The following is a 57,421-nucleotide window of genomic DNA, read 5'->3' as shown; positions in this document are numbered from 1 at the left end:
GGATCGAAGGTACCAACCTTCTCAAGAAAAGCAAACCAGGCATAAAGCAAAGTCTTGCCTGCTCAAGGCCCTTCCAAGAGACTCCCAACACCGGGACGGCGCCGCCTCTTCCCGATCTTTGTCGAGACGCCCCTCAGCCCCTTGCCCGCCGTACTTACCGGGCCTTCGGGAAAAGGTAAAGAAGATCGAATGGGGGGCGGCCGGCACTCCCGCCCCCGGTCTCCACCACCCGCCCGCCCCTCCGGGTGAGGCGCACGTCACATTCGGCGATCTCCGCTGGTCAGGCGTGCGGTTCGTCACCGCGAGGCTCGGACGATCACTCCACGTGGATGGCGAAGAGCGTGGTGTCGTCCGCCGCCCGGTCGTGCTCCATCCGCGCGAGAACCTCGTCCAGCACCCGGTCGGGACGCGTGGAGGAGTCCTGCAGGATGTGGGTCAGGCGGGCGATCCGCTCGTCCAGATCCGCGTCCCTGCGCTCCACCAGGCCGTCGGTGTAGAGGAAGAGCATGTCGCCCGGCTTCAGCCCGGTGGTGATCGTCGTGTACTCCCAGCCGGCCATGGCGCCGAGCATCGGGTCGCGGACCACCTCCAGCGGGGTCGCCCGCCCGTCCCGCACCAGGATCGGCGGCGGATGGCCCGCGCACGTCCACTCCAGGAGGTGCCGGGACGGGTCGTAGTGGGCGACGATGGCGGTGCCCGTCGCGGGCGGGTCCATGGCGCCGATCAGCTCGTTCAGCCAGCCGACCAGCCGTCCCGCCCGCTCCCCCGTGCAGGCGAGGCCCAGCAGGCCGTTCCGGGTCCGCGCCATCGCCGCCGCCGCCGGCAGCCCGTGCCCGGCGGCGTCCCCGATGGCGAACATCGCCCGCCCGTCCTGCAGCGCACGGGTCGCGAACCAGTCGCCGCCGATACGGGCCGTGCTCTCCGCCGCCATGCTGCGGATCGAGGTGCGCATGCCCGGGAGCTGCTCGACCTCGTCCTCGTCCGGCAGGATGGCCCGCCGCAGCGTCACCGCCACGCGCCGCTCCTGCGCCGTCCGCGCCTGCTGGCGCAGCATCTGCCGCCGGGTCTCGGCCAGCGCGTGCTCCACCCCGCGCCGCCGGGTGATGTCCTGCGAGACGATGTTGATCGAGACGGGCAGCCCGGACTCGCCGAGCACGGGCTCGGCGAACACCCACAGATGGCGGGGCGCCCCGTCAGGGCCGGTCACGCGGTGCTCCGCCTCCACCGGTTCGCGGCGCGAGAACATCGTCTGGACGGCCTCCTCGACCAGCGGAAGGTCGTCGTCGGCCACGACCTTCGGCAGGTCGTGCGGCATCGGCGGCACCTCGTCGGGAGAGAGGCCGTAGTTGGCCAGCATCTGCGGCGTCCAGTCCGCCTCCCCGGTCGCCAGGTCCCACTCCCCGAACCCGATCAGGGCGAGCCGCTCGACCCGCTCCAGCCGCCGCGCGACGCGGTCCTCGGTCAGGTGGTACCGCCAGGTCACGCAGACGCCCGTCGGCACCCGCACGCACCGCACGCTCATCCGCGACGAGCGGGACAGGCCGCGCTGAGCGGTCGAGTACTGGATCGAGGGACGTTCCAACCGCGTCCCGGACTCCAGGACCCCGACATAGTCGTCGAACAGCCCGCTGAGCACCGCCCCCGGGTCCGTCCGCAGCAACCGCAGTCCGGTCAGCTCCTCCCGGCCCCGCCCGAACATGTCCTTGGCGACGCCGTTGAGCTCAGCGAAGAGGAAGTCGGCCACGTTGCCGTCCGGCCCCCGCACCGGGACCAGATGGGCCGCGGAGTCGAGCGCGCCCTCCAGCACCGCCGTCGCCGCCGGATCGTCGGGCACCCGCGCGAGGATCTCCACGTCCCCCGCGGTGTCCTCGGCCGTCACCCGGCGCAGCACGTCCTCGGCCTCCGACAGGACGGCCTGGCGCTCCGTGGGGACCTCCTCGGCGCGCGGCGCCCGGCGCCCCGCCAGCACGGCCCCCACCGGCCCGCCGCCCCCGTCCTTGACCAGCAGCGATGCCGCCTCGGCCATCTCGATGTCCAGGTCGCGCGCGAGCCAGATCAGGTGCTGCAGGGCCTCGCCCGGCGGGACGCCGAGACGCCGGGCCAGCACGACCCGCGCCTCCGCCATGACCGCACGGTCGTGCGCGGCTCCCCGCAGGTCTTCCAGGTCCGCAACGTGCACCCCGGGCTGGGTGCCCTCCGCTTCCGCCAACCCTTGTCCCCCGTTCGGCGTCACCTGCCCTTGGGAGAAAAAAGCTACATACGTCAGTGAGGGGCTATTCGCCCATCCACGGGCAAAGACTCTAGATCTTTGCCCGGGTTTTCCCTGCACGCCCGAACTCGACCGCTTCCGGTGACCATCTCAAAACGGACCAGTTCCACGTCCTGTGACCCACGTCACACCCGTGCCACCTGCCGCGTCAGCGAAGTGATCCGCGCCGCCGCCGTCCGGAACGACGTCCCCGCCGGATGCAGCGTCAGCACCACCACGATCTTGTCCCCCACCACGCCCGTCGTGTGCAGCACGGGCCGTCCGAGCCCCAGGTCGGGCCGCCACGCCGCCGGCCGCACGCTGCACGGCTCCGCCGGCGTCTCCCCGAACCCGGACCACCCCTGCTTGACGGCCCACGGCCGCTCCACCGCCCGCGGAATCCCGAACGTCTGGTCGAACCCGTCCGTCCCGCAGGGCGTCGACCTCCGCAACTGCGCGAGCACGAACTCCCGCTGCCCCTCCGGCGCCTCGTCCAGCAGATACCGGTACATCCGCACGACGTCCCGCGCACTGAGCGCCGTGTAACCCCAGAACCCGGGCTTCTCCGCGGGCGGCGGCGCGGTGTCCTCCAACCCGGCCTTCCGCACCATCCGCTCGATGATCCGCGCCCGCCCGCCCCGGCGCCAGAACTCCGTGGCCGCCCCGTCGTCGCTCGACCGCAGCATCGGCACCAGCAGCCGGCGGTCGGCATCCGACACCTCATGCCGATCCATGTAGTCCAGCGCGATGAGGATCTTCACCACCGAGGCCGACCGGAACGTCCGCCGCGTCGCCCGCGCGGCCACCACCCGCCCCGAGCCCCGGTCGAACACCTCGTACGAGGCCCGCACCCCCGCCGGCACCCGCACGACCGGCGCCTTGGACGGCGCCGCCGAAGCCCGCGGCTCGGACCCCGTCGGCTCAGGACTCCCGCTCACCGACCGAGTCCCTCCGCCGTCCCCGCACCCGCACACCAGCCCCAGGCCCACGACCCCGGCCAGCACCGCCCGCAAACGCACCATCAGGCCTGCCTACCAGAGATCAGCGCCCCCGTATCTCGGTACGCACGACCCCGCAGACTGCGCTAGAGTAATCACGCCCGCTCAAACGGGCACCGGGACGTAGCGCAGTTTGGCAGCGCACTTGACTGGGGGTCAAGGGGTCGTGGGTTCAAATCCCGCCGTCCCGACAAGAAAGACCAGCTCAGAGGCCGTTTCTCCACCACGGAGAACCGGCCTCTTGATCGTTAGTTAGCCGTTCGTTAGCGAACTAGGCCGCCCCCAGCGGCACTCGACCGGTTCACACGGGACCAGGAAGACCGGCCTCCGCCCGCTCCGCCCCACCGGATGTTCACACGTCCCGCCACCCGCCTGCCCGCCCTTCGGCGACCCGCGATCAACCGAGCGCCCGATGACCAGCACAGGCCGCCCCAGCCGATCGACACCGCAAGGTCATTTCGCGGCGGCCGGGCTCCTCCACGGAACCGTTCGCCCGCCGCCACATCAACGTGAACGGCACCTACTCCTTCAGCCGGCCCGACCTCGGCCCCACCGGCGTCCGCGCGCTCCGCCGACACCGACCAGCCCGACTGGGATGAAGATCAGTCATAGTGCCTGCCACTGGATCCACCGCGGGTCGCCGGGAGGCAAGGGCATGAAATCCGGTGTTGGTCCACGGATCCGGCGGTGGAGTGGACGGCGTCCGCCTCGTCCCCGGTCGTCCGATGCTGCCAGGCCGCCGCTCGCCTCGAACCCCTCCTCCTCGGGGTGGCTGAGAAGCCCCCGATGGGCTCCGGGGTGGTCGGGCTTCGCGGCGGGCCGGGCTGGTGGTCGATGTACGGGAGGTAAGGGGGTTCAGCTGTTCTTGAAGGGGTTGAGGGTTTTGCCGGCGAGGTAGCCCAGGCGGATGGGCAGGGGTTTCATGGCGGCGGCGGAGATCTTGTTGACGAGGCCGGGGACGCAGACGGGTTTGCCTTTCTGGACGGCGGTCCATCCTTCGGCCACGACGGCTTCGGGTTGCTGCCACAGGATGCCGGGGAGGTGGTTGGCTTTGTCGCGTGTGCCCATGACGTCGTGGAATTCGGTGTGGGTGAAGCCGGGGCACAGGGCGGTGACGTGGATACCGTGGGGTTTGAGTTCCATGTCGAGGGCTTGGGAGGTGTTGAGGACGTAGGACTTGATGCCGGTGTAGAGCAGGCTGGCTGCGGGCGGGGCGAACGCGGCGACGGAGGACAGGTTGACGATGCGGCCCCAGCGGCGTTCCTTCATGCCGGGGATGACGCGGTGGGCGAGTTCGGTCTGGGCGGTCACCATCAGCTGGATCTCTCCGGCGAGAGTGTCCCAGGGGGTGTCGGCGAACGCGGTCTTGCCCGACAACCCGGCGTTGTTGATCAGGACGTCAATGTTCAGGCCCTGCTCGTCGGCGTATCGCAGGATCGCTGCGGGGGCGGTGGGGTCGGTGAGGTCGGCGGCGAAGACCTCGCATCGGACCTTGTGCTGTTCGGTGAGCTGGGCGGCGAGTTCGTGGAGGCGGGCGGCGCGGCGGGCGACCAGCAGGAGTTGGTAGCCGCGGGCTGCCAGGTGGCGGGCGAACGTCGCGCCGATGCCGGCGGAGGCGCCGGTGATGAGCGCGGTGCGGGGGACGGTGGTCACGTCAGGGTTCCTTCGGTCGGGCTGATGGTGAGGGGGCCGCTGCCGGGGAGCCGGGTGATGAGGTCGGCGCCGAACAGGGTCGCGGGCGTGTGCGCGCCGAGGCGGGGGGCGGTGGCGGCGAGGAGGTCGGTGACGGCTGTGAGGGCGCCGTCGATGGTGAGGCGGTAGGGGTTGGCCGTGGTGATGCGGGCGGTGGCCCGCCGGCCGGTCGCATCGGTGGTCTCGCCCCACACGTGGGCGCTGCTGGTGGCCCGTTCGTTCGCGTCGGGGCCTTTCACCGTCTTCTCGATCAGCTTGTGGGCGGCGGCGCGGACGCGGGGAAGGGCGAGCAGCCCGGTGAGACGCCTGCTGATCCGAGTACCGCGGATCAGGGTGGCGGGCATCGGGATGTACACCTCGATGTTGGGGATTCCGGTGCTGTGGTGGGCGCTGTAGAGGTCGGCGGCGGGGAAGGCGAGCGCGGGTTTGGCGCCGTTGCCGAAGTCGATGCGGGCGGTGCGTCTGCCCAGCGGGGTCGGGGTGATCTGGCCGTCGATGCGGGCGCGGCCTCCGGCGGCCATCCCGTCCAGGATCGTCTTGACGGTCCCCGGGGACAGCGCCAGCGGCAGGTCGAACCCGAGCCGCAGGTGGGTGGCCTCGGGCATGGCCTGGTGGAGGGCGGCGGCGAGGCAGTCGGTGGGGATGACGTCGAAACCGACTCCGGGACAGACCACGACACCAGCAGCGCGGGCCTGGCCGTCGATCTCGCGGGCGTAGGCGAAGACGTCCATCTCGCCGGTGATGTCGAAATAGTGGGTGCGGGTGCGCACGCACGCGTCGATCATCGGGGGCGCCGTCACCGAGAACGGCCCGGCGCAGTGCAGCACCACGTCGATGCCGGACAGCCGCGCGTCGGCGTCGCGCAGGTCGAAGATCCGGTAGTCCAGGCCGAGGTCCTCGGCCAGCAGCTTGACCGCCGTGAGGTTCCGGCCGGCGAGGACCGGTTCCAGGCCCCTCTTGCGCGCCTCCCGGGCGATCAGCTCGCCGGTATAGCCGTTGGCGCCGTACAGCAGCCACTTCGTCACCGGGCGGCCTCCTTCGGGCCGGGCAGTTCACGCGGGCCCGGGGTCAAGCCGCGGCGAGCGGTGCCGATGTCACCGCGGTAGGCGCCGACAGGGCCGGTGAGCAGGAAGGGCAGGGGGATGCGGCGCTGCCGTGCGGTGAATCCCCACGTCCCGATGCCCAGATAGACACCGGGCGCCGCGCGGCGGACCTCGTCGACCATGTTGATCACCCCGCACATCGAGGCGTAGGCGCGGTAGACCAGCGTGTAGGCGGGACGGCCGTCATAGCGCGACGGTGCGATGAGTGTGTGCATCGCATAGCGCTGCCGGATGCGGCCGAACTGGCGGAAGGTGTTGTAGCCGCGCCCGGTCTGGCCGTCGACGGGCCGGAACGCCTTGCACAGCCATGGCGCGAGCGGATTCGACACCGTGCCGCGCCCGGTCACCGAGGCGACCAGGTTGGGCTGGGCCAGCAGCCGGGCGGTGTACTCCCCGTCCATCTCCTCGATGGACGGGGCGGGCAGCGTGGCGAAGAACGCCAGCAGCCCAGTCGTGTCCAGCCCGAGCAGCTCGGCAACCGCGTGGTCGGTCTCCATGGGGGCCCACCTCACTTCTTGAACAGCCTTCAAGAAACCTAGCGCCTTCTTGAGGGCCGTTCAAGATAGGGTGTGGGGGTGCCCCGGAACCGACGCCCCCAAGACCGCGAGGAGAAACGCGAGGAGATCCTCGCCGCCGCCCAGCGGCTGTTCATTGACGACGGCTACGAGTCGGCGTCCATGGGCCAGATCGCCAAGAACGCCGGCGTCACTGTCAACACGATCTACTGGTACTTCCGCGACAAGGACGACCTGCTCATCGCCGTCCTGGACCGCCTGCTGGCCGAAGCCCTCGCCCAGTACACGACCATCGCCGACCGGCCGCTCAACGACCGGCTCCTGTGGGCCGTCGACCAGCTCGAACGGCTGCACGGCCTCGTCAACACCGTCCACACCCGCGCCGCGGCCTCACCCGCCGTCCACGCCTGGCACGCCGGCTTCCACGAACTCGCCGACACCCTGGTCGCCGACGACCTCCGCAAAGCCGGCGCCGCCGAAGCCGACCTCCCCGCCATGACCGCGATCGGCACCTTCGTCATCGAGGGCCTCCTCACCCACCGGCACGACGATGCCGACAAACGAGCCGTGATCGACCTCCTGGTCCACAAGCTCACCATTGCGCCGACCCGAACCTGACCGGAAGCCATCTCGCCGCACCACGCAGGCCAGCATCGCAACGGCGAGCGGCGGCGACGCCTCCACCTCGGGTGGGGTGTCTGAGAATCGTTCGATTCTTCGACACCCCGCGCGCAGTCCTCTTCACTGCCCGAGCACCCCGGAAATCTGTCGGCAAAACGTGTTGAGAACTTCGGGTGTTCGACAACACCGACAGCACCGTTTTTCCTGCACTTTCCAGTTGTGACGACGTTCCCGGGCGATGCCCCGCCCTCCGCGGTGATCCGCCGACGATCTTCTCGGCGCCGAGCCCGCGATCCTCACCGGCGCGCTCGTCGGATACGCCCGGGTCTCCACCAAAGACCAGCGACTCGACCGCCAGACCCTGGCCTTGAAGGCCGCGGGCTGCATCCGGATCTTCGCCGATAAGAAGTCCGGCAAGGACGCCGAGCGCAAGGAGCTCGCCAAGGCGCTGGACTACCTGCGGCCCGGCGACACCCTGGTCGTCCCCTCGCTGGACCGGCTCGCCCGCTCCCTGCAGGACCTCATCACGATCGTCGCCGACCTGCGCCGCCGCGGCGTCGGGTTCCGATCCCTGAAAGAGGCCCTCGACACCACCACGCCGGGCGGCCGCCTGGTCTTCCACGTGTTCGCCGCCCTCGCCGAGTTCCTCCGCGAACTCATCATCGAAGACACCCACGAGGGCCTGGCCGCCGCCAAGGCCCGCGGCGTCCGCCTCGGCCGGCCGCCTGCCATGACGCCCGAGCAGATCCGACACGCCCGCGCGCTGCTCACCCAGCCCGACGCGACCGTCTCCTCCATCGCCCGCCTCTTCGGCGTCAGCCGCTCCACCATCTACAAGTACGTGCCCGAGCTCAAGCCCACCGGACTCCAGCAGGTCAAGACCGGCGTGCCCGACCCACGTCCCGAACTCACCGAGCACTAACAAGCGCCTTCTGACCTGCATCCATCTCAGCCCGAGCGACATTGGAACGAAAAGTCACGCTAGCGAGCTCAACCGCACGCTTCTAGCGGGACTTTTCGTTCCAATGTTCGTCAGACCCCAAGACAAACAGAAAGAAGCCCCGGTCCCTCTCGGGCCGGGGCTTCCTCGGTGCCATGTCCGGGCGTTAGCGCTTCAGAACCGCCACGAGGCTCGCGAACTCGTCGCGGCGCAGGGTGAACTTGGCGCCGGCCGGGTCCTTGCTGTCGCGGATGCCCACGGCCTCGCCGAGGTCGGCCAGTTCGACGCAGTTGTCTCCGGCCTCGCTGCTACGCGACGACTTGCGCCAGGTCACGTCCATCGCTCTTCCACAACCTTCCGCATCAGGTCGACCGACGCCTTCGGCGAAAGCGCCGCCGCTTGGAGCCTACTGAAAGCCTCGCTGACGAGCGCTAGGTCTCTCGGCTCTGCGCTCGTCTCGCCCCCGATGTTGCTTTCCAGGTACACGATCTCGCTCCGATCGGGTTGAGTCGCGATCACGAACGGCGCTCGGGCGTCGCGGTAGTAGCCGATCGGAGCGATCTGGATCGTGATGTTCTCCCGCTCCGACATCTCGATCAGATGCTCCAACTGTTCGCGCATGATCTCGCGGGAGCCGACCTCGCGGAGGAGGACGGACTCGTCCAGCACGACGAACACGGTCGGAGGGTTCGGCTTGGTGAGGATTCTCTGCCGTTGCATCCGCTCGCGGACGGCATCGTCGTTGCACAGGAGCACACGTGCGTACGCCTCAGTCTGCAGAAGCCCGTAGACCAACCTGATCTCGAACGCACGGAGCGCGTCAGCGGACGCCTCGGCGCGGGGGAAGTCTGCGAAGAACTTCGGGTAGCTACTGGAACGCAGAAGGTCGTCCCATGCATCGACCAGGGCCGTGCCCGAGTCCAGCGCCTTGTCCATCCGTTCGGCGAAGTCCCTGCGGCACTTGGTGCGCCCGGACTCGACCTGGGAGATGTAACTCCGGGTGACCGCTGTCCGTGCGGCGAGTTCCGTCCGATTGAGTCCCGCTTCCTCGCGGAGGCGCGTGACCTCTGCGCCGAAGGCGACGGTCTTGGATGTCGGTTTGCGCGCGGCCACTGCTTCGCCTCCACGTGAGCGAGGGGAACCCACCTACCAGCGATCGACAGCGCCACGTGTGTGCTGGGGCGCTTCGCTGGTAACGCTACGCGGAGGAGTTGAAGATGTGCAGCGAGTTACTCGAACCCGTCAGTGGCCAGCGAAGGTCGTGCCGATGTCCGCAGCACCGCAAACTCCTGAAGTCCCGACGATCGTCCTCGATTCCACCGATCAGGCGCCCCGCCTCGCGCGCCGGTTCCTCGCCGAACAGTTCGCCCGCTGGGGCATCACCGACGACTACATGGGCCGTCTCGTGGTCTGCGAGCTGACCACGAACGCCTACAAGCACGGCGAAGGCCCGATCGTCGTCCGGCTCTCCCTCGACCCGGACGATGGGCGACCGGTGATCGAGGTATCGGACACCGGCACGGGCCACCCCACCGTCCAGCCTCAGGACTACGCCGCCACCTCCGGCCGCGGCCTCCAGCTCATGGCGGAGCTCGTACACGAGTGGGGAGTCAAGCGCCTCACCGGCGGCGGCAAGGTCGTCTGGGCCAAGCTGCCCTGACGCTGCGATGTCCCCGACACGAGGAGCCAGGGGCCACGCTCCGTGTGAGGAAACGATGCGAGTCACATTGCTGCTACTGCAGCACCTCTTCCCTGAATGGTCGATCACGCTGGATCGAGAAGGGATCTGGAGGGCGACGGGGCGCGTCCTGATCTCGGCGTCCGACCTGGACGGGTTGATGGACCTCCTCCACACCGCCGACCCAGAAGCCTTCGAGCGCGCCTTCCGCCAACTCGAAGAGCGGAAATGAGCGACCGGCGAGAGGAGCCCCTCCATGCGGCCAGTGCTGGCAGACCGCGCGATCAAGCCGTTCGATCACGGACGGCGACGACCAGAGCGCACTGGACCCGTGGAAGCCGACGGCGCTGATCTGCTCTGTGCAACCTGCGGCAGCGGAGCCCACGCGTTCGGAAAAGCGGCCATAGCCAGGCGCGCTTGCGCGTTCGGGCCAGCCGGCGGAGGTGAGGGCGCGCTACCCGCTGGTCGTACTTCTCGCGTATGCGCGGCGGCTCTTCGAGCAGCGTCGGCCTGGGCGTGACGCTCCTGGAGGCTGCGCAGCTGAGCGATGGTGTCGAGCAGGCTGATGAAGTTGGCGACGAGCAGCACCATCGACACCACCGTTCGGTCCTTCGCCGTGCCGGTGAGCGCGAGCAGGCGGGCAGTGGTGCGCAACGCGTTGCCTGCCGGAGTCGGGGTGGGGATACGGCCGTAGGGGGCGCGGGCCGCGCGGTCGTAGGCATCGGCGGCGCGGTGGAGGTGCCGGTTACCGGTAACTCGGGCTGCGACGTGGAGGGCATCGGAGGCCGCCCAGCAGGCGTCCTGTGCAGCATGCGGGTTGGTGACAAGGTGCCGCCGAATCTGGGCGGTGGCGAAGGCGGCGGCACGGGCCGCGTCGTCGTAGAGAGCCTGGCGCTCCTCCGGCGTCAACTCATCATGGTCGACGGCCACCTGAGGGTCCGCGACAGGCGAGGCCCAGCGCTGGCGGAGACGGGATAGCGACAGGTCATCGGCGAGACGGCTGCCGGGATACCAGTTCGGTTCTTTGCCATCGTGTTCAGCAGCGAAAGCGACGGCGTAGCCAGTGATCTGCCCGTCAACGGTCTGGCCGTAGCGCAGCTTGACCAGAAGCCCCTCACCCCGAAGCCGGTCGAGGAACTCGTTGGTCGTCGCCGACTCGTCCGCCGCGCGGCGGACGGCCGTCCGCAGCACGGCTCGTCTCGTCCGCTCGGACAGATGCCGTCCGTCCAACGGACAGAACGGGGACAACGCACGGACGGACCCGTCCGCGCCCGTCCACCGGCGGCGAAGCTTGGGCAGAGTGAGGTCGGCAGCGAGCTTCCCGCCACCGAACCACACGGGACGTCCGTCGCCGTTCAGATCGTCGGGGAGGGCGACGGCGTAGCCGGTCATCTCGCCGGCCGTCCGCTCGCTGAAACGCTGGCGCACCAGGACACCCTCATCATGCAGCCGCCGGAAGAACTCCGCTTCGCTGCTCGCCCCCGCCGCCGCCGTCTGGACTTTGCGGCGCAGAAGCGTGCGGGACGGTAGCGGCCGACCGTGGCGGGCGGCTTTCTCGATCTCGCCCCGGCTCGGCCGCCGCGCCGCTGTCCGGTCTGCCGGAGCCGTCCGCCGCAACCCGTGCTGCTGCTCGACCGTGCGGCAAGCGTCCCGGACGCGGTAGCCGTCGTTCCACACATCGGGCCGACCGCCGTCCTGGCGCGCCAGGGTCGCCACGATGTGGACATGGTCGGCGGCATGCCGGACGGCCACCCACCGGACCGCGCCAAAGTCCCCGTCCGGAGCGAGCCCGACCCGGTCCATCACTTCATGAGCGATCCGGGCCCACTGCCGATCGGACATGACCGGGTCCTCGGGCGCCGCCCGCAACGGCAGATGCCACACCGGTTGCCGATAGTTCCGCTCCCCCAGCAGCGCCAGCGGCTGCGTGAGCAGCGCGTCCAACCGCCGCAAATCCCGGCTCCCATCCGCCCGCACCCCAGGCTCCAACTCCGGCGCGCTCCGGAAGCCCGCCACCACATGCGGATCGCGATGCTCCTCGTGCCGGCCAGGACCGTACAGGTAGCGCAGCAGCCCCATGACACGCTCTCCACGACGGATCTTCCCGATCACCCACGGCCCCCGGCCGACCGGTCAAGGGAGCCGATGCCGCAACTCCTGAGCCAGCTCATCGAGTCTGTCGATGCTGCGCGCCGCCGCCTGGGCGTACCAGCGAAGCTGCTCGACCAGCTCACCGGAATTCAACGCCGCAACAGCCTGATTGAGATTCACACCGACCCGCTGCACCTGCCCGGCAGCGAACAACACCGCCGCCAGCGCCTCCCGCAGCACGGCGTACTCCGAAACCACCCGTCCCTGCGCCGCCGCCAAACTCGCCTGCGCAGCGAACGCCCCCAACGCCAACCCCTCGTCCGCCGCCGCGGCCGCCAAAACGGCATACTCCTGCTCCGACAGCGCGATCCTCACCGACCGACTCCGCTGCGGCGACCGAACCGAACGCCGCCTCCGCGGCACCCCCGAACCCGACCCCGACTTGCCGCTCTCGACCGTATGCCCCACCCCCTTGAGGATCGCGCCCGATCCCTCCGCCCTGGCTGGACCGCGCCCGGTCCAGCCACACAAGTGAACGTTGCCTATTACTTGCTCCACCACGGCGAAACAAGGCGAGACAGAGACGCTTCGCGGCACACGCCGCCTCCCCGGACCGCGGTCCCCCGAAGCGAGCGCTGCTCGCCGTGGCGCAGCCACACCACGCCGCGCACCTCGCAGGCGACCAACAAAAGGCAACCCATGCCAAGTGCAGCGCCTAAAGTTGCTCGCACTTCATCTTGGACTGGCCACAGAGCAATCGCCACCTTGGCTCTCGGCGCGCCGCGACTTCACCATTCCCACCTTTAATGCGTAGGTTGGGCGGGTCTTTGCGGTAGATACCCAGATGGGCGGCGATTTGCGCGATCGACCGGTTGGACTCCAGCATGTCCGCGTCCTCGCGGTGCTCGTGTTGAGCGCGGAGTCCGCGTCGACGTGGTGGCGAAATTGTTGCCGGTGAGCACTCGGGCGGCACGGGTCAGTGGATCTGTCGAGCCATGAAGATCGCTTGCTCGCCGGCCGACTCGGTGGCGTCGTAGAGCCTGGTGTCCAGCCCGCAGAAGGCGAAGCCCATCCGCAGGTAGGCGCTGATCGCGGGGGCGTTGATGTTGCTGACCTCAAGCCATACATGCCCGGCCCCCCGCTCTTCGGCGAAGCCGAAGGCGTGGCTCATCAAGGTTCGTCCCAGACCCTTCTCCCTCCACACTGGTGCGACCTGGATGTCGCAGATGGTCAGGCGCCTGTTCCATGGTTCGAAGGAGCTCTCTACGAACCCGCACAGTTCGTCTCTGTTGCAGGCGACCACCGTCTGGCTCAACTCGGGATCGCGGTCGTCCTTGGTGTCCTCATCGGCTGGGAAGACCTCGTGGATGGGAGGGGTCACGGGAATCTGGCGAAGCGTGAAGCCGTCGCCCGTTTCGACCACTTCGAACACAGAATCTGTTGTGAACGACCCATCGAGCTTCGCCAAGACCCGATCGTCCTCGGGTCGAGCAAGCCGATAGGTGATGGTGCCCTGCACGCCGAACGCTGTCGGATCGTTCGCAGTCCTCTTCATGATCGACAACCTACTGCCGTCCAAGCAGAAGGCTTCGTCCCGTTGCAGTGCCATGAGCAACATCCGACCGCTCAGTGTCATCGAGTCCGCGCGTTCCCACCCCGCGCGCATCACTCCACTCGGCGAAACGCCGGCGCACGATAGGGCCAAACGGCCCGGACACCGACGGCCTCTGCTGCCGTATACCCGGTAATCGCCACGCGCGAACGCCCAGCTCAAGTCATGGCGAATCCTGCGGAAGCTGCGCTGCTGCCCCCACCGCGCCGGCCGCCTCGCCAAAGCCATCCACACTCTGTAACTCCGCGAGGCCTCATCACGCCAAAAAGGCTCAGCGCACCGTCTCGGGATGGCGCCCGTTGTGGTGCGCTCAGAACGGCGCTCAGCCACTCGGCGCCTTCCATCTGCGTCCAGCCGTCCTGGCGCTCCGGGCATATGCCCACATCAAAGTGTTAATCGCAAGTAGTCTACGGAACCGCACGCTCAATTGGCCCCCGACCTTGAACGGGCTAGCCGCAGAGGTTGGCATTTTCCGCTGAAGGAGAGCCCGCCCATCTGGCCCCGGTGCGCCAAACCGACGCGATGCTCTGAATTTCGAGAAATTCCATGCAGGCTTGTCCGATGTCCTCGTTGAAGACGGCGAGCATCCGGATGTGGTGGTGACCGTCGGGATAGTGGAAGTGGCGGTAGAACAGCAACTGGCCCAAGGCCTCGCGGACTGCTGCGGCGACGTGGCCGCGGTGGACCGTTTTCACCTCGATTAGCCACTCGGTGTCGCCAGCAACCACGACCATGTCCCGCGGATGTACATGGGTGTTGGGCTGCAAGCCACACTGCTTCTGCAGGAAGTGGCCGTAGTCGCGAACGACGGTCTCGTGCCTTCGAGACTTCACCAGCACACCAAGGACCTGCGTAATCTGCACGTCACCCAGATCAATACCACTGCCCTGTGCGATTTGATTCTGCTTCCAGCATTGCAATTCAGCAACCGAATACTGCTCAGGGTGGTCGTCCACCCACTTGTGGTGCATAAGACAAAGCAGCAGAAGATTTGACTCCGTGTCAATTAGCGCCGGATCCCAAGTAGGATCATACCTGGGGCCGCTCACACTACTCGAGCGAATGTGAGCAATTTCGACATTGACACTCAACACTCCACGATGTTCAGCGATAAGAAGGTGGCTACATCCGGGATAGGCGCACCGATTCGCTCTACCGAACAGAACCTTGCACAGGGTCCGACTGGGGGTGAACGCGCTCACGCCAGTATCTTAGCCCTGATCGCCAGTCCGAGATCGCAACTTGGAGCAGGTCAAAATACCTGGCGACGCCACGGCAAACACCGATCCCAGCGCACCGTCCACTCGCCCAACCGCCAGAGTGTCGGTTAGGAGAGACTGTGTCCTCCGCCCTCGGCAAAGCGTTGTTGCCTCGGTTGCCGCCTCGCACGGGTGGGTGACCAACTGAGTGACAACATCACCGCACGACGATGGACTTTCATGGACAGTCACGCACCTGTCGTGCGCGGCCGGATACGTCCAATACAGGAGGGTGGCACCTATGAAATGCCTGGGGGCAAGGAGCCTTTTCCACCACGTCTGTGGGTGGGGTGATCACAGCATGATCGCGGGCGGCGCGGCAGGTCCTGAAACATGAAGAACCCCTGGTAGGACGGGGTGACCTCTCACACCCCTCCGCCCCACCAGGGACTTCAAATACTTCGCTATCGTTCTTCGCTGCCGTTGTCGCATCAGACGCTGCCGTACGTGACCGGCGTCGTCGGTCGGCATCGCGAGCAGACCGGCAGCAAGGGCCGGGCCCTACCAGCGGGTATGCAGGCACTGATGACGCTGGCGTACCTGAAGAACGGGGAGACGATCGCGCAGCTCGGTGCAGGGTTCGGGGTTGGGACCACCACTACCTGGCGCTACGTCAACGAGACGGTGGCGCTACTGTCGGCCGGAACTACCCGAGGTCCCCAGCTCGACAGGCTTGAAATGCGTCCAGGCGGAGCGGGCGGCCGAGATCCTCGGCGTGTCCGGGCGATGGGGCAGAGAACGGAGAGCAGGGTGAGCGACAGGACCGACCGGCCGCGCCGACACGGCGAGGACACCTGGACGGAGACGACGGGCCGGGTCACCACGAAGACCGCACCGCCAGTGGCGGGCGCTCCTCGAAGCAGGCGAGACCACCGAACGCTTCATAGAGTCCCTCGCCTCCATCTACCCGCCCGCGGCCGAGGCCCGCGCCTCGTCCCCCGTGGCGAGGGCCTCGGCCGAGGGCCCGGCGGAACTCCTCGCCGCCGCGCTCGATGACCCGGCCGCCCTCGAAGCGTCCGATCGGGCTTACTCGCGCGCCGCTGGCTACGTCGACTTCGAATCGGGGTTGCGGGCCGCGGTGATGGACGCCGGGCGGGTGAAGATCGAGTGGGACGCGTGAGCGCAGGAAGCCGCCGCGCGACAGGCCCGAGCCTCCGCCACGTCGGCGAGGTCCCCGCAGAACATGGCCGACGACGAACTGTTTGAGGTCGCGTTCGGAGAGGGTAACCGGCGCCGTGAGAAGCTCTGGGCCTCCCAGCGCCGCGGCGGCGCCGTCCTCAGCAACCACTGGGACGGGCGGCCGCGGCGGTGAGCGCCACCGACATGACCAAGCAGCCGACCCGCTTCCGCGTCACGACCATGGGCATGTATGTGCTGGTCACCACTCGCGCAGGGATCGGGTCCACGCTCACCGGCAAGCCCGCGCCGTGCCCGTTCTCGCCGGGGATGATCCCCCCGGACGACGTTCCGGCCGAGCAGATCCGGCACCTAGTCGACTCGGGGATGGTCGAGGACATCGGGCCCGCGCTGGCCGAGGACTGACCATCCCGCGCACGCCTCCCCCTCGTGACGATGCGGCCCCCGTCACGAGGGCCGAGACATGCCCAGGGGCGACCGGGAGGCTACGCGTCGCCGCGCTGCTCCCGCTCGTACTGGCTCACGGCTTCGTTCCACTCCTCCGCGCCCAGGACGTGCTGACAGCTACTGGCACAGTCCCACGTCAGCGGGAGCCTGCGAATGACCTGACCGCCCTGCCCGCGAACTTCCTTGTAACTGGTCGGACGCATCGTTTCCCGGCACGCCGGGCATGTGTTGGTGTCCATGGTCGGGACGGTAGCGACGTCGCCCCCATAGTGTCGCGATCATGCCTGTTGGTGCTTACACCGACGCGCTGCAACTGAGTCAGGGGGACGGCGACCTCAGCCGGTCTTCTCCGTGTGCTCATTCCACGTGCCGAGCTTCGAGCGCCACACGACCCGCACCTGTACCTGTGACTCCCTCTCCAGCTTCTCCAACTCGGCCTGGCGTGCCATCGCTTGGTCCTTGAGCTTCTTCCCCCGCTCCCAGTCCGCCATGATCTTTTCCCTCGCCGCGCCCAGCAGTGGGTTCAGCTCTGGGGGATCGTCGGGGAAGCCCTCGAACATGCTCGCCGGCACCGTGGTGGGCTCGGCCTGGCCAGCGGCTCGGCGAGGCAGCCGCACGCGCACATGCTCCCCTTCCGCGACCTTCCTGGCGGTCCCCGATTCCAATTCCATGGTGGTCCACATCTCGACGAGCACTTTAAAAGCGGGATCGTGACCGACGTTGACGACGTCGAAGACGCCTTCCTCGACGCGCTCGACCTGCCATTTCACGTCCGAACGCTCGCGCGCACGCCGGTGCGCCAGGTAGGTCAGTCAGAGTGTGGGGCCGGCGAAGGCGACCGAGGCGGCGAGGGTGGCGGCCTCGCCAAGGGTCATGACTCCTCGCCGCGCTGCTCCGCGAGGTGCTCGGCGAACTTCGCCATGAAGTCGTTCTCACTGCCCGGCGCGGTCCAGCCGCACGGACAACCGACGGTGCCCGCCTTCACCAGCTGCCCGGTGCGCTGGTCGATGACGGTCCGCTTGGGGGTGAAATGCGTTTCGTGGTGCGACGCTTCGCTCATGGCGCGGCAGGCTACACGCGCGGTCGGACATTCCCGCGCCCGCTTACGCCGCGCGCGCCAGCGGGCACCCTGGCAGTGCGCCCCTGGCGTTCGGCTGCGCATGTAGTTGCACACTCAACCATCTGGATGATCATGCGCGAGGGTGTGCGTCCGCCCGTCACACCCCCACCCGGATGCCCGTCACGCGCCCGCCATGCGTACGCGCCGTGCTCGTCACGGTCGACCGGGAGTGACCGTCACGGGTCGTCAACCTGTGTCACGGACCCACGGTTATGCGCCGTCAAACGGCACCTGACCTGTATCCTCATCCCCCGGCCCCCGCCCGTGACGCCCAGGCCGTCACAGGCCGGATCGAACTACACGCCGCGTGCAGTTTCCTGGACATGGTAGCGCGCCGAGCGGGGGAGGCCCGACGTGGAACCAAGACGGGTGACCACCCCTTCGCAGGGTATGGGTACAGTTAGCAACGTCAGGGTAGGTAACCGAGCGTCGCAATAGACGCTGATCTGCTCAAATGGCATAAGAAGGGCCTTCTGCGAGTCTCGCCAGATCGCCACAGAAGGCCCCTCTCCGGGAGGCCCCGAGCCGCCACCTCGTCAGAGGTACGCTTCGGGGCCTTCGCCGTCCCGCAGCTCCCGCCACAGCCGGGCGGCGCCCACACCTAGCCGCCCAAGCCCGGAGAAGGCGATCACCTTCTGACAGACCGAGGCCTCGGCAGTGGCGGGCCGCGCGCGGTGCTTGCGACGTGCGAAGAATCTGCGAATCAGCATGTCCCGGTCACCTCCCTTCTCCGGCATGTGGGCCGGCGCCGAGCCCGCAGACCGAGAGAGAGGCGATGTGCTTACGGTATATGTCTCAGACCCCCCTCCAACGACGCCTGCCAAGGCACCCAAGGTCCCGTGCTACCCTCTGATGGCACGCGCGCGCGTGCGCATGCGCGCGCGTGTGTGCGCGCTCGCACATTGCCAGCTGGCCGAGTCTGGCCACTGGCGTCTAGTGAGATGAACAGCCACACGCCGCATTCCCGGACGTCCCGCCCTTCACCCGAGCCCGCCAGTGACTGCGATAGTCGACCGGGGCGAAGGCCCGTGAACAGCCATTGCGCCCTACGACGACTCTGTGGCAGCAGTCCCTGATCGTCACCGACGAACAAGGACGAGCACCCCTGGCGCATAGAAGAACTGTGGCCCTAACACGCCTGTCGACGCCGAAAACAGTGGAGCCTCTTTCACGCAATGCGATTTCACGTGATTGAGGGATGCGGACAGGCTCGACGATGCGACCGATCCTGAATGGGCGGCACCGCCGCCTACAGAGGACCACCATGCCTTGAGCATTACTCTCCCGCTTGGTCACCCAACGCGGGCTTATCCTGGCATCATTCCAAACGTTTGCGGAGGCGTTCCCGCGCGCTCATTACCCCCGGACACCCGTGCCTTATTAACTCGTCTTTAGCTCGATGACAGTGGTACGGGGTGTCATGTAGCCCTATTGTCTGGCATCGAAATAGGACTGTACGTCGACCGAACGGTACCGGGCGACGTCAGATTAGCGGGTCTATTACGAGAGCAACGGGCTCTTAGTCCAGAGGTTGCGCAACCCTAGCGTCTCCGCAGGATGACACCGACAGATCAGGCGATTCGCTTCCAGTTTGGCGCCTCATTGCCCCAGCCGCTTCGACTGGAATACCTAGTTTGTCAGTCGGTGCGGCGGCGGCTGCGGATTTTGTCGAAGGCGGCGAGGGCGGTGTCGTCGGCGTCATCGAGGGTGTGCAGGTAGCGCTCGGTGGTGGAGATGGATCCGTGGCCGAGGCGTTCCTTGACGACCTGGAGGTCGGCGCCGCCGGCCAGGAGCCAGGATGCGTGGGCGTGGCGGAGGTCGTGGATGCGGACCTTGGCGTCCAAGTCGGCTTTCTTGAGGGCAGGCTTCCAGATCCGGTTGCGGAACCAGTTGGCGGGGACGTGGCCGTCGGTCTCGCGGCGGCGGGGTTCGCGGGGGTTGTCCTTGCCGTGGGATCGGCGGCGGGCCCGGTATTCGGCGAAGGCGCGCCTGCAGTGGTCACAGCGGCACTTGGCGGCGTTGTAGGCGCTTAGCGTGCCGTGACGGTACCTGCGCCCCTTGGCGTTCTCTTCGGTCCAGCCGAGTGCTTCGGGGTCGAGAGGGGCTGGTCGCTCCTGGGCCGTGGTTTCCGGCTGGTAGACGAACAGGAGCCCGTCTGTGCCGAGTTTCTCTTCGATGATGTGGTCTTCGAGTTTGGCTACGATCTGGTCGCTGAGCTTGAAGCGGCGCCACTCTTTGTCTTTGGGGTAGTCCTTGACCAGGAAGCGTTTGCCCTCGGGGTGGAACTTCGGGTTGAGCTCCACTACGACGCGGCTGACCGTCAGGAGGCGGGAGCGGGTTTTGAGGTCGCGGCCGCGGAGTTCGGTGAGTTCGCCCCAGCGCAGGCCGGTTTCGATGGCGGTTTCGACGAGGAGTTTGGAGTCGGCGTCCGGGAGGGCGTGGTAGAGGTCGTCGAACTGCTCTGGGCTGATGATTTCCAGCGGCTTTTCGGGGACAGTGGGGGTGCGGACTCCTTTGCAGGGGTGGATGTAGGTGACCTGGTCGTTCAGGGCGGTGGTGAAGATGGCGCTGAGGACGACCTTGTTGTAGCGGATGGTGGCGGCGGAGACGCCGTTCTTCTTCATCTGCCTGATCCAGGCGCGGACGTGCTCGGGGAGGATGTCCATCATCCGCATCGCGCCGAACTCGGGCATGACGTGCTTGTAGATCGAGTAGTGGTAGCTCTGCATGGTGGTCGGCTCGACCTCGTGGTTGGGCAGCCAGGTCTCCTCGACGTACTTCTTGAAGGTCTGCCGGCCTCGCTTGAGGTTGAGGTCCCTGCCCTTGCCGACCTCGACCTCGGCGCGCTGCCAGGCCCTGTCGGCCTCCTTCTTGGAGGAGAAGGTCCCGGCCGATGTGATCTTGCCTTTGAGGTCTTCGTAGCAGGCGGTGTAGCGCGGCTTGCCGTGGCGGTCGGTGCGTTTGAACGCGTACCCCAACGTCACTCCCCCGAATGATCGTTTGTTAGTCGCTCGTTAGTGGACTCTGCCCCACGGGGCGGGATCCAGGATGACTGCACGTCACTCACTTTAGGCCTCTGACCTGCATGTTCTCATGGATTCAACGGATCGCAAAGGAGGCGGGATGAATGCTTTTTGGGCACTGGAGGTCAAGGGGTCGTGGGTTCAAATCCCGCCGTCCCGACAAGAAGTACCAGCTCAGAGGCCGTTTCTCCACCACGGAGAACCGGCCTCTTGTTCGTTAGCTAGCCGTGCGTCAGCGGACCGAGCCGTCTCCCCCCGGCACCCGAACGGTTCACACAGGACCAGAAGACCCGAGAACCGCCGGCGCGCCCTTTCCCTGTGTTCAACCGAGCCAAGCCGAGCCATCAGGCCTCCAGGCCGCCGCAGGTACCAGGTGCGTCGCCCAACTCCAGCGACCGCTCGGCCGAGGGGCCGGATCCGCATACCCGGCCCCGGACGGCCAGTGCTCACGTTTTCCCAGCGTCCCCGGCCTCTCGACTTGATCAGGACGCCGTTCGTGCCGCTCTGACCAGCGATTACCACAACGGCGAGACCGAGGGTGTCAACACCAAGACCAAGCTGATCAAGAGACAGATGTACGGCCGAGCAGGCTTCCGGCTCCTTCGCCACCGCATCCTCCTCGGATAGGCCTCACCCTCCGACACCACCGAAAGAGCGACAGAGCCGGTAACTGGACACACCCGCTCCTTGGGTGGAACGAGATGGAACGGGATGGAACGCCCTTGGTATGGGGCGATGGCCGCCCGGCGACCGCCGGGCATCGCTCCAAGGAGGGCGCGATGAGACCGATGCGGACTTCACGGAGACGGTGCAGGTCGGCGGTGATGGCCGCCCCTCGAGGGGGCAGTGCGGACATGTCCAAGCTTGAGGCTTTATGTCCGCCGTCCAGCGAACACATGGGGTGTATGTCGATGGTCCACACCGACATGGGGCAGGGGGCCCACCTCGCGCCGGGCGCCACGCCGCCCGGGTGCGGGCCGGCCGATCTGAACTGCGCCTACAAGTTGCCCACGACGACGTACGACCCCGGACATGGCCCGAGGGGCGCGATTGTGGATGCCTTCGATGACCCGGTCGCCGAAGACGACCTCGCGGTGTACCGCGCGCAGTACGGCCTGTCGCCGTGCATGACTGCCGACAACTGCTTCCCCAAGATCAAGTTGCGGGGTCCCAACCGGGAACTCCCGAGCACGGACTCGGCCTGGATCGGGGAGATCTGCCTGGATCTGGACATGGCCGGGGCCACCTGCCCAGATTGCAGCATTCTCGCTGGTCGAAGCCACCGACAACACGGCTCCGGCAGACCCTGGCCTCGCCACAAGGCTCACGATCACCCCCATGCGCCCGTCAGCGGTTGCCCGGCGTGCGTGGACAGGAGGGCCGGCCATGACCGGTGAGGCGATCGACACCTGGCTTCAGCCGGTGCGTCCGGTCCTGGATCCCACGGACCAGGTCGACTGGGACCGACTGGCGGCCCTGGAGACCGAACTGGACGAGATGCTCGCCATCCACTCTGTCGACCTGCCGGACGGACCCGAGCGCTCGCGTCGACTCATGGCCGTCCGGCTGGCGATGGTGGAACGCGGTTTCCTGGACTCCATGAGCTCGCCTCTGTTCGGGGTCCTCGCGCAGTTCGTCTGCGGCTACCGGGACGTCGACCTGCGGGACGCGGTGACGCTCGGCTACGGCAGGCTGATCACCCAGCACGGACGCCCCGCGCTCCGCGAGCGGTGGGGATCGTGCCTGGCGGCCGGCGCGCTCGTGGGCGTCGCCATCACCGAGCCGCACGGCGGTTCCCGGCCGGCCGCCGCGCGGACCCGCGCCACGCCCGGCCCGGACGGGACGTGGCTGGTCAGCGGCCGCAAGACGTGGATCAGCCGACTCGACGAGGCCTCGGTGTTCGTGGTGTTCTTCCAGGCCCCGGAGGGCGGCCTGGTCGCAGCGGCGATCGACGCCGCCGAGCCGGGCCTGTACCGCGAGCCCGTGTCGCCGGCGGGCCTGGCCGGGTGGACGTGGGGGGTTCTGGACCTGGACGCCGTGCCCGTCCACCCCGATTGCGACGTCCTGCGCGGCGACGGAATGTCCCTGCTGCGCAGGCATTTCACCGCCTACCGGCCGCTGGTGACCGCCACGGCGCTCGGCGCGGCCGCGGCCGTGTTCGACACCGCCAGCACCCATCTCACGTACCGGAGAAGCAGCGGGGACCTGCCCCGACTGCGCGACTCCGCACTGGTGGCCCTCGGCCGGACGCACGCCCAGCTGACGACCGCGCTGCTGGGCACCGCCGTCGCCGCGCGGCTGGCGCACGCCGAGGCCGACTGGGCCGAGCAGTGGGGCTGGGAGATGAAGGCGCACGGCGTCGATACCGCCTGCCAGGCCGCCACCGAGCTCGCACAGCTGCTCGGGGCCTCGGGATACCGGGCCGACTCGCCGGTCGCCAAGGCCCGCCGCGACCTGGGCGCGCTGCAGTTCGCCGACGGCATCCACGACTCCCTCTACCGCAGCTCCGGTAAGCGCCACACGACTCCGCGGCCGGCGATGACTGAACCCCCGCTGCCGCCCCTGGCCAGGTCGGCGTGACCGCACCCCACCCGCGGGCACGCCGGGGTCCCCGCACGCCCGGCGCGGCTGCTTCCGCACCATCCAAGGAGACCAAGAGCACCATGCATCAGTTCCTCAACCTCAAGAAGTCCGTGCGCATCAGCACCGAGTTCTGGGACGTCACAGAGAAGGCAGGACTGTTCGGCGTCACGGTGGACGGGATCGGCGACGGCAGGCACCGCGTGCTCGCCGACGGCCACGAGTTCGTCAACATGTCGTCCTACTCCTATCTCGGCCTCGACACCCACCCCGGGCTCGTCCGGGCCGCGGCCGACGCCGTGCTCGCCCAGGGGGCCCTCAACACCTCGGCCTCGCGCCTGAGGCTCCATTTCGGCGTGCTGCAGGACGCCGAGGCCGCGCTGTCGGACCTGTTCGGCGTCGAGGCGATCACGGTCAACTCCTGTGCCCTAGCGGCGTGGACGAGCCTGCCGCTGGTGGCCTCGGGTCTGCTCACCGACGGGGTCCCGCCGCTGATGGTGTTCGACAAGAACGCCCACTTCTGCATGAACGCGATGAAGCCGAGCGTGGCCGACGAGGCGGAGATCATCACGATCCGGCACAACGACGTCGAGGCGCTGGAGGACCTGTGCCGCCGGCACCGGCAGGTCGCGTACGTGGCCGACGGTGTGTACAGCACCGGCGGCGTGGCCCCGATCGCCGAGTTGCTGCGCCTGCAGGAGAGGTACGGCCTGTTCCTGTTCTTCGACGAGGCGCACAGCACCTCCACCGTCGGGCGGAACGGGCGCGGCGTGGTGCTGGAGACGATGGACGGGTTCAACGACCGCACGCTGATCATCACCTCGCTGAACAAGGGGTTCGGCGCATCCGGTGGCGCGGTCTTCCTCGGCCGCCGCGGCGCGCGGGAGTGGGTCGACATCGCGCTGCGCAGTGCCGCCCCGCTGATGTGGTCGCAGCGGATCAACACCGCGGGGCTCGGCGCCGTGCTCGCCTCGGCCGAGCTGCACCGGAGCGCCGAGCTAACCGGGCTGCAGGACCGGTTGCAGGCCAACATTGACCTTTTCGACGGCCTGGTCGACACCGCCGAGCGCGGCGACGGGCTGCCGATCCGGTTCGTGCAGGTCGGCTCCGAGGCGGGGACGGTCGAGCTGGCGCAGGACCTGATGCGCGCCGGCTACTTCGTTTCGCCGATCTTCTTCCCGGTCATCGGCCGGGGCCGGGCGGGCCTGCGCGTGATGCTGCGCTCGAACATGACGGCCGAGGAGATCGAGGGGTTCTGCGGGCTGGTCAACAGTCTGGGGCGGCGCGAGTCGGCCGGGGCGGGGGCGGCGTGATGAAGCCGACCCTGTTGTTCGTCGCCGGCGCCCGCGCCCTTCCCTTCAGCGTGAACATGGCCGAGGCGGTGCTCGCGCAGACCGCCGCGCGCGGGATCCGCACGATCGTCACCACCACCGCGCCCGTCCTGGCGGCCACGCCCTCGATCGTCGCCGCGGCCGATGAGGCCTCGGTCGTGGGCTACACCGATCCGCGGGAGAACGCGGAGTGGGCGCGGCGGCGCGTCGCGGCCGGGGAGCGCATCGCGGCGGTGTTCGCGCTGCTGGAGATGGCCCAGGTCGCGGCGGCCGAGACGGCGGCGGCCATCGGCGTGCCGGGCAACCCGCCCGAGGTGATCCGCCGGATCCGCACCAAGGACGCGTGCCGGACGGCGCTGGCCGCGGCGGGGTTCGCCCAGCCCGCCGTGCGGCTGTGCGCGAACGCGGCCGACGCGGAGGACTTCATGCGGGACGCCCCGGGTCCGTGGATCGTCAAGCCGCGCGACGCCATGGGCAGCATCGGGGTGAGCCTGGTCTCCTCGGCCGCCGACCTGCCCGCGGCGCTGGCGCTGCTGCCGGACGCGGGCACGTTCCTGATCGAGGAGTTCGTGCCCGGGACGGAGTTCAGCATCGAGGGGATCTTCCTGGACGGTCAGCCGCACTTCCTGGCCGTCACCACGAAGGAGAAGACCTCCCCACCGCTCTTCGTCGAGACCGCGCACGCCGTGCCCGCGGACCTGCCCGAGCCCCAGCGTGAGGAGGTCGAGGAGGTGGTGTCCGCCGCGCTCCTCACCCTGGGTCTGCGCGTCGGGGCCTTCCACGTCGAGTTCTGGCTGACGCCGGGCGGCGTCGTCCTCGGCGAGGTGCACGGCCGCCTCGGCGGCGACTGGCTCTACCTGATGCTCGAGTACGCCATCCCAGGTCTCGAGGTCTTCGGGCTGGTCATCGACGACATGCTCGGCCTGCCGCGCGCACCCGGCCCGCCCCGGCCCACCCGCGGAGCGGCGATGCGTTTCCTGACTCCGCCGCCGGGCACCCTCGTGGCGGTCGAGGGATGGGATGAGGTCCGCGCCCATCCGGCGGTACTGCACGCGGAGCTTCTGATCAGCCACGGGGCGGAGATCCCCCTGGTGCACAGCTCCCGCGACCGGGCCGCGGTCATCGTCACCGGTGCGGAGACCTCGACGCGGGCGCGCGAGATCGCCGAGGAACTCGCGCTGTCGGTCCGGTTCGTGACCGCGGCCGACGGGGCCGGGCCCGGGGGGTCGGCGTCCTGATGATCCCCAGCGTCGGCGCGCGCCGATGGGTCGCGGGAGTACTTCCGAAGGGCGGCCGCCCCGCCCGCCTGCTCGCGTTCGCCACGCTGGTGAGCACGGTCGGCTACGGGGTCTACCTCACCGCCGGGGTGCTGTACTTCACCCGGGCAGTGCACCTGCCCGCGGCCCAGGTGGGGATCGGGCTGACCCTCGCGGGCGCGCTGTCGCTGGCGGCCGGGATTCCGTTCGGTCACCTGGCCGACCGGAAGGGCGCCCGCTCGGTGTACGCGCTGACGCTGGGGTTGGGCGCGGTGTCCATGGCGGGCCTGTGCCTGGCGCGCGGCTTCTGGACGTTCCTGCTGTTCGCGAGCCTCGGCGCCGCCGCGCAGTCGGCGGGCCAGGCCGCGCGCGGCCCGCTCGTGCAGGAGTACGGCGGGGAGCGACCCGCCGAGTTCCGCGGGTACCTGCGCTCGGTCACCAACGTCGGGATCTCGGTGGGCGCGCTGCTGGCGGGCTGGGGCGTCGCCGTCGACACCCGGCACGCGTACGCGCTGCTGCTCGCGGGCAGCGCCGTGTCGTACGCGGCGTCGGCGCTGGTCGTGCTGTTCCTGCCGTACCTGACGCCGGTGCCGCGGGGCGCCGGGCGGCGATGGGCGGCGCTGCGGGACCGCCCCTATCTCGTCCTGACCGTGCTGGACGGCGTGATGGCGATCCAGTACCGGGTGCTGACCGCGGCCGTGCCGCTGTGGCTGGTGAACCGGATCCTGGCGCCGAAGTGGTCGGTGACGGTGGTGATGCTGATCAACACCGTTATCGTCGTCCTCTTCCAAGTCCGGGCGAGCCGCGGCATCACCACCCCCACCCTCGGCGGCCGCGCGTTGCGCCGCGCGGGCTTCGCCTTCCTGGTCGCCGCCGCGCTGCTCTCGCTCATGGCGGACGCCCCCCTCTGGATCGCCATGCTGCTGCTGCCGATCGCGGTGATCATCCACACGGTCGGCGAGATCTGGCAGGCCGCGGCCGGCTTCGAATTGTCCTACGCGCTGGCCCCGCGGCACGCCGTCGGCCAGTACCAGGGCCTGTTCGGCATGGGCCTCGGCCTGGGGATCACGCTCGGCCCCGCCTTGCTCATCACCCTGTGCATCGAATGGGGAGTGCCGGGATGGTGGCTCGTCGGCGGCCTGTTCGCCCTGACCGGCCTGGCCGTGCCCCCGGTCGTCCGCTGGGCCGAACGCGACCGTCCGCACCTGCGGGCCCGGACGGGAGACCTCGAGCCGACCACGTCGTAGCACCGCCGCGTCCACGCCCGGCCGCTAGCCGGCCGTTCAGTCCAGCTGATGGGCTGACTCAAACGCTCGTACTTCATTGCACGCGTCGTACCGCTACCCGACTCTCCAACCCGTTGCCATCTGCCGATCTGTGTCAGGTTAGGCGGGACAAGCTTAGCTTGCCATTTAGCGTTGATCTTCGCTTGCGGCGTTCTACCTGGGCGTTTATGGCAGATCGTCTCATAGTTGACTGTGGCGGTCTATATACGGTTTGGCGTCGGGGGGCGGGAGGGGCCGCACAGTCCGTCGGACACCCGAGGCGGCCACTTACGGCCAGTGGGTTGAACGCTCATCCACTGAACCGGCGAGGCATGCTCTGCGTGTAGAGGATGAACGCGCTCGGCATCGGTTCGAAAACCCCCGCACGACCGAGGGCCGGCTACCGCGCGGCACGGCCGTGACGGCCAACGGCGACCTGGGGGGTGCACGGGCCTGTGACGACTTCACGAGAACTGGACGTCGCTCCGGCCACGCGGGGTGACGACGCCCTCGAGTTATCTCTGGCGGCTGGGGAGCGCGCCCTGCTCGACGAGGGGGATCTGCGGACGAGCCGGATCCGGTTCGACGCGGCCTACCGCGAGGCGGAGCGCTGGGGCGACGGCCAGGGGATGGCGCGGGCGGCGTTGGGCCTCGGCGGGCTGTGGGTGCACGAGCATCGCATGGCGGCCGTCGCAGGGATGGTGCGCGCCCGGCAGCGCACCGCCCTGTCGCTGATCGACCCGCAGTCCTCCCTGGCCCTGCGGCTGCGAGTCAGGCTGGCGGCTGAGAAAGACTACGCGACCGGCGAGCACGCCTCCATCATGGCCCTGGTGGCGGAGGCCAGGCGGGCCGGCCATCCGGTGGCGCTGGCCGAAGCGCTGAGCCTCGCCCACCACTGCGTTCTCGGCCCCGAGCACGGGGCGCTGCGGCTCGAACTCGCCAGGGAGCTGATCGGCGAGGCGTCCAGGACCGGCCGCCGCGCCGACCTGCTGATGGGGCTGCTCTGGCATGTCGTCGACCTGTTCAGCAGCGCCGACCCGCACGCCGAGCGCAGCATGCGGGAACTGCGCGACCTGCTCGCCCGGCGGTCCCATCTCGCCGCCGGGGGCGTCCTCGAGTCGCTCGAAGTGATGCTCAGCATCAGGCTGGGCCGGTTCGAGGAGGCCGAGGCGCTGGCCGGCACCTGCGCGAAGCGCGGGGAGGCAACGGGCGACGTCTCCGCGACGGGCTGGTACGCGGCGCAGATCGGCACGATCCGGTGGTACCAGGGCCGCATCGCCGAGTGCCTCCCGGCGCTGACGGACCTGGTGGGCTCCCCGGTGCTCAGCCCCCTGGACAACGCCTGTTACGCGGGCCTCGCGATCGCCGCCGCCCACTCCGGTGACCGGCGGCTGGCGGCGGGGACGCTGGCCCGGCTGCGCGGCCGGGTGCAGGATGGAGCACCGCGCTCCAACACCTGGCTGTTCGCGATGTACGGGGTCGTCGAGGTCGCGCATCTCCTGGGAGACGCCGAGGCCGCGTCCCAAGCGTACGAACTGCTGAGCCCGTTCGCGGGTCTCCCGACGCTCGTGGGCCTCGGCGGAGCGTGCCTGGGCTCGGTGCACCACTCCCTGGGAGTGGCCTCGCTGACCACCGGTGACGCGGACACCGCCGTGGGGCATCTGGTCAAGGCGGTCGACGGCAACTTGGCGCTGTGGCACTGGCCGGCCGTGGTCCTGTCCCGGACGCGCCTGGGCGAGGCGCTCACTCTCCGGGACGGGCCGCGGAGCGAGGCCGCGCGGGCGTCGCTGGACCTGGCGGCACAGGAAGCGGCACAGCTGGGCATGCCGGTCCCCGCCGAGGCGTCCGGCCGGCCGGCGAAGGTGGGCCGCTCCGGCGACCGGGCGCCGGTGCTCGTATGCGAACGCCAGGGCAGGCAATGGCGCGTCGCGCTGGGCTCGCGCACCGCGCTGGTGGGGGACAGCGTGGGCATGCGGCACCTGGCCACCCTGATCAACAACCCCGGGCAGGAGATACCGGCGATCATCCTGGCGATGGGACCGGCGGCTTCCTCGGGCGACTCCGCGCCCGCCCAGCCGGTCCTGGACGACGAGGCCAAGCGCGGCTACAAGCGGCGGCTCTCGGAGCTGGACGCCGAGATCGAGGAACTCGAGTCGGCGGACCAGTTCGAGCGCGCCGCCGCCCTCAGCGCCGAACGCCGCTGGCTGATCGCCGAGCTCGCGTCCGCTTCGGGCCTCGGCGGCCGGACGCGGCGCTTCGTCGACAGCGAGGAACGGGCCCGTATCGCCGTCGGGAAAGCCATCCGGCGTGTCCTGAAGCGCATCGCCGACGCCGACGCGGGCATCGGCGCCGAGCTGCGCGCCACCGTGCAGACCGGGCTCCTCTGCTCGTACCACCCCAAATGAGAGCTCCTGCGCGACGCGCAGCCGCCCCCCGGTGCCCGCTGGGGGACGGGCACCGGGAAGACACTTCTGGCGGCTTACCGACAATGGCCGGCTGCGGGTATTATGATCAACTGGTCTTCTGCGCCTGGGGGTCAAGGGGTCGTGGGTTCAAATCCCGCCGTCCCGACAGAGTTCATGCAGGTCAGGGGCTAAACCAGAGCTTCCCTGCGGCTCCCCCCGCGGCGCTCGGGAGCCACGGGAGGAGCCCGCACCCGCGGACTCACGGCCAGAAAGCGGCTTTCATCCCGGTAGATAGATCACGTTAGCCGGAAATGCTGCACCGGGCACATGACACTCGGTCAAAAGGTCCTCCCCGGTCACGTCCATTGGAACGGTGTATCAGTCGACCTCCCGCGCGATCCACGGCTGGGCGAACTGAGGGCGCGAGTGAGCGGGGTGCGCGGATAGTGGGGGCGGCACAGCTGCCAGCCCGCCCCAAGCAACCTCGATCCGATCGCCTCGACTAGGGCATATTTCGAAGTAGGTGGAGCCATTCGCTGATGGCAATGATCTCAGGGACCGCCTGGTAGCGGACGGAGAGCTTGTCGTGTCTGGTGGCCACGGCCCGGTGGCGCTTGAGGCGGTTGATGCCGCCTCCACGGCATGGTGGCCCCAGTAGTCGGGCGCGTCGAAGGCGGGTGGACGACACCGCGGTAGCCCCGCCGCTGCCGTGCATTGCCCGGTCGGCCGGCACCGGTATCGCGGCCGCGATACCGCGGCGACGCAGGTGGGCGCGGATCATCGGGGACGAGTGCGCCTTGTCGGCCCGCACCCGACTCGGACGGGCCTTGCCGTGGACCGGCAGCTCACCGGAAGCACGCCCAACCACCCTTCTCCACCATTACGGGGCGGCCTTTAGCTCGGACCGTAGATCTCCCAGAGTTCACCGAAGAGGAGGCGACCGGCGCGCGTCAGGATATCGGCGCCCTGGGGACCGCTGGAGCGCATCGTGGCCAGGGTGCGCGCGAAATCGGTGAGTTGGATGTGCAGGACACCTGCGCCCTTGACAAGCGAACCCGTCTCCTCCTCCTCGGAGACGTGGCCATCAAGTATCCGCACATGCAGAGTGGAGGTGTCGGGCCAAATCTTCGTCGGCGAGCCGTGGTGAACGTCCTTGTGCCCGACTAGCGTCTGGGGGCGGCCGTTGCCGTTGTAGTGGAGCCGGTAAGTCGTTAAGCGAGGGCCACTCTCACCTTGTGACGAGACGACCACCTTGTAGGTGCCTCTTTCGATGGCCGCCCGTCCGCCGCTCCCGGTTTCGATCCAACCCTCGACCCGTGCGGTGTAGTGGGGGTCTTCGAGGAACCTCACCGCGTCGTCCGCGGTGATGGTGACGCGGAAGGACAAGGGCTCGCGCGTATCCGCCAACTCACCGGTCCTGGGGTCGGAGACGTCGTAGGCGAAGAAGCCCTGCATTTCTTCGACGAATGACAGGGGCGTGCGGGCGGACGCTTGGGTATTGGGTCCGCGTGCGATCGTGGCGGCGTCGACAGGCAACGTGGTTTCACGAACGTTCATTTTCCTGGTCGGTGAGGCAGACTGGGCAGGCGCCCCTTCCAGGATGCGGGTGCTCATGCGGTCCGCATGCGCGGCGATCGTCAAAGCGGGGTTCGCGCCTACTGATCCGGGCATTGCCGCGCCGTCGGCGACGTACAGCCCGGGGAATCCGAATACTTCCCCGTAGGCGTCACATACTCCCTCACCGGGATGGGCGCCCATCGGTGCCCCGCCGAGCGGATGGATGGTCATGACGCGCTTGCGGAACCACATGGGGTTATCGGCGTAGGAGGCGCCGAGCACATCCGCCATCATCTGCATCGTTCTGCGCAAGCGCACGAAATGATCGACGTCGCCCGCCGCGTCCAGGTCGACGTCGAGCCTACCGTTCTTGAGGCGGAGTGCACCGTCGGGAGTGGCGCGGCCCATTCCGAGCAGGGGTAGCGAACCGACGGTGAGCGCGCCGGTTCCGATCAGGTCTGAGAGTAGTCGGGACAGATGGGTGTCCGGGGCGTCGCGAAAGGAGTCGGTGAAGCGGGCCCACGTGTATTTCACCGCGCGCTCAATCTGGCTGCCGACGGGGTCTGAGGCTTGCATTATCCAGGTGCTGAACGCGGGGTAGCCGCCGTCCTCGATGTACGCGCCGTGCCCGGTGCCGGCCACGCCGCCATCCTCGCCGTCCAGCTCGTCTGGCAGCCGGATCGCGCTGGTGATGGTCGGGCCGCGGGAGGCGTCCAGCTGGCGGACGCCGTCGCCGTCCCTCGTTCGCTGCAGGAAGGTCAGAAGGTCACCGTTGCCGCTGAAGCGCGTCCCCACCGCCTTGCTCAACCCGGGGAACGCTGCCCGGGACTTGAGCAGCAGGAACGTCGTCCCGAACGCGCCAGCTCCCAGGATCAGGCGGTCGCAGGAGATCGTGGTCACCGGTGGACGGCGCTTCTTGACGTTCAGGTCGGTGTGATGAACGTAGTCGACTTCGTACCCGCCGCCAGGCCGTGGCCGGATCCCCTTCACTTCACAGGTGGTCCGGATGTCGGCGCCGTAGTACGCGGCGGCCGACAGATAGGTGAAATCGAGCGTGTTTTTCGAGCCTTGATTGCAGCCAATGATGCATTCCCCGCACAGGGTGCAGGTGCGCCGGGGCACGCCGTGAATGTCGCCGTAACCGGTTTCGGCGATCGGCAGGCCGATGCCCGGCGCGGCGCCCGGCCGCGGCGCGAAACTCACCGCAAGCGGCGGCAAGGTGTGGCTCAGGCCGAGTTCGGCTGCGGCGTCCTGCATGGCGCGCGTTTTCGGTGTGTCGTCGTACGGCCCGCTATCGAAGGGATACGGAGTAGCGCCGAGCATCCGTTCGACGACGTCGTAGTGCGGGTCGAGGTCGGCTCTCGTCACCGGCCACGGCTCGTAGCCGCCGGATGGCCGGTCGTTGACGAACCAGTGCTCGTCCTTGCGCAGCAACACGTTGGCGTAGATCAGCGAGCCGCCGCCGAGTCCGGCCGCCACGACCGAGTCGAAGCCCTTGAAGCCCCACACGTCGTACATGCCGTAGAGGCCCTCGGCGGGGTCCCAGAACGCCCGCCCCATCTGCGCCGGCGAACGAGGGAAGCCACCCGGCGGGTACGGCCGGCCGCGTTCCAGCAGGACGACCGACTGCCCGGCCTCGGCCAACCGGTACGCCGCCACCGAGCCCCCGAACCCGGACCCGACGACTACCGCGTCCACATGCTCGATCGACGATCGCGGTGCCCGCACCCATCGCTGGCTGAGCGGACGGTCGCCCCAGCGTCCGGTGGACGACGGCGCCATGGGTGCGACCGGCTCAGGGACCGAGGGCGGTGAGGGCGCCGCGGCCAGGTCCGCGTAGTCGCCGCCCAGGCGTCTCAGGAACTCGGCGGAGAAGGCGGCGAACGGTTCGCTCGAGGGCGCTAGTGCCTGGTCGCCGACCGCGCCGGGCAACGCCAGCAGTGCCCCGGTGGCGCGGGGATGGCCGAGCCGCGCCTCGATGAACGCGTTGACCCCCTCGACGATCCGGACGGCATCGGAGCGGCGGAGGGTCCCTTGCAGCACCTCGGCGACGCCGTCGTCGAACGCGTAGCGGGTCTCCTCGGGGTCGGCCGCCGGTTCACCGACGATCCGCAGCAGCCCGCTGTCGAACACCTCCGCCAGATGGGACGGCCGGCTGCCCGGAAGCATCACCTGCTGGACCAGACGCATGATCGGGAGGGTCAGCGGGACGGCCGACAGGTAGCCGGCCAGCCGGTACGCCTGCGGGGATGCGGCGCGGAACGCCGCGACCCTCTCGGCCGGTTCGGCGTCCCGGTCACCGGGGAGCGGGACGGGCTCCCGCCCGTCCCGCGGGGCGTCCGGAGACGCGGTGCCCGGCCTTGCCGGCCGCGTCCAGACGACCATGCCGTCGATGCCGCCCGGCGCATCGCCGCTGAGCAGCCGTGCCCAGGGGGCGAGCCACTCGGGTTCGATTTCCAGGACCGGGACGGGAACGCCCTGCCGGGCCATCGCGCCCGGACGGCGGCCGCGGCTCTCCGCGATGAGACGGAGGTTGGGCGCGCCCGCCGCGGCGCTGTGCAGGCGTGCCGGACCGGCGGAAAGGCCGGTGCGTTTCCAGAGGCGTTGCGGGAACGGCTGCAGCAGCGCCAGTGGGCCGCGGCGTGCCCACAGGTCGAGCGCTTTGAGCGCCTCGCCGTCGTGCCAGATGCCGTCGACGCAGTCGCTCACCACCAGGGTCAGCTGCCGTCCGGACGGATCGATGATCTGTTTGGGGCTGCGTGGCGCCGCACGCGTACGGGACTCCGCGTGCAGTCCCAGCTCGCCGCCGGCCGACCTCCGCAGATGCCACACCCGGATGTCGCGGAAGGCGCCGAGCCGCTCCAGAAGCCTGCGCAGTTCCCCGGCCGTCGACCGCCACACCGCCATGGACGGCCCGGCATCGATGACCAGGGCGAGGCTGAGCCAGCGCTGCCGCTCCGGGACGAGAACCGGTATCACGATGTTCTCGTCGGCGACGCGGTCGGCGGTTGCGTCCTCGTCCAGGACGAGGGCGCGCTCGGAAGGGAAGCGGCGTCTCAGCGGGCGCAGCGCCCGCATGATGTCCAGACCGTGCGGCAGCGGCGAGACGGCAGGCGCGGGCGCGGCGATCGCGCTGCGGGGAGCGTCCTGTGCCGGTGCCGCCACGGGTTCGGGAGGATAGAGAGAGACACGGTGTTCCTGATGGTGCGGTCCGCGAGGCGGGCCGAGCGGCAGAGGAGACGGGGACGCCCCCGGCGCGGGACCTGGGTGCTCTGGCGGCGTGGGCCGTTCCTCGGCGGAGGCCGGCGCAGGAGCGGAAGCGGCCGCGCCCATCTGTTCGGCCAGCCACAGCGTCTCGATGACCTCGCTGTCGGTCGCTCGGACGCCCAGCGCGTCCAGCACGGCCAGGAGATCTTCAATGGACCCCATAGTCAGTCCGTGGCCGTCCGCAGATGCTCCATGAGCTTCTCGGCGACCTCCTCGATCCCGCCGCCCTGCCGGCGCACCGCCTCGAACCGGAAGTAAACGGCGTTGAGCAGCTGGTCGGTGGCCAGTTCGTGGCCGTCCTTCCGGCGGTCGACGAACTCCTGGAGCAGAGCGCCGCTCGTCTCCTGCATTTCCTCGCCGAGCCGCGCGCGGACGATGTCGGCGAGCTGCCGGCGGGTCGGCGGAGAGATGGTCAGCGGCACACAGCGGCGCAGGAAGGCGGGCGGGAATTCGCGCTCGCCGTTGCTGGTGAGGACGATGACCGGGAAGGCGGCGCAGCGGACTCGTCCGCCGCGGACGCTCACACGGTCCGGCCCGTCGGCGGTCGTCACCTGGACCTCGGGCCGTTCCTGGGCGATGCGAACCAGCTCCGGGATGTCGAACCTGTTCCATCGTCCACACGTTCAGGCCGGACGAGGACACTTCCACCATCTGGAAGTTCCAACTCGATGGTCTCGCTATCGTCCACGCAATCCGCTCCTCCCCGACATCCCGGCAAAGCATCGCCATGAACATCATCAAGCCGGGCGGAGAGGAAGAGCGCGGCTTCGCCCACACGCGAGCGTCCACAACCGGCCGCTTCGCTCAACGGATCACCTCAGTGCCCGCGATAGGCAAGTGCAGGGGCGTCCGTGAAGGCGCGTTCATTGGCGGGCAGGCGACGTTCCAGCCGATCCCGCCCGTGGTGACGACGCTGGATGGGATGAGCCCTCACCTCACCGCCTCCTTGGGGTAGTTGATCAACGTGGCCGCGGGCATTGTGACCGTCGTGGCGGGCGTCCTGGGCACCCTGGGCGTCACCGCCGGCGTCGCCACCGCACTACTGCGCAATGCGCCGGCGGCAGCGTTGACCGCGACCTGCCTGGGCGGGCTGGGTGTTCTGATGGGAGTCGTTTCGGCCTCCTTGCCGTCGGGCACCTCAGGCCGTCTCGGGGGGCGCGTCGGCCGCCGTGCCGGTGCTACCGGCCTACCTGCCGCGGGAGGAAGTCGACGAACGGCTTCGTCGTGAGGTCGCTGCCGCCGCCCAGTCCAGCCGGATGGTCATCGTGGTTGGGTGACTCTTCCACCGGTAAGAGCCGGGCATGCTGGGAGGCGGTCCGCGCTGGTCGCCCCGGCTCGAGGGCCGATCCTGGTGCTGGGGTCCATGTGGCCGGAGTACTGGCGGACGCTGACGGAGTTGCCGCACAGCACCGTCGAGCGGCACCGCCGTGAACACCACGACGAAACCCTTGATCGGCATCGAGCGGCACGGGCGCTGGGGCAGGCGGTCGAGGTCACCATGCCGCGCGGCTACATCACCGAACACGGCTGGGACCAACTCGACGACAGCTGGTACTTGCAGCGCTGGATGCCCTCACTGCGCCGCACCGCATCATGCCCGGACCGTTGACGCTGTACCGGCCGCGCCCAGGCGACCCACCTGCGGAATATCGTCTCTATCGGCTCGCCGACTTCCTTGAACAACACGGCCGCGCGGAGCGCCACGACATTTCTCCGCCAGCCACGCTGTGGGCTGCGGCACGGCATGCGATGCCGCCCGACGTGCTCCGGCTCGCGCGGGCAGCGTTCGCCGCAGGCGACCACCATCGGGCCCAACTGCTGTTCCATCCGGCCACCGACCACGATGATCCCGAAGCGCTGGGATACCTGTCGTCGCTGATGGAACACGGAGGGGACCGTGCCGCTGCAGAACACCTGGCGCGCCTGGGCTTGCCGAAAACCGCGTCCGCGAAGGTCAAGCCGCATGCCGGTACTCCTTGAGGATGCCGCACAGACGTTTACTTCTTCGAATGTTCAGCTGGGCGATCTCGTCGAGTTCGGTGATCGGTGAGGGCAGCGACTTCAACGGGCGGGCGGTGGCGATGCCCTGGTGGGGCCGGTGCTCGTTGTAGAAGGTCTCGAACTCGCGGAGGGCGTAGAGCAGGTGCCGCTGGTTCCAGATCAGAGTCGGGTCGAGGAGTTCGCGGCGGCAGGTCTGCACCCACGGCTCCATGACCGCGTTCGTCCTCGGCATCCGCACCCGGTCAGCACCGTCTGGATGCCGGCATCGGCCAGAACGGTGTCGAACAAGTCAGGGAACTTGCCGTCCCGGTCACGGATCAGGCACCGTGCCCGGCAACCCGCGTCCTCCCGGTCCATGGCCAGATTCCTGGCCCCTGTGGCACCGACGACGCGGTCGGATGGGCGGTTGCACCCAGAACGCGGATCCGGTGGCTGTGGTGCTCGATGACCGCCAGCACGTACATCCGTGCACCCGTGAGCGTGACGGTCTCCAGGAAGTCACACGCCAGGAGTGCCCCGGCCTGGGAGCGCAGGAAGTTAACCCACGTGGTCGATGCACGCTCGGGTGCCGGATCGACTCCGGCGCCCTTGAGGATCTCCCAGACCGTGGAGGCGGCCACCTTGACGCCGAGCACCAGCAACTCGCCATGCACCCGCCGGTAGCCCCAGCTCGGGGTTCGTGCCGGCCAGCGATCATGTCCCGGTGCCAGCGCAAGACCGTGTCCGGCCGCACGGGCAGCCCATCCGGAGCAGTACACCACGAGGCAAGCGGTGCAGCAGCGCCACGAGCAGTGCTCGATCCGTACCGACGAACCTCACCCTCGTCCCGTCCGTTTGGCGCTCCAGCACCGTGATCTGATGCCGCAGCACCAAGATCTCGGCGTCCTTCTCCCGATCGGTCATAGGAAGCAGACGCAGCACCGTGAACGTGCTCGCCACGGTCAAGTAGGCCAGTCGCAACAGCACGACTGCCCATCATCCCGAGGCGAGCGCGGTGTCGAGGCAGAGGCGGTGTCGTGGCCTGTCCCGCAGCAGTTCCCAGCTCTACGCTGCAATCCGCCGGACATCACCCCTCTCACCTGCACGGACGTACTTTTTCGGCAAGCACAAGGTCCGCGCCGGTCAGCTGGCCGATCAGTTCCTGGAGAGTCATGTCCCCGTAGTCGCTCATGCGTGGGCTGCAGAGTGCCACGGACTTCGAGAGCTCGCCGGCTCACACCGCCGCCGTCGGTGTGAGCCGGCGGCACGCCGCCCGTACACGGCCCCATTCGATGAGGTGGGCGCAGCCGCCGACTCGCTTCGCGGGGCCGCGTCCAGAACGGCCATCAAGGCGGGTCATGTCCGCCGTCCGAGTTGCGGTCGCGAACCCGCGCCGCGGCGAGTGCCTCCGGACCAGCGCGGCGGCGCGATCTGGTGGAGGCGCGCGGGCCGAGCGTTCAGAATCGTGTGCATGCGAAGGTCTGATCGGATCGCGTGGTGGGCGTTCGGCATTGGCATCATCGTGATCTTTGGCGGTGTGGGGGTGGTCGGCATGATGGCCGATCCGCCTCCGCCGGAGCCGCCCTCCCCGGCCTCCGTGGACAGGTTCTGCCCGTCTGAGCCGGGCGGTAAGGCGCGGAGCGACACATATTTCAAGGAGAGCGCGGAATCGTACCGGGGGAAGGGCCCGCATACGGTGAGACTGATGTTCGTGGACGCCAACACCGGTGAAGATGCCGACGTTCTCCCCTCCCGCTGGGCGGCGAGCGATGAGGTGAGCGATACCGGCGTGAAGGCGCAAGCCCAGCTCGTCGCCTGTGGTCACCAGGACAGGGCCGGGAAGCGGGAGATCCGGGTCTGCGAATACGTCTCCGAATCCGTTGCGAGGTTGTATCGGCAACTCTCGGGACGCACACGACCTAAGAACACAACCAAGATCTCGCTCCTGGAGGCCTCCTACACCTTTGAGATCTACGAGGCGAAGACCGCCAGGCCGCTGGGCCGCTTCAAGGTGCCCGGCGACCAGGCGTGCCCAGGGAGCGTCAAGCTCGACGGCCGGACCGTCATCGGCCAGGCGCCGAACGCAGCCAAGCTGCGCAAGGCTTTGCGCCCTTACGCGGAACGCACGGTCAGCTGAGGGCTCGGTGTCCCCTGCGCGGTCTTCCGTGCAGAGCCGCCACGGCCCTGGTCGGCCAGGACCGGGCGTTTGACGAACCGCGGTCCCGGGCGCGGCGCATCCCCCATAAAACCGTCGGGTCCGGCCAGTTCACGTAGTGGCCGGCCGGCGTTCCGCAGCATCGCCCACCGCACTACGGCCACTACGATCCCCCGCGTCGCGGAGATCGCGCCGACCCAGCTGGCCCGCGGCGACGCGTGGTCGGTCGCGTTCACGCCGGACGCCGTCCCCGCCCTGGCCTCGGTCTCCCCTGGCCTGGACGCACCACCCGTTGTCAGAGCGCTCCGCCTGCAGGTCCGTACGCCGGCGGCTTTCGGCGGAGCCAAAGAACTGACGGCCGGTATCAAGCCGTGATGCGCGCCTGCTCGGCCTGGGTGACCGTCTCCGGGTCGCTGAGCACGTAGGTCTGTTTGACGTGCCGGCCGCTGGTCAGGCAGGCCGAACGCGGTGACGGCGCGCTCGACCACTGCCCAGAACGAATGCGGATCGGCCTCGGCGGAGGCGGCCGACACGTAGACGACCCTGGCGCAGGGCGTCCGGCGCCCCCCACGCCGGGGCCGCTCGGCTGCTGCCGCGTCTACTCAAGGGCGGTGTTCCGGTGGGGCTTGGGCGTCCTCTCCCGGGATCTCACCCAGGCGGTGAAGCCCTCGATCGCATCGACGACCGCCTCGAAGCGGAAGGAGTGGTACAGGTCGAAGGCGTGGTTCCCACCACGCAGTTCGGCGTAGACGACGGGGGCGATCGAGGTCTGGCGTAGCTGGTCGGCGAAGTGCCGGGCGTCGGTCACGGGCACCATCGGGTCCAGATCGCCATGGGCCACGAGAAACGGCGGTGCGTCCGCAGTGATGTGGGCCAGCGGCGAGGACTCGGGGCCCTGGCCGAAATACGGGCCGTACCAGCCGTTCAGGTGGATGACGCCGGTCGCGGAGGTGTCAGCGTTCTCGAAGCCCGGCTGGAAGGCAGGGTCGTTCTGGGTGAGCGCGGCCAGCCCCGCCATGTGCCCGCCCGCCGAACTGCCCGCGACGAACAGGGTCGTCGGATCGGCGCCGTACTCGCCGCCGCCCCGCCCGACACAGGCGACCTGACCGCCGACCTGCACAGCAGGCTCACCGAGGTCATCGGCCTACTCACCCCGCCGCATAACTCGCCCGGCACCGGAGTGATCGCCGAGGCACTGCAAGACCCCGACCTCGCCCGTGACCTGCGCGAACGCATCATCCGGCCGCGCATCGCCACGTTCAAGGAACGGCTCCGCCGAGCCCAGGACGCAGGCCAACTGCACCCCGACGCCGACCTGGACGTCGCACTCGACCTGTTGTACGGCCCGCTCTACCAGCGCCTGGCCCTCCACCTCGGCATGCCCGACCCGGCCTACCTCCACTCCCTCATCACTCACGTCCTGCGCGCCCTCACCCCGCCCACCTCCAGCGCCCCGCACTGACGCACCCGGGAGGCCAAGAGAACTCACGGACGGGCGCTTGATGGGCAGGGCCGCGGGGGTAGGTTCCATGCCCGGAGATACCCCCCGCGATCTGGTGCTCTCGGAACGGCCCTTAGATGATCAGCAGGGTCTTCCCTATGGCGGTGCGATTCTCGATCGCGGCGTGCGCCTCGGCAGCTCGTTCCAACGGGAAGGTCTGCCCGATGACCGGCCGGACGAGCCCGGCGGCGGCCTGGGACATCATCTGCTCCGCCCACCGCGCCACGTTCGGCCTGAAATCGAAGAGCTGCTCGATGCCGATCACGTCCACTCCCCTGGACCGGGCGTCGGCAGAGTCGATGAGCGTGACCTCGCCGCTGGAGGCTCCGTGCACCGAGAACCGGCCGCCGCGAGCCGTCACCTCGAACGCGGCCCGCCCGATCCGTCCGCCGACGCCGTCGAACACCACGTCCGGTCCCGCACCATCGGTCGCTTCGAGCACCCGCTTGGTCCAGGCCGGCTCGGAATAGTCGACTGCGGCGTCGGCGCCCAGTTCGCGAATCAGGTCGAGCTTGCGCGCTCCCCGGGCAGCCCCGAGGACCCGAGCTCCCGCCGCACGGGCAAGTTGCACCAGCAGGCTGCCGACGCCGCCGGCCGCCGCTTCGACCAACACCCAATCACCGGGGCCGATTCGGGCTGTCTCGGTCAGGCCCTGCGCGGTGCTGCCGTCGCTGTGCAGGGCGATGGCCTCCGGCAGGCCCAGCCCGTCCGGCACCGGAAACAGTTCCTCGACCTTCGCTACGGCACGCTCGGCGAACCCGCCGGCCTCTCCGGTACCGGCGATGACCCGGCGCCCGAGCCAAGCCGGATCCACCCGCGCCCCGACCGAGCTCACACGACCGGCCACCAGACCACCCGGCACGTACGGCAACGACGGCCTGGTGTGCCACTTATCGACACCACGCCGGATCTGCGTCTCGACGAACGTCATACCCGCAACCGCCACATCGACCACGACCTGGCCCGCCCCCGCCACCGGATCCGGCGCCTCACCGGGCACCAGCACCTCCGGACCCCCGAACCGCAGCGCCTGAACCACCCGCACACCGACCACCCCTATAGCCGTTCACCGATGAGGACCCAAGCATGCAACCTCGACCACACTTGAGATCAAGGCGCGGGCCCGAAGAAGGGGGAGGTCGGCTCCGGCAATGTCAGAGCCGTCGACGATGCCGGGAAGGTCGTCAGTAGGGGATGTCCCGTGTCCATTCATCTTGCGAGCCGCCGTCGCACCTTGGCCTCGCTGACCGCCCAGTTCCCCGGTGCGCAGATCATCGACGCGACGTCCAGGGCGATGGAGCCGTGGGTGTCCCACACGCCAAAGCCGACGACCGAGGGCGAAGACACTCTCCTGCCGCGATGCGAGCACCGAATGGGCGGCTGCACGACTTGGTCATATAGGGCCATGAACGTAGGCCCACGCGCCGGTAGTCGCACCTGGGCGTCGGTGAGCCCTGCGCCGCCTCGCGGCGCTCCTCTGTGACCAGCATGATCGCTTGCAATGCCTCGCCGGCCCCGATGCTGCGGCGGCCGTAGCGGATCGTCAGGCCGGAAACCTGCTCGGCGAAGGTCTGCCCGGCACAGGTGTCGTTGCCGCGCCGGAACCGGTGAACCCGCAGATGGATCAGCACCTCCTGCCGACCGGCCGCCGTGTCGGATAGGCGCCGCTCGTAGTGGCTGTGCCTGCGCTGCGACCACGTTCCGCAAGCCGGGCATCAGGACCTCCTCGCCCACAGCGTCCGTCTCCGAAGAGCATGGCAGTTGGCCTTAGGCCGGGGCTCTGGGGAGCCAATCAGGGAGCCACCGTGGCCGGCCCCATCTGGGCCCGCCACAACTTCCCCGGACGTTTTCGCAGGTGGGAGGCTCCCCGATCGACTTCCATCGCCCCTGATCGACTGGTCTTCTGAGCCACTCGGTCAAAAGGTCCTCCCCAGTCGCCGAGAAGCCGGCGCTGGGGGGATTCCGCCGACGGCGGCCGCCTCGGCGGCGTTGTGCCCGATGTCCAGCCAGTCCGTCACCAGGAGGGTCGAGGAGTCGTATCGCCCGAGGGAGACGTCGGTCAAGTAGCCGATCACGTTGCCGGGATCCCTGCCTTCTGGGTGGAAGAAGTTGAGCCAGCGGTCGCGCTCGCCCTCTTCTGGCAACACATCCGAGGGATGGCACAGTACGACCAGCAAAGGCGGACTCCCTTCGCTGCGCACGCCTTTATCGTGCTGCCCGGACCGTGGGGCGCCCGACGTGAGGCCATGTGTGGCCTAAACGCCATGACGCGCTTTGCGCGTCTTGACTCCAGGATCGCCACTCCGGAGTCTGGCCTGTACGAGTTGGGTTTCCGCCCACGCGCAGTATGTCGCCCGCGATGCAGCCGTCCGTGCGGCTGAGGAGCGAACTCCTCCAGGAGGTGGCACATGGAGTTGTCTGCCGGGATGCTGCGCGCGCTTGCCGACGGCGGTGCCGACCTGTTCCCCCTCGGCGGGGTGAAAGGACTCGATATCGGCCTGGATGAAGCCGGTGTCTTGACCGTGCGCATCCTGGTATCGCATTCCGACGAGCCGCCCGCAGGGCTGCCGGAGTCTCCCGGCGGCGTGCCGTACCTGGAGACCACACCCGTGATCCCGGACGCCGACCGGCACGATCCCGTGCTCGGCGGCCACCAGGTCGGCCGCCACGACACCCGTGGCGGTCTCACCACGCGGGCGATAACACCACCGGTTACGCCTGTGGCTTCCCGGCGGTGGCGGCCGCGCTCGGAGTCACCTTGTGAGATGAGGGGTGATGTGACGGGGACGGGGCGATGATCAGGGCGTTGGTGGCGCGGCCGACGGACCACCTGCTGCTGGGGGTGGAGTGGTCCGGCATGACCGTCACCGGCGGACGGGCGGCGCTGGTCGCCGACCCGGGTGGCGGGGTTCTCACGCTCTGGTTTCCGCCACAGCACCTGGCCGAGGAGACGATCGCCGAGACCGCCGGGGCCGCCGGGCGGCGGCGGGCGCGGCTGTCCGGGTCGAGCGCGCTGCGGTTCGTCGTGCCGGCCGGGAACAGGGTCGAACTCACCGTGGAGGGCCTGATCCGGGCCGCCGGCGAGCTCGCCGTCGACGCCGGTAGCGTCGTTGAGCTGCCGTGGCGGCTGAAGGTACGCCCCCAGGCCCAGGGCGGACACCCGCTGCGGGCAGGCCACCCTGTCGGCACGATCCCGGATGAGACCAACCCGCTATGGCGTACCCGGTTGCACGCTTCCGAGCCCGGCTCGGGGGTGGAGCTCGTGGTGGTGGACGAGACGGCGGCAGGCATGGGCGACCCTCCGGACTTCGTGCCAGCGCTCGACCGGTTCGCCCGGCAGTCCCTTGCCGAGCTGACGGGCGAGGCGCCGGCGCGGTCAGGCCTGTTCGAGCTGAGCGCGCTCGGGGGCTCCCTCGTGGCCTCCGGACGCTGGCCGGAGGCGGAATGGGACCACAGCGCCGTACTCGGCCGGGACATGTCCGTTCGCTTCCTCGCCCGCGGCTACCTCTACCCGTTCGGGCACCGGGCCACCTACGAGAAGTCGGTGGTGCGCGCCTTCGATGCGGCCGAGCAGGTCGCGGTGCTTCGCCACGCGTACCAGCTCACAGTCGTCGAGCCGGTACGCGGCCGGTCTCAGGACCCGGCCATCCGCCGCCGGTTCCCATTCGACGAGGTGGAGATCTCCCGAACCGTCTTCACCGAGCTCGAGCACCCCGACTGGCAGAGCTTCGATGCCGGGGACGGCCAACGCAGGGACACCTACTTCCGGCCCATGGCCTCGGCCGGGCAGCCCCTCCTGTTCCCGGTGGTGTGCCACGCGCCGAACGGCCCCGTCCGGCTCGAGGTCCCGCTCGTGTTCGTCGCGGACCGGTCGCTGGACACCGCGGCGACCTCGCGGCTCGCCGAGGAACTCGGAAGGTTCTACGGCCGGGTCACGGTCGCGATTCCGCCCACCCCGCTCGACCTCGTTCGGGCGCCCGAGGCCGCACCGGCGGACGTCCACCTGGTCCGCGGCTTCACGCTCGGCGGCCGGTCCGGCCATGCCGATCCGGGGGCCGTCCTCGAGGAGCTGGAGATGACGCTGCCGGCGCTGGGACGGCTGCTGGACCAGGCCGACGCCTACCACCCGTTCCGGTACACCGACGCCTTCGCCGAGAAGGGCGAGTCGGCGTACGCGATGCTCGAGCTCGCCGCAGGCGAGGCGATACCGATCGACTTCTCGGGGCGGGCGGAGCGTTCCGGCGGGCTGGCGGCGCTGGCGTACCGGGTCAACGCGATCTCCCGGAACTACGGCCCCGTCAAGGCCGCCGCGGGCGCCCTGGTGTCCTCCCCGGCCGGCCTGTTCGACGTCGGGGCCGACCTGCTCGGCTACCCGCTGCGCGAGATCATCGAACGGATCGACGCGCCTCCGATGATCACATCGGAGATGCGGCCAGGCCGCGGCCCCGTCGTCACGATGAGCTGGTCACAGCCGGGCGCCGTCACGTTCCGGAAGAACCTCCCGGGATTCGTCGCCAAGGACACCACCCGCCTCGAGCTGAACGTGGTCGCGTCCGACACCGGCACGAGCGTGACCTGCACACTGCATGACTTCGGGCTGCGGCTGCCCACGTCCAACCCGCTGCTCGAACTGTCGTTCGCGAAGGTGACGTACGTCCGGCGGACCGGGCCCGAGCCGCCGGGCCAGGGCGCGCCTCCCAACGGGCTCACCGTCGAGGGCCTCGGGGCGAAGCTGCTGGGCAGCCTGAAGCTGCTCGAGGAGTTGGGCGACAACGTCGCGATCGGCGACGCCGGGCCGAAGATCACACCGTCCACCGGCGGGGTCGCGGTCGACTACGCGCTGCCGCTACCCGCCGTGACATGCGGCGTCTTCGTGATGCGCAACATGCTGTTCAGGGCCGGCGTCGACGTGTCCTTCACCGGCGCACCACCCGAGGTCGTGCTCGGTTTCTCCGGCCGGACGAACCCGTTCGTGCTGACCGTGATGGCGTTCGGCGGTGGCGGCTACCTGGAACTCGCCGCCAACCAGAACGGGCTGCGGCGGCTGGAGGCGGCGCTGGAGTTCGGGGCGCTGGTGGCCGTCGAGTTCTACGTCGCACGCGGCGAGGCCCACATACTCGGTGGGGTGCGGTTCGTCTGGGACTCCGGCGAGCTGGAGGTCAGCGGCTACCTGCGGATCGGCGGCACCCTGGACGTGCTGGGGCTGGTCTCGGTCTCGGTGGAGCTGAGGCTGGAGCTGACATACCGGTCGGTGACGAACGACTTGGTGGGCCGCGCCACCGTGATCCTCGAGATCGAGGTCCTGTTCTGGTCCGAGCGTGTGGAACTGGACAGCGGCGAATGGCGCCTGGTCGGCGGGGACGCGCCGGCACTGACCCGGCCCGCGGCCTTCACCGCCGACGGCGACCACGACCCGGGGCTGGAGAACTGGCGGCGGTACCGCAGCCGCTTCGCGCCCGCGCCTTCGAGGGAGGAGCCGTGAGCAGCGTCCCCCCGGTCGCCGAGTTCGACCTGCCGTTCGCCCCGGACCGGCTGTTCTGGACGGACAGCGATCATCTGCTGGCCGCCCGTACCGGCACCACGGATCCCCCGCTGAAGCTGTCGGTGCCCGGCGGGCAGGCTCAGCCCGCGTGGGGAGAGGATCCGAGCGGCCTGCCCCGCGGCACCCTCACCGCGATCACGGTCCAGGCCGCGTACGGGGTCTGCGCGTACGCCGAACGGATGCAGGTTCCCCACGACACCGAGCCGTTCCAGCGGTTGGTGGGGCTGAACGTGCACACCGGTGAACGGTTCTGGCAGCGGCAGTACCAAGGCGCGAGGGACCTCGCCTTCGGCGACGTCGGAGATCCGTTCCTGCTGGCGTGGACCGATGACGGGTTCCTCGCCTACGCGATGGAGCCGGGCGATCCTGCAGGGTGGACCCGGTCCGTGTCGCTGTTGCTGAGCCAGCCGTGGTGCCTGGGACCCGACGGCTCGCCCTCGTTGCTCGCGTACGGCTCGCCACCCTCGATCGTCGACTGCGCTACCGGTGAGCCGCGACCTTCGAAGCAGACGCGGCTCCTCCCCGGCGATTGCCAGCAGCTGAAGTGGGCCGCCGACGAGATCCTCCTCGCGGTGGGCGAGTACTTCTGGATGGACGAAGCGGGTGGCGAACCCGGCACCTCCGGCTGGATCATGGAGTTCGAGGGCGACGGGTACGTCGAGTTCCGGCTCCCGGCCGGAGATTCGGTCGGCTACCACGGCATCGCCACCAGTCCGTCAGGGAAGTTGGTGGCCTACGCCTCGGGCTCCGAGCTCACGGTCCGGACGCTGCCCGGGCTGGCCCCGTCGGAGGATTTCCGTACGCTGCGCTTGGACCCGGCAACGGGCAGGCCACGCTGCGTCCGATACAGCCCCGACGGCGGGCTGCTGGCCGTGAACGCCACCCCGTCCGGCCCAGGGGTGACGCTGCTCGAGGCCGGCACCGGCGCCTGCCTTTGGCGGCATGACGGCGAGGCCGGCCGGATCGAGTTCAGCCCCTCCGGCACCCGGATCGCCCTGTGCGGCGGCAATCAGGTCACCTGCTACGACATCGACGACGTCGCGGCGGCCGCGTGGACCCACCGGCAGCAGTGGGAGCGGCGCGGCACCCCGTACCGGATGGTGCTCGCCACGATCCCGGACTCCCAGGCGCCAGAGCGGGAACGGACCTGGATCGGCGTGGTCGGTGCAGGCGAAGGGGCCGGCGGCTTCGAGTACTTCCGCAGGCTCGGCGACGCCACGCCCCTGTACGAGAGCGAGCCGGACGCGCGGGTGCTCGGCCTGGCCGTGAGCCCGAGCGGGGACCACTGCGCAGTGTGGCTGGCCGACACAAGACTCGTGGCCCGTACGTTGCTCGGCACGCCGTTGCAGTCCTGGCCGCGGCAACCCTCCGCCGCCGCCCGGGCCCCGCGCGACGCAGCATTCATCGACGACCGGCGGCTTGTCGACGTACGCGGAGACACGTGGTTGCGGTTCTACGACGTCAACGAGGAGGACCCGACGAGCGTGCAGTTCAACGAACCGCTCGAGCGGGTCGCGGTGCTTCCGGCCGAACCACCCGACGACGCGGTGATCGCGGTGGCGAGCCGGAGCCACTGCCACCTGCTGCGCCACGACGGCGGGCAGATCACCGAGAAGCCGATCGACGTCGACGGCAAGATCACCTCTCTGGCGTTCGCCGTGCCCGGCGAAGGGAGCGCCAAGCTGTTGATCACCAGCGGCAACGCCGACGCCGCGCTGGTGCTCGTGGACATCCGTACCGGCCTCACCGAGACGATCCCCCATCACACGGGGATCGACCAGGTCGTGGTGAGCCCGGATGGCCGGCTGCTCGCGACCGCGGCGGGCAACGACGTGCGGGTGACCTCGGTCTCCTCCCCCGGCGACGCGCACACGGCGTGGCGGCTGCCGTACCCGGTCACCCGGCTGGCGTTCTACCCGAAGGGACGCGCCCTGCTCGTGGCGACCGAGCAGCCGTACCTGTACATGTTCGACCTTGACGGCGAGGCGGTCGGGCACGGGGATCACGACGACGCGGACGCGTTCTGGTGGGGTCCGGTGGCCGGCGTTCCCCACGACCTGGGGTTCGCCGCCGACGGCAGGGTGCTCGCCGTCGCCTGTGAAGACGGAATCCATTTCTACCGAGGCCGGGGCGATGAGTGACCTGGTGCTGATCGCGGTCCCGAACCGCCTGCTCAACCCGGCCGACGTGCCCGGCCACGAGATCGAGCGGCCCGCCGTACTCCGGGTCGTCGTGGTTCCCAGGCTCGACGGAAGCTCCCTGACGACCGAAGGGCTGGACACGTGGCCGAGGATCCTGCTCGACGACCTGGACTTCCGGCTGTACGTCAAGAATCCCGCAGGCGTACAGGCGACACGGTTCCGCCCGGTGCTGTACGACTCCGTGGCCAGCCAGGACGTCTGGGACGCCGTGTTCCGGGGCGACGCGGCCAGGCTGTTCGCGGGCCTGCGTGAGCCGGACAGCGCCCTGGTGACGCCTCGGTACGGCGACGCCCAGCGGATCGGCCTGACGTACCGCGAGGTGAGCGAGGTGCTGGCCGAGCCCGACGGCACCCCCGACCTGGCGCAGTATCTGCGGCCGTGGGCCGCCACTCCTCGGCCGGAACCGCCGCGGGACTCGCCGCTGCTGGACTCGGCCATGGACTTCCGGCGCACGTTCGGGCTGATCCGCGAGCATCCAGAGGTGCTGCGTGACCTCGGGCTGGTATTCGAGTTGCTGATCAACGCCGACGAGCTGGACGACGGCGATCGGCTGTCGGTGCGCGCGTACGGCACCGACCTCGTGCTCACCTCGCCGTGGACGTGGTACGAGCTCGACACGGAGGGATTCTGGCCGGGTGCCGACCCCGAACGGGCCAGTGACGTACGGCGAGGGGTCATCGACCTGTCGGACGCACCGCGGATCGACCTGGTGGACGAGACGCGCGACACGCCACCATGGGCAATCGCGACCTTCGATGTGGACGGCGGGGTGATCGGACTGCGGGCGGCCGCACGGCTGCTCGCCTCCGGCACCGGCACTGATCCGGCCGGGCCCCCCGCGCCGAACGGGCCGGGCGCACCGCTGCCCGCGCTACGTTCGGCCGGGCTGACGCTGATCCGCCCTGACCGGCAACGCGAGTTCGAAGACCGACTCGACCGGGCCTCACTGCGCGCCCACAACCGCATCCACGCCACCGACGGCAACGCCGAGGACGAACTGGACGCCACCGAACTGGTGCTCGGCTATCGAGTGGACGTGTTCGACGCCGACGACCCCCAGTGGCGGTCGCTGTGCGCACGCGAGGCCGTCTACTCGGTGCTCGACGCGGCGGGCGACCGTATCGAGATCGGGACCGGGCGGGGCCGCCGGGAGGAAGGCCACGTCAAGCACCTGGCCGCCGTACGCGGCGAGGACGGCGTGATACGCGCGGACGAGATCGTGGTCCGGTGGGACGGCTGGAGCCTCGCGGTGCCGCCTCCCGAACTCGCCCACCGTCCCGACCGGACCTGGCAGGCCGCCGCCCCGCGCATGGCCGCCCCGTACGACCTGGACTGGAGCTTCGACGTGCCGGAGGGAGCGCTCCCCCGGCTCCGTTTCGGCCGGCGCTACCGCCTGCGCGTACGCGTGGCGGACATCGCCGGCGGCGGCCCTGATCTGGACGCCGTCACCGACGACTGCGCCAGCGACGAGATCGCCTACCGCCGGGCCGAGCCGGTGGCGCCGCCCCGCCTGCACGTGGACTCCGCACCGCTGCCCGGCGCGGCCGTCGACCGCCTGGTGATCCGCAGCGACCAGGGCATGACCGCCGAGGAGTTCGCCGCCGCCGAACCCCGCTACGCCGCCCGGGACGCCTGCACGCTGCATCCCCCGGCGGTCGCGTTCGCGCTGATCGAGCAGCACGGCGTACTCGACTCGATGACCGATGCCGAGAGTTGGCGGCTTGCCGCGCAGGCGTTGCAGGTTGAACCCGGCGACCAGCCCGCGCTCTCTCTGCCGGACCCGGCGGCGGCCGGCGTGGCCGCGTACGCCGGCGGGCCGTGGTCGGCGGCGGACTGGCGCCCCTGGCCGGGCACCGACACCAAGACCGTCGTGGTCGGGGACCACGTGCCCGAGAGCACCGCGGTCGTGCTCAGCTGGGAGAACGACGATCGCCTGCGGATCGACCTGGCCCCCGGGGAGAGCGCCGACGTCGAGCTCTCCTCCACGATCACGCCGGGCTTCCTCCCGCACTTCGCCGTCCACGAGTGGCTCGGGCCGCGCGCCGCCCCCGGCGGAGTCACCAGCGGGAACGCGCTCCGGGGGCGGCACCCGTTGCTCTCGCCCCCGGTGACCGTGCAGGCCGTGCACGCCGTACGCCGGCCTAAGATCGCCCCGGTATGGCGGGAGATGCAGGCGACTCGTGGCGAGGGCGACGCGGCGGCCATCGTCACGGCGGAGTTCGCCGAGGACGGGCTGCACACCGCCAGCACAGGCAGGGTGGAGGTCGCCGCCGCCTGGGAGGAATGGTCGGATGACTCCGTACGGCCGATGACCGCAGACCACGTGCACGACCGGGACGTGGACCGTGACCAGGCGCCGCGACTGCGCTTCGCGCACCAGTTCGGTGACACCCGGCATCGCGACGTCACCTATACCGCGAAGGCGGTGAGCCGCTACCGGCCGTACTTCGCCCCGGAGGACCCGCCGGGGGCGTTCGAGCTCGTGGGCGAGCCGCGCACCGTGGTGGTGCCGTCGTCCGCCCGGCCGCCGAAACTCGAGGTGCTTGCGGTGCTGCCCGGTTTCCGTTGGTCGGCGGAGACCGGGCCGGACCGGATCGTACGCCGCCGCTCCGGCAACCGGTTGGTGGTCGAGCTGGCCCGCCCCTGGTACGCGACCGGTGCGGGCGAGTGCCTGGGCGTGGTCGCGTCCGAGAGCCCCGGAGATGCCGCGCATTTGGTCACCGAGCTGGCCGGAGACCCCGTCTACGCATCGCCGCGCGTCGGCCGGTACCCGGGGGCCGAGTGGTTCGGCGGCGAGGCTCGTTCCCTGCGGCTGCCCGGCGGTGAGCTGACCGCATCGGTGATCGCGTGCCCGGTCACCCTTGAGGGCGACGCGTGGCGCGCCGAGGTGGTGCTGACCCCGCCCGCCGACATGCGCGCGTACCGGCCCTTCGTACGGCTGGCCGTGGCCCGCTACCAGCCGTACAGCCTGCCGGCGCTGGAACTGTCGCCGGTGGTCACGACGGAGCAGGTGCCGCTGCTGCCCGATCGGGAGATCGTCGTCGAGCGCGCCAGGGGAGGGCTGCTCGTCCGGGTGCACGGCGTCGGGCCGCAGCCGCCGAACCGAGTCGAGGTCGGCATCGACGAGGCCCCGGACAGCGGCCCGGCACCGGAGCTGATCGCGGTAGACCCCGCCACCGACCCCGGCCTGCCCGCGTGGCGCCCGCTGCCGACGTTCACGCGGACCGGTGACGCGTCCGGCACGCCGATCGGGCTGCCGCTCCCGCCCGGAGGCCGGCCGCTGCGGCTGCGGGTGCGGGAGGTCGAAGACCTGACACCGCTCGGCGATCTTGCGGCCCCGCAGGAGGGCCTCGGCGCGCAGCCGCCGGAGCTGACCGAACGCACGCTGTTGATCGACCACATCCCGATCCCGGGCGGATGGCTGCCGGAAGGGGACGACAATGGGTGAGCTGGAGATCTCGGTGGACACCGGCGGACTGATCCAGACCCCGCCGATCGATGTGAACGTCGCCGACGACGGGTCGGGGATGCTGCGCGGCACGATCGCCTTCGTCATTCACAACCCGGGCACGGAGGCCGTCACCGTGACATTCGACGTCCTGCCGGACGAGGGGACCCCGGCTTCGTGGTTCCGGGTCGAGACCGACCAGTTCACGGTGCCCGCGGACGCTTACGTCCAAGCCGGCGTGCAGATCACCATGCCGGCCGAGGGCGGGTACGAGCGCCACCACCTACGGGGACGCGTGCGATCACCTGGTCTCACACCGGCCGTCAGCGAACAGGGTCGCTTCTCCCGGCCGCTCCCGCCGGGATGGGGAGGGACCTCATATCCGGATACCTACCTCGACCTCTCCTACGGTGGCCGCGACATCTTGTTCAAGTTCCGTGGTCCTGGCATGGATGCGTCCCTACGCTTCAACATCGGAGCACCGGACCCGGAATCGGCCGGCTGGTTCAGCGTGCAGCCGGCGAATGACAGTCCTGGGCCTATTGGGCTACCGCCCCCTTGGGACGGGAGTTTCACCTGGCGTGTGGTCGTCGACGCCGACGCGCTCATCGCCTCCGGGCGGCCTGGGGTGTGGCTCCAACCATGGGTGGATATCGCGTACTTCCCTCCCATCTCGGAAGGGGATACCTCCATCCCAGGCCCTGAATGGAAGCCGTGCGGGTACTGGTTCGGCTATGGCGTAGAGGTTGGCGGCTGATGAGCACTTCGTAGGCAGGATGCTTACGGGAGTACGGAGGCACCGCACGGACCTGCGTGCGAGCCGTGGCATGACCACTTTGGGGCTCGGACTAGCGTCCCATGGGCTGGCTCGTTTCCCGAGGCCGGTTCATCGCGATCAGGCGATGCGCTCGGCACCGAGTGCGGGCCCGGCACGCACCGTCCTGGACGCCTGGCGTGGCCGCCTCAGAACTTGACCGGGAGTACGACGACCAGGATCTGGTAGCCGAGTCCGTCCGGGACCGAGGTGTCCGGCAGCGAGATGCGCTCGATGACGACCCCGCCGAGCCGTTGGACGATCTGCTCCATCTTCGGCAGCGTGTGCGAGTTCGTGGCGATCGTGAGGCGCGCGCCGGATGCCGCGATCCGGCGTATCTCGTTCTCTCCGCGAGGCGTGATGGGCGCGGACCGCAGTGCGATGTCTGTGGCCGTGTCGCGTGGAATGGTGTCGGTCAGCGGGCGAGGTGGTCCGCCGATGACTCCGGGATCGGTGACGAAATCCTCGAAGCCCTGGTACTGGGTCTCCCCTTCGCCGCCGATGTTCACCTTCCGCCCGAGGCCTGGGTTGATCGGCGTGGCGATGTGGTCGACCAGGTGCCCGCTGGCGTCCCTCGGGCACGTGCTGTGGTCGTGGGGAGATCCTTCATGGGTCAAAGAGACGAACAGGCTGACCACGGCGGGCGGCGGTCTGTTCTCGAACGCCACGAGCTCATCGTCCAGCGCGGCGATCGTCTTCTTGCCGACGATGTCGTCCGGCCTCGTCTGGCCGGGGCCCAGGATGTTGCGCGGTGGTCCTTTGAAGGCCAGTACGGTCCGCGCCGTCGTCTGGCCGTAGAGCATCCCCTCGATCTCCTCAGGAGCGATCACGCCGGCACCCAACGTGACGAGCGCGGCCTGGATCTTGGAGACATGGACGCCCTGGGCGCCGGGTGTGACGTGGCCGGCGTCCGACACCAGGCACTTCTGCAGCGCCACGTCGTCGCGGAAGAGTTTCGACGTAAGAGGCATTGTCCCTCCTTGCCGCAGGCCCCGCCGGGCGGCACATGCGCATCCCCCTGGGATCGACCGCAATGCCATAGAGGTGCGGTCGAATGCGACCAGCAAAGCACGGGCAAAGACCCTCCTGCTAGAGGCACGGCCGGGTATGGACACGAGCCGCCGCCCCACAATGTTCTCACTTGCCCGGGCCGCAGGCGGATTTCTCCTCGGCCGTTCACGCAGGGACAAGTCTTGAATTTTGGGATGCACGGCGCTCCAGGAACTGCCGAGTTGCCTGGACCGATGTGTTGACCACTTATCTGCTGGCCATGCCTCGGTTCCTAGGCGTGAGCGGAGGCTTTCGGGCGTTCGCCACGAAACCGCGGCAGGCGAGGGTGATGATCGAGCGGGCGGTGGCGGCCGGGCTGCCGTTTGCGTGGGTGACGGGCAATGAGTTCTATGGCGATAACGGGCCGCTGCGCACCTGGCTGGGGACCGAGCGGATCCGGTACGTGCTGGCGGTCTCCTGCGACCACCGGATCGCCGTCGGCGGCGGGGCAACGATCCACGCCGACGCCCTCGCCCGCAGGGTGTCAGACAGCAGGGACACGACGCTGTGCCGCATCTCGTGGGGCGTCCAGTCCGCGGCCGGTAGCTCGGCCTTGGCGAGGATGCGCCGGAGTGCGCGCCTGACTTTGTGCGAGTCCAGCGGCGTCCCAATCCGCGACGCGAACACTAGGCCGTGTTCCTGCCACGGACTGCCGGCCGCCTTCCTCGTGGCTTCCTGCCTCTGGTGGTGGGTTTGCAGCGCATCCACGCATCGCGCCGGTAGGGCGAGCGTCCGGCGAGATTTGCTGGTCTTGGTTTCCCCGCCACCTCGCACCGAACGCCAGACCATCACGGTAGGCGACACGGCCGGTTCCGCATCCGGCTTGCCGACTAGGTCGACATGGGCCCACGTGAGCGCTCGGAGTTCCTCCGTGCGGGCCCCCACAAGGAGCGAGAGTACGACGTAGGCGTATAGGGCCGCGCCCTCTGCGGCGTTCAGCACAGCTTCGGCGTGTGCGAGCGTGAGTGCTTTCGAGGGCCGTCCCTGGCGACCGGTCGGAGCGTCGCATAGCGTCACCACGTTCCGCTTGACCTTGTCGCGCACCTGAGCGTTCCGCACGGACCGGTTGAGAATCCAGTGAATCAATCGGAGAGTCCGCGTGCTGAGGTCGGATGCCTACTCCGCGAGCCACTTGTCCACGTCTTCGGCGGACATGTCGCGGAGCTTCCGCGCGCCCAACCCTTGGATGATGTGCTTCTCGGCGAGGGTTCGGGGAGTTCTCGAGTACCGGGCCCATGCGTCGGTGAAATCGGCGCGCTGGTAGCCCTTGGCCTGGGTACCGTCGAGGAACCGGATGTTGCCGGATCTGATCTCGTATACGCGCAGGATGGTGCCGAGTTTCATCGCGGTCAGGCCGTTGGGCCCGTAGTCGGGCCATGGCGCTTCCGGGTCGGCCTTGAGGCGGTCGAGGAGAACGGCGGTCGGTAGAGGGAGGTCGGCGCCGAATGCGGTCCGGCAGTCGGTGAGCAGACGGAGGCGGGTGGACATCTGGCCGTTGTCTTCGGCGTCGGCGGTGAAGGCCAGGACGGCGGCGCGGGCGCGGCCGGGCCAGTGGCCGCCAGCGTGGTCGGCGACGGCCGCGGGGGTCCCCAGGTGTCGGCGGCGCGGTCTTCCACGGGCATGGGTGGTTCGGCCGATTCCAGGGCGGTCAGGTCGGCGCGGAGCCGCCCCTCCGCGGCCCCCGGTGGGGCGCTGCGCGGCGACAGCCCGCGACCGCGTGATGGTCAGCCAATGTGGCAGACGACACAGACTCAGGAGCAGACTTCCTGAAATGCTGCCATGCGACCTGTTGGCGCGGTTCATACTCGGCAATGGACGCCCTCAAAATGATCATTCGGAGTCCTTCCATGAGCGCCTGAGCAGCGAGGAGTCATTGTCGTGGCGGAACGCAAGCCGGCGGTTCCGTGGCAGCGCGGGCGACTCGTCTTCGGCGGGCTCCTTTCGGTCGCGCTCGGAACAATGACCGTGGTGGCCGGATTGGGAGGCACCACCGGGCGGCTCGCTCTGCTCGTCACTCTCGTCGGCGTCATTCTCACCCTGGTCATCGATGCCTTCTTCCGCCGCGAGGAGAGCATCCACCACGACCAGAACCAGCTCGCCGAGATCTCCTCCGCGCTGGCCATCACCAAATCGCTGGCCGACGCCCCCTCCGAGTGTCAGGCGTTCGTGCGCGAGATCGCGGAGCAGTGGATCCGGATCGACGACCGCAACAGCGCGATCCTGCTGAAACTGCGCGAGGCACGGCAACGAGCGTTCACCGAGGACATGCGCGACCTCGCCAACGGCCAGTCGTCGCTCGGGCGCCGCCAGGAGTTCCGTCCCGGAATCCTGCCTGCACTGACGAAGATGACCGCACTCAGCGCGACCGGAAACGATTACTGGTGGACCGGGCGCGATACCACCTATCTCGCGGCGGAACGGTCCGCGGTCACCGATGGCGGCCTGACGCTGCACCGCATCCTGGTCCTGTCGAGATCCGATATCGACGGCGCCATGCTCGAGCTGCTGCGGGAGCAACTTGACGCGGGGATCGTGCTGGACGTGGTCATCCGGGAGGAGGTCTCGCCGCTGGACCAGGGATGCCTGACCAGTGACCGCGCCCTGGTCACCGACAAGGGCGGTATCGTCGGTGTGGTCATTCCCGGAAATGATGAGAATGACGCCGTCGTCGACGCGGGCCATTTCACCATCAACGAGGACAGGATCGAGAACACTCGGGACATCCTGCAGACCCTCGCCCCTTATCAGACTCCCGCCGCCGACCTACTGAAAAGACAGTCGGAGCTTGACCACGGGTGACGCCACCGTCGGAGGAGGCCGGCAGACTCCATCGACACGCGCTGACGAGCACCTGGACTCACTCCCTCGGGTCAGAGACCCTGTGCACCTGATCTTGCTCGCAGTAGAAGACCCCTCGACCGATGGAGCCGTGGGAGCCACCGTGGCCGGACTCCGCCGGACCCGCCACGACTCCCCCGGACGTTTTCGCAGGTGAGAGGCCCCCCGATCAACTTCAATCGACCTTGATCGACTGGTCTTCTGTGCATGCGCGTACATGGCGAAGAACTTTGTGGCCGTGCCCCGCGGGTAGCAGCACCCATGCGGCGGCGAGGTCTCACGCTGGATCGCCGGCGAACATGTCACCGAAGTCGGTGATGCCCGAGAGCGCACCGTCCGAGACGACGACGTTCGCGGGATGGAGGTCGCCGTGCACCCACACCGGCGGGCCCTCCCACGCCTGGGCCGCAACGGCGTCGTCCCAGACGGCCCGAACGTCGACAACGATGTCGTCCGGGGGAACGGCCTGGAAGAAGTTCTCGAAGCCGTCCGCGCCACCACGGGCCCGGCAAGGTCCCCCACCGATCTGGCCGAAGGCGATTCCATCCGGTTCGACGCCGCTCACCCTCACTTGTACCGAGGTCATACCCCGGGCAACCGCGCCGTCCTCCTCATGCCCCACCCTGAGAACTGACGCACGGCCCCAACGGCAAGGCCACCGCACGAGTGGTCGCGCCGAGGTCGGAGAACGGAGGAACACGATGAGATCTGTGGGATTCGACGACCTGCTGATCCCTGATAGCCCGGCCTGCCGCGGCGCTCTCGAAGTGGTGACCACGTACGAGACGCCCTCCCTGCTCAACCACTCCGTCCGCTCCTACCTCTGGGCGGCGGCACACGCACAGCGCAACGGCATCGCGTTCGACGCCGAGCTGCTCTACGTGTCGGCTCTCCTGCACGACATCGGCCTGGTGGCGGAGTTCGACAGCCACACGGTGCCGTTCGAGGAGGCGGGCGGCCACGTGGCCTGGGTCTTCGGCGCCGGCGCGGGCTGGCCCCCGGGGAGGCGGGTACGGGCGTCGGAGGTCATCGTGCGGCACATGTGGCCCGAGGTGCCCGTCGAGGAGGATCCCGAGGGCCACCTGCTGGAGCTGGCCACCGGCATCGACATCTCTGGTCGCGGCCTCGAGAGGATCCCGGTCAGGCTGCGCGGCGAGGTGCTGGAGCGCTACCCGCGCCTGGACCTGGCCGAGGAGTTCACGGCCTGCTTCCGTGACCAGGCGGCGCGCAAGCCGGGCAGTTCCGCCGCGCTGTCCGTGTCCGCCGGGGTCGCCGACCGCATCCGGCGCAACCCGCTCGACGCCTGACTGGCTCCTGCTCCGCCCAGGGAGCGGTTCGACCCTGGTGCGTCCTGACGCCCCGCCACGGCGTCTTCGCGGCTGTGCGGGCGCCGTGGCCGGGCAGCGCCGGTTGGAAGGACCAGCGCCCGGACGCTTTGGACGGCGAGGGGTCGCTCGCCCGTCACGCGATGGGCTTGAGCCGGTGCGACATCAGCACGAGGCCGGACTCGAACGCCCGTGTCTCGATGACGTCGAGCACGCCCAGGACTGGTACTGGGGGTACGCCCGCGCGGCCGGTGCCGAACTCGCCGCCGCCGCCGGCCTCCGAGCGCTTTCACCGCGACCCGTGAACTCACCGGCTCGGCCGACGTACGGAGCGCATCAAACACCCCACGCACCAAGAAGGAGAGGGGACGGTCAGCGGCTAGTGCGCCCATGGTCAGCAGGTGCGGACAGAGTGCTGTTCA

General features: G+C 69.3%; 53 protein-coding genes, 1 tRNA gene and 2 pseudogenes. 29 read left to right on the top strand and 27 right to left on the bottom strand.

The annotated features are described in order from the left end of the window. Nucleotides 1–316 precede the first annotated feature (316 nt). Nucleotides 317–2,209, bottom strand: a complete 1,893-nt coding sequence (locus tag BJ999_RS17745) for a PP2C family protein-serine/threonine phosphatase (protein WP_229810685.1) — start codon at nt 2,207–2,209, stop codon at nt 317–319. A 185-nt stretch (nt 2,210–2,394) separates the two neighbouring features. Continuing rightward, the gene (locus BJ999_RS17740) at nt 2,395–3,270 is read right to left on the bottom strand and encodes a serine hydrolase family protein (RefSeq protein WP_179834321.1); all 876 of its coding nucleotides are present in this window, start codon (nt 3,268–3,270) and stop codon (nt 2,395–2,397) included. 93 nt (nt 3,271–3,363) lie between these two features. Between BJ999_RS17740 and BJ999_RS17735 the strand changes: the two genes are divergently transcribed. After that, nucleotides 3,364–3,437: transfer RNA gene (locus tag BJ999_RS17735), tRNA-Pro, on the top strand. A gap of 664 nt (nt 3,438–4,101) precedes the next feature. Here BJ999_RS17735 and BJ999_RS43605 read toward each other — a convergent pair. From BJ999_RS43605 to BJ999_RS17720, 3 genes are read right to left on the bottom strand one after another with little or no spacing between them, the layout of a single operon-like run. Continuing rightward, complete coding sequence (locus BJ999_RS43605; protein WP_179834320.1) at nt 4,102–4,899, bottom strand: SDR family NAD(P)-dependent oxidoreductase; 798 nt, start codon at nt 4,897–4,899, stop codon at nt 4,102–4,104. Further along, complete coding sequence (locus BJ999_RS43600) at nt 4,896–5,963, bottom strand: saccharopine dehydrogenase family protein (RefSeq protein WP_179834319.1); 1,068 nt, start codon at nt 5,961–5,963, stop codon at nt 4,896–4,898. Before BJ999_RS43600 ends, BJ999_RS43605 begins: the two co-directional genes overlap by 4 nt. Then, a complete protein-coding gene (locus tag BJ999_RS17720; RefSeq protein ID WP_179834318.1) occupies nt 5,960–6,538 on the bottom strand; it encodes a hypothetical protein in 579 nt (192 codons plus the stop codon). Before BJ999_RS17720 ends, BJ999_RS43600 begins: the two co-directional genes overlap by 4 nt. Nucleotides 6,539–6,616: 78 nt before the next feature. On the opposite strand from BJ999_RS17720, the gene BJ999_RS17715 reads away from it, so the two are divergent. Together BJ999_RS17715 and BJ999_RS43595 are read left to right on the top strand one after the other, a co-directional pair. Continuing rightward, nucleotides 6,617–7,174, top strand: a complete 558-nt coding sequence (locus tag BJ999_RS17715; protein ID WP_179834317.1) for a TetR/AcrR family transcriptional regulator — start codon at nt 6,617–6,619, stop codon at nt 7,172–7,174. Between the two features lie 295 nt (nt 7,175–7,469). Beyond that, complete coding sequence (locus BJ999_RS43595; RefSeq protein WP_179838623.1) at nt 7,470–8,099, top strand: recombinase family protein; 630 nt, start codon at nt 7,470–7,472, stop codon at nt 8,097–8,099. Between the two features lie 184 nt (nt 8,100–8,283). On the opposite strand, the gene BJ999_RS17705 is transcribed toward BJ999_RS43595, so the two are convergent. Continuing rightward, nucleotides 8,284–8,457, bottom strand: coding sequence for a DUF397 domain-containing protein (locus BJ999_RS17705; protein ID WP_179834316.1), 174 nt, complete (start codon nt 8,455–8,457; stop codon nt 8,284–8,286). Further along, entirely contained in the window at nt 8,448–9,230 is a 783-nt protein-coding gene (locus tag BJ999_RS17700; RefSeq protein ID WP_179834315.1) for a helix-turn-helix domain-containing protein, read from the bottom strand. The genes BJ999_RS17705 and BJ999_RS17700 overlap by 10 nt, the downstream gene beginning before the upstream one ends. A gap of 154 nt (nt 9,231–9,384) precedes the next feature. Here BJ999_RS17700 and BJ999_RS17695 point away from each other — a divergent pair, with 154 nt between their 5' ends. Together BJ999_RS17695 and BJ999_RS17690 are read left to right on the top strand one after the other, a co-directional pair. Then, a complete protein-coding gene (locus tag BJ999_RS17695) occupies nt 9,385–9,777 on the top strand; it encodes an ATP-binding protein (protein ID WP_179834314.1) in 393 nt (130 codons plus the stop codon). A gap of 55 nt (nt 9,778–9,832) precedes the next feature. Then, nucleotides 9,833–10,027 (top strand): hypothetical protein, encoded by a 195-nt coding sequence (locus BJ999_RS17690; RefSeq protein ID WP_179834313.1) that lies wholly within the window; start codon nt 9,833–9,835, stop codon nt 10,025–10,027. A gap of 65 nt (nt 10,028–10,092) precedes the next feature. Here the strand turns inward: BJ999_RS17690 and BJ999_RS17685 are convergent, their stop codons facing one another. The 3 genes from BJ999_RS17685 to BJ999_RS17675 all read right to left on the bottom strand — a co-directional run bounded on the left by BJ999_RS17685 (nt 10,093) and on the right by BJ999_RS17675 (nt 13,495). Further along, nucleotides 10,093–11,874, bottom strand: coding sequence for a relaxase/mobilization nuclease domain-containing protein (locus BJ999_RS17685; RefSeq protein ID WP_179834312.1), 1,782 nt, complete (start codon nt 11,872–11,874; stop codon nt 10,093–10,095). Between the two features lie 54 nt (nt 11,875–11,928). Next, nucleotides 11,929–12,261: a hypothetical protein gene (locus tag BJ999_RS17680; RefSeq protein ID WP_179834311.1), complete on the bottom strand. Its 333-nt coding sequence runs from the start codon at nt 12,259–12,261 to the stop codon at nt 11,929–11,931. Between the two features lie 601 nt (nt 12,262–12,862). Continuing rightward, nucleotides 12,863–13,495 (bottom strand): GNAT family N-acetyltransferase, encoded by a 633-nt coding sequence (locus tag BJ999_RS17675; RefSeq protein WP_229810684.1) that lies wholly within the window; start codon nt 13,493–13,495, stop codon nt 12,863–12,865. A gap of 145 nt (nt 13,496–13,640) precedes the next feature. Between BJ999_RS17675 and BJ999_RS17670 the strand changes: the two are divergent. After that, nucleotides 13,641–13,739: pseudogene (locus tag BJ999_RS17670) on the top strand (IS5/IS1182 family transposase); the annotation flags it as partial. Nucleotides 13,740–13,947: 208 nt separating this feature from the next. Here the strand turns inward: BJ999_RS17670 and BJ999_RS17665 are convergent. Beyond that, the gene (locus tag BJ999_RS17665; protein WP_179834310.1) at nt 13,948–14,454 is read right to left on the bottom strand and encodes a hypothetical protein; all 507 of its coding nucleotides are present in this window, start codon (nt 14,452–14,454) and stop codon (nt 13,948–13,950) included. A gap of 660 nt (nt 14,455–15,114) precedes the next feature. On the opposite strand from BJ999_RS17665, the gene BJ999_RS44010 reads away from it, so the two are divergent. The 4 genes from BJ999_RS44010 to BJ999_RS17650 all read left to right on the top strand — a co-directional run bounded on the left by BJ999_RS44010 (nt 15,115) and on the right by BJ999_RS17650 (nt 16,299). Continuing rightward, nucleotides 15,115–15,753: a helix-turn-helix domain-containing protein gene (locus tag BJ999_RS44010; RefSeq protein WP_373292886.1), complete on the top strand. Its 639-nt coding sequence runs from the start codon at nt 15,115–15,117 to the stop codon at nt 15,751–15,753. Then, the gene (locus BJ999_RS17655; protein WP_179831322.1) at nt 15,698–15,877 is read left to right on the top strand and encodes a hypothetical protein; all 180 of its coding nucleotides are present in this window, start codon (nt 15,698–15,700) and stop codon (nt 15,875–15,877) included. The genes BJ999_RS44010 and BJ999_RS17655 overlap by 56 nt, the downstream gene beginning before the upstream one ends. 63 nt (nt 15,878–15,940) lie before the next feature. Beyond that, nucleotides 15,941–16,069, top strand: a complete 129-nt coding sequence (locus BJ999_RS43000) for a hypothetical protein (protein ID WP_268247869.1) — start codon at nt 15,941–15,943, stop codon at nt 16,067–16,069. Next, nucleotides 16,066–16,299, top strand: a complete 234-nt coding sequence (locus BJ999_RS17650; RefSeq protein ID WP_179834308.1) for a hypothetical protein — start codon at nt 16,066–16,068, stop codon at nt 16,297–16,299. The genes BJ999_RS43000 and BJ999_RS17650 overlap by 4 nt, the downstream gene beginning before the upstream one ends. An 80-nt stretch (nt 16,300–16,379) precedes the next feature. Here the strand turns inward: BJ999_RS17650 and BJ999_RS17645 are convergent, their stop codons facing one another. The 5 genes from BJ999_RS17645 to BJ999_RS17625 all read right to left on the bottom strand — a co-directional run bounded on the left by BJ999_RS17645 (nt 16,380) and on the right by BJ999_RS17625 (nt 20,445). Next, nucleotides 16,380–16,580: a hypothetical protein gene (locus BJ999_RS17645; protein ID WP_179834307.1), complete on the bottom strand. Its 201-nt coding sequence runs from the start codon at nt 16,578–16,580 to the stop codon at nt 16,380–16,382. Between the two features lie 96 nt (nt 16,581–16,676). After that, entirely contained in the window at nt 16,677–17,111 is a 435-nt protein-coding gene (locus tag BJ999_RS17640; RefSeq protein ID WP_179834306.1) for a hypothetical protein, read from the bottom strand. A 101-nt stretch (nt 17,112–17,212) separates the two neighbouring features. Beyond that, entirely contained in the window at nt 17,213–17,401 is a 189-nt protein-coding gene (locus BJ999_RS17635; protein ID WP_179834305.1) for a hypothetical protein, read from the bottom strand. Nucleotides 17,402–17,997: 596 nt separating this feature from the next. Further along, nucleotides 17,998–18,171: a hypothetical protein gene (locus tag BJ999_RS17630; protein ID WP_179834304.1), complete on the bottom strand. Its 174-nt coding sequence runs from the start codon at nt 18,169–18,171 to the stop codon at nt 17,998–18,000. A 927-nt stretch (nt 18,172–19,098) separates the two neighbouring features. Next, nucleotides 19,099–20,445 carry a tyrosine-type recombinase/integrase gene (locus BJ999_RS17625; protein ID WP_338070781.1) on the bottom strand — a complete coding sequence of 449 codons (1,347 nt, stop codon included), beginning with the start codon at nt 20,443–20,445 and terminating at the stop codon, nt 19,099–19,101. Nucleotides 20,446–20,961: 516 nt separating this feature from the next. On the opposite strand from BJ999_RS17625, the pseudogene BJ999_RS17620 reads away from it, so the two are divergent. From BJ999_RS17620 to BJ999_RS17590, 7 genes and pseudogenes are all read left to right on the top strand, one after another. Next, nucleotides 20,962–21,111 (top strand): annotated as a pseudogene (locus BJ999_RS17620) (transposase); the annotation flags it as partial. 284 nt (nt 21,112–21,395) lie between these two features. Further along, nucleotides 21,396–21,881, top strand: a complete 486-nt coding sequence (locus BJ999_RS17615) for a S8/S53 family peptidase (RefSeq protein ID WP_179834303.1) — start codon at nt 21,396–21,398, stop codon at nt 21,879–21,881. Then, a complete protein-coding gene (locus BJ999_RS17610; protein ID WP_179834302.1) occupies nt 21,871–23,064 on the top strand; it encodes an acyl-CoA dehydrogenase family protein in 1,194 nt (397 codons plus the stop codon). The genes BJ999_RS17615 and BJ999_RS17610 overlap by 11 nt, the downstream gene beginning before the upstream one ends. A gap of 83 nt (nt 23,065–23,147) precedes the next feature. Further along, a complete protein-coding gene (locus tag BJ999_RS17605; RefSeq protein ID WP_179834301.1) occupies nt 23,148–24,377 on the top strand; it encodes an 8-amino-7-oxononanoate synthase family protein in 1,230 nt (409 codons plus the stop codon). Beyond that, nucleotides 24,377–25,633, top strand: a complete 1,257-nt coding sequence (locus tag BJ999_RS17600) for an ATP-grasp domain-containing protein (RefSeq protein WP_179834300.1) — start codon at nt 24,377–24,379, stop codon at nt 25,631–25,633. The genes BJ999_RS17605 and BJ999_RS17600 overlap by 1 nt, the downstream gene beginning before the upstream one ends. Then, nucleotides 25,633–26,898 carry an MFS transporter gene (locus tag BJ999_RS17595; protein ID WP_179834299.1) on the top strand — a complete coding sequence of 422 codons (1,266 nt, stop codon included), beginning with the start codon at nt 25,633–25,635 and terminating at the stop codon, nt 26,896–26,898. Before BJ999_RS17600 ends, BJ999_RS17595 begins: the two co-directional genes overlap by 1 nt. A 473-nt stretch (nt 26,899–27,371) precedes the next feature. Continuing rightward, nucleotides 27,372–29,321: a hypothetical protein gene (locus BJ999_RS17590; RefSeq protein ID WP_229810683.1), complete on the top strand. Its 1,950-nt coding sequence runs from the start codon at nt 27,372–27,374 to the stop codon at nt 29,319–29,321. Nucleotides 29,322–30,215: 894 nt separating this feature from the next. On the opposite strand, the gene BJ999_RS42105 is transcribed toward BJ999_RS17590, so the two are convergent. Further along, nucleotides 30,216–34,307 (bottom strand): GMC family oxidoreductase, encoded by a 4,092-nt coding sequence (locus BJ999_RS42105; protein WP_244983796.1) that lies wholly within the window; start codon nt 34,305–34,307, stop codon nt 30,216–30,218. Nucleotides 34,308–34,309: 2 nt separating this feature from the next. After that, nucleotides 34,310–34,696 (bottom strand): MoxR family ATPase, encoded by a 387-nt coding sequence (locus BJ999_RS17575; protein ID WP_179834297.1) that lies wholly within the window; start codon nt 34,694–34,696, stop codon nt 34,310–34,312. Nucleotides 34,697–34,872: 176 nt separating this feature from the next. Between BJ999_RS17575 and BJ999_RS17570 the strand changes: the two genes are divergently transcribed. The 3 genes from BJ999_RS17570 (at nt 34,873) to BJ999_RS17560 (ending at nt 36,125) form a co-directional block, all read left to right on the top strand. Continuing rightward, nucleotides 34,873–35,100 carry a hypothetical protein gene (locus BJ999_RS17570; RefSeq protein ID WP_179834296.1) on the top strand — a complete coding sequence of 76 codons (228 nt, stop codon included), beginning with the start codon at nt 34,873–34,875 and terminating at the stop codon, nt 35,098–35,100. 396 nt (nt 35,101–35,496) lie between these two features. Then, complete coding sequence (locus tag BJ999_RS17565) at nt 35,497–35,754, top strand: hypothetical protein (RefSeq protein WP_179834295.1); 258 nt, start codon at nt 35,497–35,499, stop codon at nt 35,752–35,754. Further along, complete coding sequence (locus BJ999_RS17560) at nt 35,751–36,125, top strand: hypothetical protein (RefSeq protein ID WP_179834294.1); 375 nt, start codon at nt 35,751–35,753, stop codon at nt 36,123–36,125. Before BJ999_RS17565 ends, BJ999_RS17560 begins: the two co-directional genes overlap by 4 nt. On the opposite strand, the gene BJ999_RS41330 is transcribed toward BJ999_RS17560, so the two are convergent. Beyond that, nucleotides 36,100–36,378 carry an integrase core domain-containing protein gene (locus tag BJ999_RS41330; RefSeq protein WP_218935110.1) on the bottom strand — a complete coding sequence of 93 codons (279 nt, stop codon included), beginning with the start codon at nt 36,376–36,378 and terminating at the stop codon, nt 36,100–36,102. The two genes, BJ999_RS17560 and BJ999_RS41330, sit on opposite strands and share 26 nt — an antisense overlap. Before the next feature lie 85 nt (nt 36,379–36,463). After that, nucleotides 36,464–36,781, bottom strand: coding sequence for a hypothetical protein (locus BJ999_RS41325; protein ID WP_218935109.1), 318 nt, complete (start codon nt 36,779–36,781; stop codon nt 36,464–36,466). An 815-nt stretch (nt 36,782–37,596) separates the two neighbouring features. Between BJ999_RS41325 and BJ999_RS17550 the strand changes: the two genes are divergently transcribed. Next, nucleotides 37,597–38,262, top strand: a complete 666-nt coding sequence (locus tag BJ999_RS17550) for a hypothetical protein (protein WP_179834293.1) — start codon at nt 37,597–37,599, stop codon at nt 38,260–38,262. Between the two features lie 616 nt (nt 38,263–38,878). Here the strand turns inward: BJ999_RS17550 and BJ999_RS17545 are convergent. After that, a complete protein-coding gene (locus tag BJ999_RS17545; protein WP_179834292.1) occupies nt 38,879–39,400 on the bottom strand; it encodes an alpha/beta hydrolase in 522 nt (173 codons plus the stop codon). On the opposite strand from BJ999_RS17545, the gene BJ999_RS41320 reads away from it, so the two are divergent. After that, nucleotides 39,299–39,742: a TetR-like C-terminal domain-containing protein gene (locus tag BJ999_RS41320; protein ID WP_218935108.1), complete on the top strand. Its 444-nt coding sequence runs from the start codon at nt 39,299–39,301 to the stop codon at nt 39,740–39,742. The two genes, BJ999_RS17545 and BJ999_RS41320, sit on opposite strands and share 102 nt — an antisense overlap. 112 nt (nt 39,743–39,854) lie before the next feature. On the opposite strand, the gene BJ999_RS17535 is transcribed toward BJ999_RS41320, so the two are convergent. Beyond that, complete coding sequence (locus BJ999_RS17535) at nt 39,855–40,826, bottom strand: zinc-binding dehydrogenase (RefSeq protein WP_179834291.1); 972 nt, start codon at nt 40,824–40,826, stop codon at nt 39,855–39,857. 871 nt (nt 40,827–41,697) lie between these two features. Next, a complete protein-coding gene (locus BJ999_RS17530; protein ID WP_179834290.1) occupies nt 41,698–41,958 on the bottom strand; it encodes a hypothetical protein in 261 nt (86 codons plus the stop codon). A gap of 231 nt (nt 41,959–42,189) precedes the next feature. Between BJ999_RS17530 and BJ999_RS17525 the strand changes: the two genes are divergently transcribed. From BJ999_RS17525 to BJ999_RS17505, 5 genes are read left to right on the top strand one after another with little or no spacing between them, the layout of a single operon-like run. Further along, a complete protein-coding gene (locus BJ999_RS17525) occupies nt 42,190–42,579 on the top strand; it encodes a hypothetical protein (protein ID WP_179834289.1) in 390 nt (129 codons plus the stop codon). Continuing rightward, a complete protein-coding gene (locus BJ999_RS17520) occupies nt 42,576–45,263 on the top strand; it encodes a hypothetical protein (RefSeq protein ID WP_179834288.1) in 2,688 nt (895 codons plus the stop codon). Before BJ999_RS17525 ends, BJ999_RS17520 begins: the two co-directional genes overlap by 4 nt. Beyond that, nucleotides 45,260–47,464, top strand: a complete 2,205-nt coding sequence (locus BJ999_RS17515) for a WD40 repeat domain-containing protein (protein ID WP_179834287.1) — start codon at nt 45,260–45,262, stop codon at nt 47,462–47,464. The genes BJ999_RS17520 and BJ999_RS17515 overlap by 4 nt, the downstream gene beginning before the upstream one ends. Continuing rightward, nucleotides 47,457–50,972: a hypothetical protein gene (locus tag BJ999_RS17510; RefSeq protein ID WP_179834286.1), complete on the top strand. Its 3,516-nt coding sequence runs from the start codon at nt 47,457–47,459 to the stop codon at nt 50,970–50,972. Before BJ999_RS17515 ends, BJ999_RS17510 begins: the two co-directional genes overlap by 8 nt. After that, complete coding sequence (locus BJ999_RS17505; RefSeq protein ID WP_179834285.1) at nt 50,965–51,729, top strand: hypothetical protein; 765 nt, start codon at nt 50,965–50,967, stop codon at nt 51,727–51,729. The genes BJ999_RS17510 and BJ999_RS17505 overlap by 8 nt, the downstream gene beginning before the upstream one ends. A 206-nt stretch (nt 51,730–51,935) precedes the next feature. Here the strand turns inward: BJ999_RS17505 and BJ999_RS17500 are convergent, their stop codons facing one another. From BJ999_RS17500 to BJ999_RS41305, 3 genes are all read right to left on the bottom strand, one after another. After that, entirely contained in the window at nt 51,936–52,757 is an 822-nt protein-coding gene (locus BJ999_RS17500; RefSeq protein WP_179834284.1) for a peptidoglycan-binding protein, read from the bottom strand. Nucleotides 52,758–53,184: 427 nt separating this feature from the next. Continuing rightward, nucleotides 53,185–53,853 carry a site-specific integrase gene (locus BJ999_RS44005; protein WP_373292888.1) on the bottom strand — a complete coding sequence of 223 codons (669 nt, stop codon included), beginning with the start codon at nt 53,851–53,853 and terminating at the stop codon, nt 53,185–53,187. 99 nt (nt 53,854–53,952) lie between these two features. After that, nucleotides 53,953–54,639 carry a DUF3631 domain-containing protein gene (locus BJ999_RS41305; RefSeq protein ID WP_218935106.1) on the bottom strand — a complete coding sequence of 229 codons (687 nt, stop codon included), beginning with the start codon at nt 54,637–54,639 and terminating at the stop codon, nt 53,953–53,955. A 75-nt stretch (nt 54,640–54,714) separates the two neighbouring features. Between BJ999_RS41305 and BJ999_RS17485 the strand changes: the two genes are divergently transcribed. Continuing rightward, nucleotides 54,715–55,635, top strand: coding sequence for a hypothetical protein (locus BJ999_RS17485; RefSeq protein WP_179834283.1), 921 nt, complete (start codon nt 54,715–54,717; stop codon nt 55,633–55,635). A 316-nt stretch (nt 55,636–55,951) separates the two neighbouring features. Here BJ999_RS17485 and BJ999_RS44000 read toward each other — a convergent pair whose 3' ends face one another. Beyond that, the gene (locus tag BJ999_RS44000) at nt 55,952–56,296 is read right to left on the bottom strand and encodes a phosphotransferase (protein WP_373292885.1); all 345 of its coding nucleotides are present in this window, start codon (nt 56,294–56,296) and stop codon (nt 55,952–55,954) included. Nucleotides 56,297–56,375: 79 nt separating this feature from the next. On the opposite strand from BJ999_RS44000, the gene BJ999_RS17475 reads away from it, so the two are divergent. Continuing rightward, the gene (locus tag BJ999_RS17475; protein WP_218935105.1) at nt 56,376–56,981 is read left to right on the top strand and encodes an HD domain-containing protein; all 606 of its coding nucleotides are present in this window, start codon (nt 56,376–56,378) and stop codon (nt 56,979–56,981) included. The last annotated feature ends 440 nt before the right edge of the window (nt 56,982–57,421 follow it).

It is taken from the genome of Actinomadura citrea, assembly GCF_013409045.1.
Lineage (GTDB): Bacteria > Actinomycetota > Actinomycetes > Streptosporangiales > Streptosporangiaceae > Spirillospora > Spirillospora citrea.
Note: the sequence above shows the minus strand (reverse complement) of the source record. Positions and strands in the feature narration are given on the sequence as shown.

Coding starts and splice junctions, on each gene's coding strand:
- BJ999_RS17740 (WP_179834321.1), bottom strand. CDS start 3,270: ATGGTGCGTTTGCGGGCGGTGCTGGCCGGGGTCGTGGGCCTGGGGCTG.
- BJ999_RS17720 (WP_179834318.1), bottom strand. CDS start 6,538: ATGGAGACCGACCACGCGGTTGCCGAGCTGCTCGGGCTGGACACGACT.
- BJ999_RS17705 (WP_179834316.1), bottom strand. CDS start 8,457: ATGGACGTGACCTGGCGCAAGTCGTCGCGTAGCAGCGAGGCCGGAGAC.
- BJ999_RS17695 (WP_179834314.1), top strand. CDS start 9,385: ATGTCCGCAGCACCGCAAACTCCTGAAGTCCCGACGATCGTCCTCGAT.
- BJ999_RS17690 (WP_179834313.1), top strand. CDS start 9,833: ATGCGAGTCACATTGCTGCTACTGCAGCACCTCTTCCCTGAATGGTCG.
- BJ999_RS17685 (WP_179834312.1), bottom strand. CDS start 11,874: ATGGGGCTGCTGCGCTACCTGTACGGTCCTGGCCGGCACGAGGAGCAT.
- BJ999_RS17675 (WP_229810684.1), bottom strand. CDS start 13,495: ATGGCACTGCAACGGGACGAAGCCTTCTGCTTGGACGGCAGTAGGTTG.
- BJ999_RS43000 (WP_268247869.1), top strand. CDS start 15,941: ATGGCCGACGACGAACTGTTTGAGGTCGCGTTCGGAGAGGGTAACCGG.
- BJ999_RS17645 (WP_179834307.1), bottom strand. CDS start 16,580: ATGGACACCAACACATGCCCGGCGTGCCGGGAAACGATGCGTCCGACC.
- BJ999_RS17635 (WP_179834305.1), bottom strand. CDS start 17,401: ATGAGCGAAGCGTCGCACCACGAAACGCATTTCACCCCCAAGCGGACC.
- BJ999_RS17630 (WP_179834304.1), bottom strand. CDS start 18,171: ATGCTGATTCGCAGATTCTTCGCACGTCGCAAGCACCGCGCGCGGCCC.
- BJ999_RS17615 (WP_179834303.1), top strand. CDS start 21,396: ATGGTCCACACCGACATGGGGCAGGGGGCCCACCTCGCGCCGGGCGCC.
- BJ999_RS17610 (WP_179834302.1), top strand. CDS start 21,871: ATGACCGGTGAGGCGATCGACACCTGGCTTCAGCCGGTGCGTCCGGTC.
- BJ999_RS17605 (WP_179834301.1), top strand. CDS start 23,148: ATGCATCAGTTCCTCAACCTCAAGAAGTCCGTGCGCATCAGCACCGAG.
- BJ999_RS17600 (WP_179834300.1), top strand. CDS start 24,377: ATGAAGCCGACCCTGTTGTTCGTCGCCGGCGCCCGCGCCCTTCCCTTC.
- BJ999_RS17595 (WP_179834299.1), top strand. CDS start 25,633: ATGATCCCCAGCGTCGGCGCGCGCCGATGGGTCGCGGGAGTACTTCCG.
- BJ999_RS42105 (WP_244983796.1), bottom strand. CDS start 34,307: ATGGGGTCCATTGAAGATCTCCTGGCCGTGCTGGACGCGCTGGGCGTC.
- BJ999_RS17570 (WP_179834296.1), top strand. CDS start 34,873: ATGAACATCATCAAGCCGGGCGGAGAGGAAGAGCGCGGCTTCGCCCAC.
- BJ999_RS41330 (WP_218935110.1), bottom strand. CDS start 36,378: ATGCCGAGGACGAACGCGGTCATGGAGCCGTGGGTGCAGACCTGCCGC.
- BJ999_RS17550 (WP_179834293.1), top strand. CDS start 37,597: ATGCGAAGGTCTGATCGGATCGCGTGGTGGGCGTTCGGCATTGGCATC.
- BJ999_RS17525 (WP_179834289.1), top strand. CDS start 42,190: ATGGAGTTGTCTGCCGGGATGCTGCGCGCGCTTGCCGACGGCGGTGCC.
- BJ999_RS17520 (WP_179834288.1), top strand. CDS start 42,576: ATGATCAGGGCGTTGGTGGCGCGGCCGACGGACCACCTGCTGCTGGGG.
- BJ999_RS17510 (WP_179834286.1), top strand. CDS start 47,457: ATGAGTGACCTGGTGCTGATCGCGGTCCCGAACCGCCTGCTCAACCCG.
- BJ999_RS17505 (WP_179834285.1), top strand. CDS start 50,965: ATGGGTGAGCTGGAGATCTCGGTGGACACCGGCGGACTGATCCAGACC.
- BJ999_RS17500 (WP_179834284.1), bottom strand. CDS start 52,757: ATGCCTCTTACGTCGAAACTCTTCCGCGACGACGTGGCGCTGCAGAAG.
- BJ999_RS41305 (WP_218935106.1), bottom strand. CDS start 54,639: ATGAACCGCGCCAACAGGTCGCATGGCAGCATTTCAGGAAGTCTGCTC.
- BJ999_RS17475 (WP_218935105.1), top strand. CDS start 56,376: ATGAGATCTGTGGGATTCGACGACCTGCTGATCCCTGATAGCCCGGCC.